Origin of the sequence: Marichromatium sp. PS1, assembly GCF_041155115.1 — a bacterium.
GTDB classification, from domain to species: domain Bacteria; phylum Pseudomonadota; class Gammaproteobacteria; order Chromatiales; family Chromatiaceae; genus Marichromatium; species Marichromatium gracile.
In genome coordinates, this window is sequence record NZ_BAAFHB010000004.1 from 111,567 (window position 1) to 166,825 (window position 55,259).

A 55,259-nucleotide genomic window follows, 5' to 3' on the forward strand; every position below is an offset into this window, starting at 1 on the left:
TCTCGCCCGATCTGCTCGGCGCCATTGCCGTGGCCGCTTACTCCTACATGGCCCTGGTGCCGCTGATCCAGCCGCCGATCATGCGCGCGCTGACCAGCGAGTCCGAGCGTCAGGTCAAGATGGAGCAGCTGCGCCACGTCTCCAAGCTCGAGCGCATCCTCTTCCCGTTCGCGGTGCTGGTGCTGTGCGTGACCCTGCTGCCCTCGGCCGCACCGCTGATGGGCATGCTGATGTTCGGTAACCTGCTGCGTGAATCGGGTGTGGTCGATCGCCTCAGCCGCGCCGCGCAGAACGAGATCATCAATGTGGTCACCATCATGTTGGGTCTGGCCGTCGGCTCCAAGCTCTCGGCCGAGATGTTCCTCAACGTGCAGACGCTCGGCATCCTGTTGCTCGGCGCGCTGGCCTTCTGCATCGGTACCGCCACCGGTGTGATCATGGGCAAGATCATGTGCAAGGTCACCGGTGGCAAGGTCAATCCGCTGATCGGCGCCGCCGGCGTCTCGGCGGTGCCGATGGCCGCGCGCGTGGTCAACAAGGTCGGTCTCGAGTCGGATCATCACAACTTCCTGTTGATGCATGCGATGGGGCCGAACGTGGCCGGTGTCATCGGTTCGGCAGTGGCCGCCGGTATCCTGCTCGCGCTGGTGGGCGGTGGTTGATTCGTGGAAGTTGACGAAATCGCCAAAACTGGGTTAATTTGATTAGCTTATGTCAGCGTCGTTACCTGAGCGACTGGACCCATGGCGTGCCGCGCAGGCCGCGCGTGTCTTCACCGGCACGATCGAGCTTGCGCGGCTGCCGAGGCTTGCCGAGGCCGTCCTCGGTCTCGCCCCGCTTGCGCAGGGCAAGGCCGAGGTCTGTTACCGTCTCGCCTTCGAGCGTGATCCCCGGGGGCGCGTGCGTGTCTTCGGGGACGTCGATGCGGTGTTGCGGCTGCCCTGTCAGCGCTGTCTCGGCGAGGTCGCCGTTGCGGTGAGCGCGCCCTTGAGGCTGGCGCTGGTGCGCAGCGAGCAGCAGGCCGAGCAGCTCGACGAGACGCTCGACCCGGTGCTGGTCGAAGACGACGAGCCGGTGCAGCCGCTTGACTGGATCGAGGACGAGCTGCTGCTCGCGATCCCGGCGGTGCCGCGTCATGCGCCCGGTGAGTGTGAGGCGCCGGTTTCTACCGATGCCTCGCCGCCCGATTCCGAGCCGTTGTTGGAGACGACGCCGGAGCGAGACAACCCGTTCGCGATTCTGGCGAGTCTGAAGTCGCGCGGGCGCGACGACGAGGGCTGATGGTTTCGCAATTTCGATCAACGCGACGTCTCGTGCCAACGAGGCGTCAGATCCGTACCTGGAGATAACAATGGCAGTTCAGCAGAATCGCAAGACCCCTTCCAAGCGCGGCATGCGTCGCTCCCACGACGCCCTGAGCAAGCCGACGCTCTCGGTCGAGCCCTCGAGCGGCGAGACCCACCGTCGTCATCACGTCTCGGCCGACGGTTTCTATCGCGGCCGCAAGGTTGTGGACAAGTCTGAGTGATCCGGTCGGTCCGTTTCGGGTCACGGTCGCGACACGCGAGTCGAGCATCGATGGCACAACCCTGCACCATTGCACTGGACGCCATGGGCGGCGATCACGGCCCGAGTGTCGTGGTCCCGGCAGCGCTCAAGTATCTCGCGGACAACCCGCACGCCAATCTGATCCTGGTCGGCGACGAGCAGCGTCTTGAGGGCTATGTCGGCGGGGTGAGTCGCGAGCGCCTGCGGATCCATCACGCCTCCCAGGAGGTGGCGATGGATGAACTGCCATCGCGGGCGCTGCGCAGCAAGAAAGACTCGTCGATGCGCGTGGCCATCGACCTGGTGCGTGCCGGCGAGGCCGGTGCCTGTGTCAGCGCCGGTAATACCGGGGCGCTGATGGCGACCGCGCGGTTCGTCCTCAAGACCCTGCCGAGCATCGATCGACCGGCGATCAGCACCACGGTGCCCTCGCTGCACGGTCATACGCATATGCTCGATCTCGGCGCCAACGTCGATTGCTCCGGGGCCCATCTGTTCCAGTTCGCCGTCATGGGCAGCGAGCTGGCCGCCGTCGTCGATGGCATCGAGCAGCCCAAGGTCGCGCTGCTCAACATCGGCCAGGAAGAGATCAAGGGCAACGAGCAGGTCAAGCAGGCCCACGAGTTGCTGCTCAACAGCAGCCTCAACTATGTCGGCTATGTCGAGGGTGATGGCATCTACCTCGATGACGTCGACGTGGTCGTCTGCGATGGCTTCATCGGCAACGTCGCGCTCAAGTCGAGCGAAGGCGTGGCCAAGTTCGTGCGTCATTCGCTGCGTAAGCAGTTCAAGCGCAACTGGTTCAGCCAGCTTGCCGGACTGGCCGCGATGCCCATCCTCAAGCGTTTCAGCCGCGACATCGATCCGCGTCGCTACAATGGTGCCAGCCTGCTCGGACTGCGCGGTATCGTAATCAAGAGTCACGGCGGCGCCGATGAGATCGCGTTCGAAAACGCAATCTATATCGCCGAGAAGGAGATCCGCGAGGACATCCCCAAGCGGATCGGTGAACAGGTCGGGCGTCAGCTCGAGGGCAGCGGACAGTACAGGGAAACCGCCTGATGAAGTATTCCCGCATTCTCGGGACCGGGAGCTATCTGCCGGCCCGCGTCATGACCAACGCAGATCTCGAGGCTGTCGTCGATACCTCAGACTCCTGGATCCGGGAACGCACGGGAATCGAGAAACGTCACCTGGTCAGCGACGGGGAGAGCTGCTGCGATCTGGCCGAGCAGGCCGCGCGCAGGGCGCTGGAGGCGGCGGGCATCACCGCCTCCGACCTCGACCTGATCCTGGTGGCGACGACCACGCCCGACCAGTTCTTCCCGAGCACCGCGACCCTGCTGCAGCAGCGTCTCGATGTGCACGGCTGCCCGGCCTTCGACCTGCAGGCCGTGTGCGCCGGCTTCGTCTATGCAATGGACGTGGCCGACAAGTTCATCCGCACCGGCGCGGCCAAGCGCGCGCTGGTGGTCGGCGCCGAGACCTTCTCGCGCATCCTCGACTGGAACGACCGCACCACCTGCGTGCTGTTCGGCGACGGCGCGGGTGCGGTGGTGCTCGAGGCCGCCGACGAGCCTGGCATCCTCTCCACCCATCTTCACGCCGATGGCGCCTACAAGGACCTGTTGCAGGTCCCCGGTGGGCTCGGCAACGGTCACCCCGACGCCCGCTTCGTTCAGATGAAGGGCAACGAGGTGTTCCGCATCGCCGTCACCACCCTCGGGCGCATCGTCGAGGAGACCCTCGAGGCCGCAGGCCTCACCAAGTCGGACATCGACTGGCTGATCCCCCATCAGGCCAATATCCGTATCATCCAGGCGACCGCGCGCAAGCTCGATCTGCCGATGGAACGGGTGGTGGTGACCGTTGCCGAGCACGGCAACACCTCCTCGGCCTCCATCCCGCTGGCGCTCGATCAGGCGGTACGCGACGGGCGTATCCGTCGTGGCGAGACGCTGTTGATGGAGGCCTTCGGAGGCGGTTTCACCTGGGGCTCGGTCCTGGTCCGTTACTGATTTCCCTCTTGATCTTCCTGTATTGCGATGCCACAACAACTCGCCGTTTTCTTTCCCGGTCAGGGGTCGCAGGCGCTCGGCATGCTCGATGCCCTCGCCGCGACCTATCCCAGCGTTCGCCAGACCTTCGAGGAGGCCTCTGACGCCCTCGGTCAGGATCTCTGGCAACTGGTGAGCAGCGGTCCAGAGGACGCGCTCAACCGCACCGAGAACACCCAGCCCGCCATGCTCGCCGCCGGCATCGCCGTGTGGCGGGTGTGGCGTCAGGCCGGTGGTGCTCCCGCCACGGTCATGGCCGGGCACTCGCTGGGCGAATACAGCGCCCTGGTCGCCGCCGAGGCCCTGGGCTTCGCCGATGGCGTCCGTCTGGCCGCCGAGCGTGGCCGGCTGATGCAGGCGGCGGTGCCGCCGGGCGAAGGCTCGATGGCCGCGCTGCTCGGACTCGACGACGACACCGTGATCGCACTCTGCGCCGAGCAGGCCGGCGGCGAGGTGCTCGAGGCGGTCAACTTCAACTCCCCCGGACAGGTGGTCATCGCCGGCGCCAGCGCCGCGGTTGCGCGCGCGGTGGAGGCGGCCAAGGCCGCCGGCGCCAAGCGCGCGGTACAGCTGCCGGTGAGCGTGCCCTCGCACTGTGCGCTGATGCGTCCGGCCGCCGAGCAGCTCGCCGAGCGTCTCGCCGAACTCGATCTCTCGCTGCCCCAGGTGCCGGTGCTGCACAACGTCAACGTTGCCCCGGCCGCGGATGTCGCCGAGTTGCGCGATCTCCTGGTGCAGCAGCTCTATCGCCCGGTACGCTGGGTCGAGACGGTACGCAAGGTCGCCGGCGACGGGGTGCCGGCCGCCATCGAGTCGGGCCCGGGCAAGGTGCTGGCCGGACTCTGCAAGCGTATCGACAGGAACATGACGACGCTGCCGGTCTTCGACCCGAAGACCCTCGATGCGGCACTGGAGGCGACTGCCAATGCTTAAGGGTGAAATCGCGCTCGTTACGGGCGCCTCGCGTGGAATCGGTCGTGCCATCGCCATGGCGCTGGCCGAGCAGGGTGCGGCAGTGGCCGGCACCGCGACCAGCGAAGCCGGCGCCGCGGCGATCGAGCAGGCGTTCAAGGACGCCGGCCATCAGGGTATCGGTCTGGTGCTCAACGTCTCCGATGCGGAGTCGATCAGCAGCGCCCTGGCGACGCTCAACGAGCGTCTCGGTGCGCCCAGCATCCTGGTCAACAATGCCGGGATCACTCGCGACAACCTGCTGATGCGGATGAAGGACGAGGAGTGGGATTCGGTCATCGAGACCAACCTCACCTCGATCTATCGTCTGGTCAAGGCCTGCCTGCGTCCGATGACCAAGGCGCGCAAGGGGCGCATCATCAACATCGCTTCGGTGGTGGGGGCCAGCGGCAACGCCGGTCAGACCAACTATGCGGCGGCCAAGGCCGGGATGATGGGCTTCACCAAATCGCTCGCCCGCGAGGTCGGCGCCCGTGGCATCACTGTCAACTGCGTCGCCCCAGGCTTCATCGACACCGACATGACCCGGGTGCTGCCCGATGCCCAGCGCGATGCGCTGCTCGGCTCCATCCCGCTCGGTCGACTCGGTGCCCCTGAGGAGATCGCCGCGGCCGTGACCTTCCTCGCCTCTCCCGGCGGGGCCTATGTCACTGGCGAGACGCTGCATGTCAACGGTGGCATGCACATGGCGTGAAAATCTTTTCCTTGATTGATATAAATGACTTATATCAATCGGTTAGGGTTTTCACCTAAGGCTATTTATTGGCTTTCATCGACCCTCGTTTGTCACTAGAATACGGGCTGGCTCAGCGAGGGCCACTTTATTCATTCCGGAGGAATCTTTCATTATGAGCAGCGTTGAAGATCGAGTTCGCAAAATCGTCGTCGAGCAACTGGGTGTCAAAGAGGAAGAAGTGACCGCCGAGGCGTCCTTCGTCGACGATCTGGGCGCGGACTCCCTCGACACCGTGGAACTGGTCATGGCCCTCGAGGAGGAGTTCGAGACCGAGATTCCTGACGAAGACGCTGAGAAGATCACCACGGTCCAGCAGGCCATCAACTACATCAACGAGCACCAGGCCTGAGGCAGGGTTGCTGTCCGCGCGCAGTCGTCCGTCGGAGACGGACGCCGCACGCGGCTCGACCCGCCAAATCGTGGTGTACTGAACGAGAAGGGGTAAGCAATGGCAGGCAGAAGGGTAGTTGTCACTGGGTTGGGTCTGGTGGCGCCAGTTGGTCTGAACGTCAAGTCCGCTTGGGACAGCATCCTTGCCGGCAGGAGTGGGATCCAGCCGATCACGCACTTCGACATCGAACCGTTCAGCACCCGCTTCGGTGGGCCGATCTATGGCTTCGATCCCAGCGAGTACATCGCCGAGAAAGACGCCAAGAAGATGGACAAGTTCATCCACTACGGTGTCGCCGCGGGCTCTCAGGCCATTGCCGACTCCGGACTGGAGATCGATGAGTCGAACTGCCGCCGCATCGGCGTCGCCGTCGGCTCCGGCATCGGTGGCATCACCGGTATCGAGAACAACTACGAGGCCTATCGCTCCAAGGGGCCGCGTCGGATTTCTCCCTTCTTCGTTCCCGCCAACATCGTCAACATGGTGGCGGGCAATCTCTCGATCAAATTCGGCCTCAGGGGGCCGAACTACTCGATCGTCTCGGCCTGTGCGACCGGCACCCACAACATCGGTGAGGCCGCGCTGATGATCCGTCACGGCTATGTCGACGTGATGCTCGCCGGCGGCGCCGAGATGGCGACCTCGCCGGTCGGCCTCGGCGGCTTCGCCGCGGCGCGCGCACTCTCCACCCGCAACGACGATCCGGTCGGCGCCAGCCGTCCGTTCGACAAGGAGCGCGACGGCTTCGTGCTCAGCGACGGCGCCGGCGTGGTGGTGCTCGAGGAGTACGAGAGCGCCAAGGCCCGTGGCGCGCACATCTATGCCGAGCTGGTCGGTGTCGGCATGAACTCCGACGCCTACCACATGACCGCGCCCTTGACCGATGGCTCGGGTGCGGCCGACTGCATGCTGATGGCGCTCAACGATGCCGGCATCAGCCCGGATCAGGTCGACTACATCAACGCCCACGGCACCTCGACCGTGGCTGGCGACCGAGGCGAGACCCTCGCGGTCAAGCGTGCGCTCGGCGACCATGCCTACAAGACCATGGTCAGCTCCACCAAGTCGATGACCGGTCACATGCTGGGCGCCGCCGGTGGCGCCGAGGCGGTGTTCTCGGTGCTCGCGCTGCGCGATCAGGTCGCGCCGCCGACCATCAACTACAGCACCCCGGATCCGGAGTGCGACCTCGACTACGTGCCCAACACCGCACGCGAGTCGAAGCTCGACGTGGTGATGTCGAACTCCTTCGGTTTCGGCGGTACCAACGGCACCCTGGTGTTCCGTCGGGTCTGACCCCGCGTACCCATCGGGGACGGCGCCTCTCGCGCCGTGCCCCGGTGGGCGCTTCCCGCCGCTCCAGGAGTCGTGTGTTGAGCGATTCCAGCGTCTCCCCACAACCCACTCATGACACGCCGGGCGCCCCGCTGCGGGTGCTGCTCAACGGCTGTCCGCTGTCTGATCTGACGATCACCGATCGCGCCTTGCACTATGGTGACGGTCTGTTCGAGACCCTGCTGGTACGTGCCGGCCGGCCCTGTCAGTGGTCACGTCATCTCGCCCGACTCGCGCATGGCTGCGCGCGCCTGGGGCTCCCGCTCCCGCCTGCCGCCCAGCTCGAATCCGAGCTCGCGACGCTGCTCGATGGCGTCGAGGAGGGGGTGCTCAAGCTGATGCTCACGCGCGGCAGCGGTGGACGTGGCTACCGGCCGCCGATGCGGCCCGAGCCCCGGCGGATCCTGCTGCTCTATCCACGCCCGCCGGGGCCGGACTGGCGACGGGGCGTGGCGGTGCGCTACTGTCGTACGCCGGTCTCGGTGAATCCGGCGCTGGCCGGGCTCAAGCACCTCAACCGGCTCGATGCGGTGCTGGCACGGCGCGAGTGGGACGATGGCGCCATCGCCGAGGGCTTGATGCAGACCCCGGATGGCGCCATCTGCGGGGGCACCATGAGCAACCTGTTCCTGTGGGACGGTGCGCGGCTCTACACCCCGGCGCTCGATCAGGCCGGTATCACCGGCACGGTGCGCGAACTGGTGCGAGAGCTGGCTGCCGAGGCCGGCATCGGTTGTGAGGTGCGCCGCCTGAACGGCGATGACCTCGAGCGCGCCCGCGCGCTCTTTCTCACCAACGCGGTGATCGCTGTCTGGCCGGTGGCCAGGCTCGAAGCGCGGCGCTTCGACCTCGACGATCAGCCCTGGGACCTCTTGCACGCGGTGCGGGCCGCCTCGCACACGCCTGGATGACGACTCACCGAATGACCCTGCTGCGAATCCTCCTGATCCTGCTCATTGCCCTGGGTGTGCTCGGCGCCGGGTTGTGGGTCGACTACCAGCGTTTCGAGACGACGCCGATCGCGCTCGATCGTGAATCCATCGTCTTCGACATCCCGACCGGCAGTTCGCTCGGCCAGATCGCCGAGCGGCTCACCGAGCGCGGCATCATCCCGCATCCTTACTACTTCATCGCGCTGGCCTACCGGCGTGGCGACCAGACGCGCATCAAGGCCGGCGAGTACACCCTCACCGCCGCGATGACACCGGTCGAGGTGCTCGATCACGTGGTGCGTGGCAAGGTGGTGCAGTATCCGATCACCCTGGTCAATGGCTGGACCTTCCGTCGCGCGGTCGAGGCGATCGACGCCCATCCGCACTTCGGCGGCGAGGGGCTGGCCGCGCTCAGCGATGCCGAGCTGATGGCCCGGCTCGGCCATCCCGGCGAGCACCCGGAGGGGCGCTTCTTCCCCGATACCTATGCCTTCCCGCGCGGCACCAGCGGGATCGACGTCTTGCGTCGTGCGATGCAGCGGATGAAGCTGGTGCTCGCCGAGGAGTGGGCCGGTCGCGCCGAGGACCTGCCCGTCGAGACCCCCTACGAGGCGCTGATCCTCGCCTCCATCGTCGAGAAGGAGACCGCCGCGACCCATGAGCGGGCCAAGATCGCCGGGGTCTTCGTGCGACGGCTGCGCATGGGGATGCGGCTGCAGACCGATCCGACCGTCATCTACGGCATGGGTGAGCGCTACGAGGGCGATATCCGCCGCTCCGACCTGCGCGAGGCGACCGCCTACAACACCTATGTGATCGACGGTCTGCCGCCGACGCCGATCTCGCTGCCCGGTCGCGGCACCATCCATGCGGTGTTGCACCCGGCCGACGGCGACGCCCTGTTCTTCGTCTCCAAGGGCGACGGCACCCACCAGTTCTCGGCCACCTATGCCGAGCACAAGCGCGCGGTGCGTCGCTATATCCTGGGAAAATAGATGTCTGCATCAACCGAAGCTGGTCGTTTCATCACCCTCGAGGGGATCGAGGGCGCGGGCAAGAGTACCCAGGTCGAGCGTCTCGCCGGGGCGCTGCGAGCCCAGGGGCGGCGCGTCATCACCACCCGTGAGCCGGGTGGGGCGCCGATCGCCGAGCACATCCGCGAACTGTTGCTCGATCCCGAGCACGGCGCCATGTGCGAGACCGCCGAGCTGCTGCTGATGTTCGCCGCCCGCGCCGAACATCTCGACAAGACCATCCGCCCGGCGCTCGAGACCGGCGTGTGGGTGATCTGCGATCGCTTCACCGACGCCACCTACGCCTATCAGGGTGGGGGGCGCGGGCTCGACGTCGCCCCCATCGCTACCCTCGAGCGGCTGGTGCAGGGGGCGCTGCGCCCGGATCTGACCCTGGTGTTCGATCTGCCGCCGGCACAGGGGCTGGCGCGTGCCCGCGCCCGTGCCGGTGCGACAGATCGCTTCGAGCGCGAGACCCTGCGTTTCTTCGAGGCCGTGCGCTCGGTCTATCTGACGCGGGCGGCGACCATGCCGGAGCGCTATCGGGTGATCGATGCCGCCGCACCGCTGGAGTCGGTCAGCGCCGAGATCGAGCGTCTCGCCGTGGAGCTGCACGAGACGCTCGGGGCCGGACGATGAGCCAGGGGCGCGATCGACTGCCGTCCTGGCTCGCCGCGCCCTGGGCGCGGCTGCAACAGGCGCGCGCCGCCGATCGGCTGCCGCACGCGCTGTTGCTGAGCGGACCGGCCGGGGTCGGCAAGCGTGCTCTGCTCGAACGCTTCGCCCGTGCGCTGCTCTGCGCCGCACCCGACACCGAGGGGCAGGCCTGCGGGCGCTGTGCGGAGTGTGTGCTGCTCGCCGCCGGCAATCATCCTGACCTGGTGCGTGTCGGTCCCGACCCCGAGAGCAAGTCCGGTGACATCCCGATCGCCGCGATCCGTACCCTCTGCGCCGGTGAGGCGCTGACCCCGAGCCGGGTCGCGCGGCGGGTGGTGCTGATCGATCCCGCCGATCATCTCAACGCAGCGGCGGCCAACGCGCTCCTCAAGACCCTGGAGGAGCCGGTCGGGCGCACCCTGCTGTGTCTGGTTGCCGAGCACCCGGAGCGACTGCCGGCGACCATCCGCAGCCGTTGTCAGCAGCTGCGTATCGCGTTGCCTGCGGAGGCCGAGGCGCTCGCTTGGCTGCGTGGTCGTCTGCCCGATGAGCAGGCCGCGCTGGCGTTGCGTCTGGCCCACGGCGCGCCGCTGGCCGCGCTCGACCGGCTCGACCCCGAGCGCCTGGAGGCGCGTGCGCAGCGGCTCCAGGGGTTCATCGCGCTGGCCCGGGGGGAGCGCGCGCCGCTCGCAGAGGCGGCGGCTTGGAACAAGCTCGGCGCCGCGTTACTCTTGGAGTGGATGGCCGGCTGGCTCTGCGACCTGCTGCGCCTGGGCGCGAGCGCGACGCCGCCCCGGCTCGACAACCCCGATCAGCGCGAGGCGCTCGCCGCGCTCGCCTCACGGCTCGATCCGGTGGCCGCGCATCGTTTCTTCAGGCGGGTGCTCGAGGCCCGCACCCAGTGCGAGGGCAGCGTCAACGCCCAACTGTTGCTGGAGTCGCTGGCCATCGAATGGCGCGAGCTGGCCGTGTCCGGCCGAGCCGCGTCGGCGTGATCTCGCGTGGCGTCCGCACGCATCCACCCCGAGGGTCCCGATCGATGAGTTCACCGACCAACTCGCTGGGCGCGCTGGGCGGCCAGCAGCGCATCCTCAACTTCGCCATCCGCGACAAGAGCGCGCTCTACGCCTCCTACATGCCCTACATCAAGAACGGCGGGTTGTTCATCCCCACCACCAAGCGTTATCAGCTCGACGACGAGATCTTTCTGTTGCTGCAGCTGATGGAGGAGACCGACCGCATCCCGGTGGCCGGTCGGGTGGTGTGGATCACCCCGCCCGGCGCCGAGGGCAACCGCTCGGTCGGCGTCGGGGTGCAGTTCAGCGATCAGGACAAGGGCGCGGCGCGGCGCAAGATCGAAGAATATCTGGCGGGCATGCTCAACTCCGAGCGTCCCACCCACACCATGTAGGCTGTTTTTGATGCTGGTTGATTCACACTGCCACCTCGACCGGGTGGACCTCACCCCCCATGGCGGCGACTTCGCCGCGCTGATCGCGGCGACCCGCGCCGCGGGCGTCACCCATCTGATGAGCATCGGCATCGATCTGGAGCACTATCCGGCGATGCGCGCGCTGATCGAGCCCTATCCCGAGGTCTTCTGTTCGGTCGGCGTCCACCCCAACGAGAACGAGGGCGAGGACCCCGACGTGGCGCGCCTGCTCGCGCTCGCCGACGATCCCCGGGTGCGCGCCATCGGTGAGACCGGGCTCGACTACTACCGTGGCGCCGAGGACGCCGAGCGCCAGCAGCGCCGTTTCCGCACCCATATCGCCGCCGCGCGCGCCTGCGCCAAGCCGCTGGTGATCCACACCCGTCAGGCCCGCGCCGATACCCTGCAAATCCTGGAGGAGGCGGGCGCGGGCGAGGTCGGCGGCGTGGTGCACTGCTTCACCGAGGACTGGGAGACGGCGCGCCGTGCCCTCGAACTCGGCTTCCACATCGGCTTCTCCGGGATCGTCACCTTCAAGAACGCCGCCGAGCTGCGCGAGGTCGCCCGCCAGGTCCCGGACGAGCGCCTGCTGATCGAGACCGACGCCCCCTATCTCGCCCCGGTGCCGCATCGCGGCAAGTCCAACCAGCCGGCCTGGGTCGCCCACGTGGCCGAGTGCCTGGCCGAGGTGCGCGGCTCGACCCCGGAGGCGATCGCCGCGCTCACCCGCGACAACGCGCTGCGTCTGTTCGACCTGCCCGGCTGAATCCTCACTTGTCCTTCTTGCCCGCGGTCGCCGTCTCGGCTGGCTGCGGGCGACGCTCGCCGCAGGGCAGATAACCCGCCGGCGGTGGCTGCTCGCCCTCGAGCGCCTCGGTCAGTGCCGCGCAGATAGTGCGCAGCACCTTGATCCGCGCATAGGGCTTGTCGTTGCCCTCGACCAGGGTCCAGGCGGCGTGGCGGGTGCTGGTGCGCACCACCATCTCGTTGATCGCCTCCTTGTACTGCGGCCACTTCTCGCGGTTGCGCCAGTCCTCGTCGGTGATCTTGTAGCGCTTGTAGGGCACGTTCTCGCGGTCCTTGAAACGCTTGAGCTGCTCGTCCTGGCTGATGTGCAGCCAGAACTTCAGCAGGATCACCCCGCTGTCGACCAGCTGCTCCTCGAAGCGGTTGATCTCGGAGTAGGCGCGGCGCCACTCGGCGTCGGTGGCGAAACCCTCGACGCGCTCGACCAGCACCCGCCCGTACCAGGAGCGGTCGTAGAGGGTGATATAGCCGGCGCGCGGGATCTGGCGCCAGAAGCGCCACAGATAGTGGTGCGCCTTCTCCTCGTCGCTCGGCGCCGCCACCGGGATGGCGCGATAGAGCCGGGCGTCGATGGCGTTGGTGATGCGACGGATGGCGCCGCCCTTGCCGCCGGCGTCCACCCCCTCGAACACCAGCACCGTCGAGCGCTTCTGGGTGTAGGCGCGCCAGGCCAGCTCATTGATCTCGTTCTGCAGCCGCTTGAGCTCGGCCTTGTAGGGGTCGCGCTCGAGCGCGAGCGAGAGATCGAGCTGATCGAGCAGGGTGATCTGCGCCTGCTCGCCGGCCGGCAGCTCCGGGCTGCCGATGCCCGAGACCGGCTCGTCGGTGGGGCCGGCGGCGGCCAGGCGCGCGCGCATCGCATGGAGCAGGGTCTTGCCGACGGTGAGGTCGCGATAGCGGCGGTTGCCGGCCTCGATCAGATACCAGGGCGAGACGCCGCGATCGGTGTGCATGATCACCCGCTCGGCGACCTCCTCGAAGGCGGCGTACTGCTCGGAGAACTTGCTCTTGTCCGGGAGCATCTTCCAGCGGCTCTTGTCGTCGCGCGAGAGTTCCTTGAGCCGCGCCTTCTGGTCGGACTCCGACATGTGGAACCAGAACTTGACGATCAGCGTCCCGTCCTGGATCAGCATCCGCTCGAAGTCGACGATGCGGTTGAGCTCGGCGTCGAGCTCGGCATCACCGCAGTGATCGCGGAAGCGGTGCTCGATCGGCGTCTGATACCAGCCGCCGAACAGGATCGCCATCTCGCCGCGCCCCGGCAGCGCCCGCCAGAACCGCCAGTAGCGCGGGCGCTCGCGCTCCTCGTCGGACTCGTCCCAGAAGGCGAAGGTCTGCACCCCGCGGGTGTCGAGCCACTCGTTGAGCCGATTGACCACCTCGCCCTTGCCCGCCGCCTCGATCCCCGAGATCAGCACCACCACCGGCACCTGCGCGGCCTTCAGCTCGCGCTGCGCGGCCAGCAGGTCGGTGCGCAGCTGTGTCTGCTGCTCCTTGAAGTCCTGCTTGCTCACCGAGCGGCCGACCTTGGTTGCTTCGAACATGGTGCGAATCCTCGTGTTGCGGGGTGGGGCGACAAGATGTCGCGGCAGGGTGGTCGGGCGTGCGCCCGGGACGGCGCTAGTCGCTCAGCGCCGGCGGTGGCGTGATCCGGCGCGGTCGGCCATCGTCGTCCACCGCGACATAGGTGATCGCCGCGGCGGCGACCTGGTGGCGACTGGCCGGGTCGGGCTCGCGCTGTGCCCAGATCTGCACCTCGACCGTCACCGAGCTGTTGCCGAGACGCTGCATCCGCGCGAACAGATCGACCAGATCACCGACCAGCACCGGGGCGAGGAAGCGGAACTCCTTGACCGCCACCGTCGCCACCCGACCCTGCGCCACCTGGATCGCCACCGTGCTCCCGGCCAGATCCGCCTGCGCCATCAGCCAGCCGCCGAAGATGTCGCCATAGGCGTTGGTGTCGCTCGGCATCGCCACCACGCGGGTGCCGAGGTGCCAGAGACGCGGGTCGCTCACCGGCGCCGCGGTCGGATCGCTCGGCACCACGCAGGCGTCGGAAGAGGTGGGGGTGGGTTGGCTGGATTCGAGAGTCGAAGACATGGATTGCTTGAATGGTTGGTCAAAAAGGTTGTCGCCGATCTTCGCACAATCGGACGGGGTCTGATACCGCAAGGCGTGGATTGTGGCGATTGGGATATGGTGTCGAAATCGTTTACATTAGGGACACTGAGTGTGTCGTAGAAATGGATATCCTGTCCCCGATGTCGAGTCTGGCCTTTCCCGCGCTGATGCGGTTGCGTTTCTGCTTGCGCGCACTCGACACCATCCAGTTGCCGGCCTATGCCGGATCCACCTGGCGCGGGCTGCTCGGTCACGGTCTGCGAGGCAGCGTTTGCGTGACGGGTGCGCCGAGTTGCGATGGCTGTCTGCTGTCGGGGACCTGTGTCTATTCTACGCTCTTCGAGATTCCCGCCGGCGCTCCGGCGAATACTCCACATCCCTTCCTCCTCGAACTCGATCCCGAGGCACCGAGCCGTTTGGTTCCCGGGGAGGAATATGCGCTTGGGATAACCCTGGTCGGATCGGCGATCACCCAGGCGCCCTATCTGATCCATGCGCTGACCCAGGCCGGTGAGCAGGGGGCCGGGGCGAGCCGCGGACGCTTCTCGTTGGTTCGGGTCGAGGCCGAGCCCCGGCTCGGCAGTGATGTCTGGACGACCCTCCATGTCCCCGGGCGAATGCCCTATCAAGCACCGTCGGTTGGCGAGCCCGACCCACCCCCTGCACCGTTGGGGACGGATGTCCTTCGTCTGCACCTACTCACGCCGCTGCGCATCAAGCGAGCCGGTCGTCTCGTCGGTGCCCGCGAGTTCGTGGTCGATGATCTGCTCAAGGCCCTGCAGCGACGGCTCCACGCACTGGCCATCACCCATGACGTGGATCTCGGTCATCACATTGCCCATTACCCGCAGCCAGGCCCGGCAACAGTGCGACTAAGCGCGTCACGGCTGCGCTGGTTCGACTGGACGCGCTACTCCTCGCGTCAGCATCGTCAGATGCAATTCGGTGGACTGCTCGGTGAGCTGGAGCTCGAGGGGGAGGGACTCGAGACCTTGTGGCCTTCTCTCTGGTTGGGGCAGTGGACCCATCTCGGCAAGGCCAGCGCCTTTGGTCTCGGGGCCTACGGGGTCATGACGGGTGTCGTCAAAAGCTTTTGAAGCGAGACAAACAGGGCGAATCTGCGGATTATGAATGGCGGCTAGATCGCCGAGTTATATACAGCAAGGATTGGATTTGATGGAGCCCTGCAAGTTTCCCCGCCGGATCATGATCGCAGTCACCGGGTTGTCGCCCCAGGTCGTGACCGAGACCCTGTTCGGACTGGCGGTTCGCGAACCCGACCCCTGGATCCCGACCGAGGTCCACATCATCACCACCCTGGAAGGCGCGGAGCGGGCGCGGATGAGTCTGCTGTCGCCCGATGGTGGCTGGTTCCAGCGGTTACGTCACGATTACGACCTACCCGAGATCTGCTTCGACGAGAATTTCATCCATGTGTTGAAGGATGCCGATGGCGAGGCGCTGTCGGATATCCGCACCGAGGCTGACAGCCTTGCCGCCGCAGACCAGATCTGCGCCATGATCCGCGGCTTTTGCGCCGACGATGACAGCGCTGTGCATGTCTCGATCGCTGGTGGTCGCAAGACCATGGGGTACTACATCGGGTACGCTCTCGGGTTGTTCGGACGCCCCCAGGACAAACTGTCTCACGTGCTGGTGTCTGAACCCTTCGAGTCGACTTGGGACTTCTTCTACCCGACCCCGACGAGCCGGATGCTGGTGACGCGTGACAACAAGATGGTCGATGCCTGCGATGCCCGGGTGACCTTGGCCGAGATCCCCTTCCTGCGTGTGCGAGACACCTTGCCGAAGCGGCTGGTGCATGGCGTGACGAGCTTCGGTGAATATGTCGAGGCAGCGCAGCGATCGGTCGAACCGCCCAACCTGCGAATCCATGTTCGGGACCGTCTCGTCTATGCCGCAGGAGAAGTCGTGCCGATGCCTCCGGCGCAGTTCGCCTTCTATCTGATGATGGTCGAGCGGCGGATGGCCGGGCTGAACAGTGTGCGCTGGAGCGATCGTGACGTCTCTGACCACTTCCTCTCGATCTATCGACGTATTGCCGATGAGGGCGGTGTCGAGCGGGTCGAGGCCGCACTCAAGCAGGGTATGACCAAGGAGTATTTCGATCAGCGCAAGACCCTGACCAATGCCATGTTGTTCGAGGTGCTCGGGCCGCAGCTCTGCAAACCCTACTCCATTCATCGTGAGGGCACCCGACCGCGCTCGCGGTTCGGTTTGACGATCGACCCTGAGGCCATTTATCTCGGGCCCTGATGGTCGCCGTCGTCGTGCCCGGGATCGAGTACTCCAGGGCGCTCCATACCCCCGGTCGCATGAGTCTGAGTGTCGCCGGGAGTATGAAGAGCGACGACTCACTGGACTCATAGGTCGTCTTTCGACGAACCGATCAAGGAGATCACATGAGAACCCCCCCCCCAGCGCTCGACCCCGGTGCCCTGTGCGCCGAGTGGCGGACGCGTACCCCCCAGTCCCCGGACCTGACTCTTGCCTGCAAGTTGGTGACGCCGCTCTACGGCGGTGGTGTCGAGGCCGGCGAGGTCGATGAGGCGTTGCCGATTCGCGCCTCGTCGATCCGTGGGCAACTTCGCTTCTGGTGGCGGATCGCCTGTGGCGGTGCCGATCGTGATGATCCAGAGCGGTTGTTCGAGCGCGAGCGGGCGATCTGGGGAGGGATCGGAGCTGAGGGGCCGGTCGCGAGTCGGGTGCGGGTCGTGGTGCGCACCAAGGGGAGGGCAGAGGTGGAGCCCGTCTTCGAGTACCACCCTGACCGCCGTGCCACTGGCCGGTTGAATTCTACTCCACGCCTGAAGAACTGGATTGGCGATCCTCTTGCTTATGCACTGTTTCCGGCGCAGGGCAAGTTGACTGCGGATGGTACCGACGTCGAGAAGAAGCCGCATGCGTTGATGCATGCTGGGCTTCGCTTCGAGCTGCAACTGTCCATGGATGAACGCCTCGATCCACAACAAAGACACGAGGTCGAAGTTGCGTTGCGCTGGTGGGCGAGCTTCGGTGGGATTGGGGCGCGTACCCGGAGAGGGTTGGGGGCGGTCGAGGCCGACTCCTTGACGCCGGTGGACGCCAGCGAGGTCGAGGCTGCTGGTGGTTGGCTGTGCGAAGGGCGTCAGGGCCCAGATGCGCGTAGTGCGCATGAGCGAGCAATCGGGCTGTTGAAGCGTTTCCGTCAGGGTGAGGGGATGGGGCGAAACCACGGTTCTGTACCGAAACGCCCTGGCCGCAGCTGCTGGCCCGAACCCGATGCCATTCGCAAGCTGAGTGGTTGCAGCTCGTCGGACCATGCCAAGCCTTTCGTCGACTGTGGGCCGGTGTTCCCGCGCGCGGCCTTCGGCCTGCCGATCGTGTTCCACTTCAAGGATGCCCCAAGTGGGACGCGTCCACGTCGGGATCAGGAACCCATCGATCATGTGCTCGAACCCGCCGATCTCGCTGGCGAGACACGCGAGCGCATGGCCAGCCCACTGATCCTGCGGCCTTATCGCGATGCGGAAAGGCGTTGGCGTCCGGCGGCGCTGCTACTGCCGGGCTGGGAGCAGGCATTGACGATATCGCTCAAGTTTTCTCAACCCGCAGGCGCATCAACGCCGCGACCTTGGCCCGCTGACCCACAGGAGCGCACTCGTCTGGCAGAGCAGGTCAAGCCGTTGAAGGAGAATGGGCAGACCGATGCGTTGCGCGCCTTCATGGCGTTCTTCGAGCAGGAGGCATGATGAAGGATTATCTGATCACCCTGTCGATCGGTCCGGTACAGGGGCTGATCGCCTCGGCGCGCCGCACGCGTGATCTCTGGTGTGGCTCCTGGCTGCTCTCGGAGGTCTCCAAGGCCGCGGCCTTGACGCTGCACTGCACTCATCCGGGTTGTCTGGTGTTCCCGTGTCCGAACGAACCGGAGACCGAGCTCGCGCCCGATGACAACCCCGGCGATACCGCCAACGTCGCCAACATCCTGCGCGCCGAACTCGTCCTCGCCGACGATGCCGCGGCGCGTGCGCTGTGTGCCGAGGCGGCCGAGGCCGCCCGCGCCCGGCTGCGCGAGATCGGCGAGCAGGTGCGTCAGGACAAGGGCATGGCGCGCTGGCTGCGCGACGAGCCGCTGTGGTCGAGTCAGTTCGACGACCTGCTCGAGATCTTCTCCGCCTGGGTCGAGATCGACCCTGAACAGGGGGCCAAGGCCGCCAGCGAACGGCTGGGCGGCGTCCTGGCCGCACGCAAGGCGACGCGCGACTTCGCGCCGCTCACCCCCCCCGAGGGCGCGGGTCTGCCCAAGTCCTCGCTCGACGGTGTGTTGGAGACCGTGCTCCAGAGGGGCGTGCATGGTGATGTCCGCGCGGCGCGTCGTCTCGGGCTGGCGTCTGCCAACGAGCAGCTCGACGCCCTCGGCGTGATCAAGCGCCTGGCGGGTGATCCGGAGCAGTTCACCCCTTACTCGCGGATTGCTGCCGATCCCTGGCTGCGTGATGTCAGTAAGAAAACCAAAAGCGCCTTCGAAGACCTCAAGAAAGCCTACGAACCGCTGATCAAGGCGCAAATCGCCACCCGCGCCAGGGGCAATCGTGGCACCTATGGCGATTTCCCCTATGACGCCCAACTGCTCTTCGACTTCCGGCTCGACAACCAGATCGAGCAGTTGCGTGACGAGGCCCGGCGTCAGCGGAGCGACGAGCAGCTGCGAGCGGATCAAGGCGCGCTCGGCGAGTTGCGTCGCACGCTGGAGTCCGTGACCAGACGCCACGGCACCCCGGTCCCCTATGCCGCCATCCTCAAGGCCGACGGCGATCGCATGGGCAAGCTGCTCGACGCGGCACGCTCGACCGAGGACTCGCGGATGATCTCGCGTGCCCTGCACGGCTTTGCCAGCGGCGTGGCCGGGATCGTACGCGACTATCAGGGTCACGCGATCTATGCCGGCGGCGATGACGTGCTGGCGCTGGTGCCGCTCGACCGGGCCGTGGACTGCGCCAAGGCCCTGGCCGAGGCGTTCGAGCAGACCATGGCGCCTTGTGCCCGAGCGCTGGCCTCGGACGATGCGACGCGTCGCGCCGAGATCAGCCCCACGCTCTCGGTCGGGATCGGCATCGGTCACCTGATGGAACCGCTCGGTGCCCTGCGTCAGCGTGCCGACGCCGCCGAGAAGCTGGCCAAGGACGGCATGCCCGGCTCCAGCGAGGAACGCAATGCCCTGGCCATCCAGCTCGGTATCCGCTCCGGCGGCGAGCTGCGCTGGCGCGTGCGTTGGGACGAGCCGGACAAGCTGGGCGCACTCGATGAGCTGGTGACGCACTATCGCAGCGGCGCGCTGACCACCCGGGTCGCCTACGACCTGCGCGACGGCGCGCGGCGCCTGAACTGGCTCGACGATCAGCCAGATGCCGCCCTGCACGAAGGCATGCGGCGCGCCGAGCTGTTGCGCGTGCTCGATCGCACCCGCACCGAGCAGGGTCAACTCGCGCCCGAGGTCTCCAGGGCATTGGAGACGCATGCCCGTGCGCTCGCCTGGAACCTCGATCTGCTCGCCGACACCCTGATCATCGCTCGCTGGCTCTCGGCGCGCACCGCAGCGGAGGTGAATCCATGACCAAGAAGAAGAAATCGCAAGCACAGGGGAAACGGGTTCGCTACGACAAGCAGCGTCCGCGGAGCGCGGTCGATCGTTCGACCGCGCGGGCCACGTCAAGGAGTTCGCGTGCCCGGGCCGTCTCCGTGCCGGTGTGTCGCGCCGATCCTCCGTCACCGAGCACGCTGGTCACCCTCGATCCGCTGGCACCGGTGATCGTCCGCTCCGGTCGGCCCTTCGACGCCAGCAACGGGTTGGACGAGGCGCGCTTCCCGCCGCCCTCGACGCTCGCCGGCTGTCTGCGCACGGCCTGGGCGAGACAGACGGGGACCGACTTCGGCCCCGCGCTGCTCGATGCGGTGAGCGTGCGCGGTCCGCTGCTGTGGCGTGAGGGCGAGGGGGTCGAGCCCGATGTCGCTCCCGCGCTGCTGGTGCCCAAGCCCGCCGACGCCCTCTATCTGGCGCGGGAGGGGGAACGCGAGCCGTGCTGCATTCGTGCCGAACCCCGTGCGTTCGATGAGGGTTGCGGCAGCGACCTGCCGCAAGGGCTGATCCCGGTGCAGTTGACCGATCCGGTCAAGGGCAAGCCCAAGCCCGGTCCTCGCTGGTGGACGCTCGCGCAGCTACTCGACTTCCGGCGCGGTGCGACCCCGACGTTCGAGGCGCTGCTCGAACAGGGCTGGACCCCGGCCACCGAGCGCCGCACCCATGTCGCCATCGATCGCAAGAGCCATGCGGCCAAGACCTCGCAGTTGTTCCAGACCAATGCGTTGGACTTCATGCCGGATCAGCCTCTCGATCCGGCGGGGCAGCCGCCCGCCGCCACCCGACGGCTGCGGCTGCTGGCGCGCTGCGATCAGCCGTTGCGCGCCGGTCTGGTCCATCTCGGTGGCGAGCGGCGGCTCGCGGCGCTGGAGCCCAGACCCGAGTCGCAGTGGCCTGCGGTGCCGGAGGGCTGGTTCGATCAGATGGTGAAGGTGGGCGGACTGAGCCTGACCCTGCTCACCCCGGCCGCCTTCGCGGCCGGTTTTCGCCCCGACTGGATCGACCCCGACACCCTGGAGGGCGAGCCGCCAGAGGCCCCCGGCGTGCACCTCAAGCTCCGGGCGGTTGCCTGTGAGCGCTGGCAGGCCAACTCGGGTTGGGATCTGCACAAGGGCGAGCCACGCCCGACCCGGCGGCTCGTCGCCGCGGGTAGCGTCTACTGGTTCGAACTGGTGGGCGCTCACGACCCGGCGGCATTCGCGCCGCTGTGGTTGAACAACATCAGCGACACGGCGCAAGACCGCCGCGACGGCTTCGGGCTGGCGCTGCCGGCCCCCTGGACGCCGTGTGCCTGATCGATGGATCACTGAAAGGACGACACCCAATGGATACGCGCATCTTCCACCTCCATGCACTCTCGCCGCTGCACTGCGGCACCGGGCAGTCGACCGGCGTGGTCGATCTGCCGATCGCGCGCGCCCGCGCCACTCGCCTGCCGATCGTGCCCGGCTCGTCGCTGCGCGGGGTGCTGCGCGAGCATCTGAGCGTGAGCCCGGACAACACGACACGCGTCGAGCGGCTCTTCGGTCCGGCGCAGATCCGCAGCAACGATCAGGCCTTTGCCGGCGCGCTTGCGATCAACGATGCCCATCTGCTGGCGCTGCCGGTGCGGGCGCTGACCGGCATCGTCTGCTATGCGACCTCGCCCTTCGTGCTCCGGCGTTATGCCGAGGATCTGCGTCGCGCCGGCGAGTCGCTGCCGGATCTGCCCGCTGCGCCCGCCGCTGGCGCGGTGCGCTTGCAGGAGCACTCGCCCAACCGGGGCGAGAGCGTCGAGTCGCGCACGACCCTGGTGCTGGAGGATCTCGATCTGCGGATCGAGTCCGATTCCGGTGGTCTGCTCGCGGCCTGGGCACAGCAAATCGTCGAGCGCGTCTTCCCCGGTGATGCTGACTCGCAGGCTCAGATCGGTCCTCGGATCGCGCTGTTGCCGGACGATGTCTTCGCCTTCCTTGCCGAGACCGCGACCGATGTCCGGGCACGGATCGCGATCGATCAGGACAGTGGCACGGTGAAGCAGGGTGCGCTCTGGTACGAGGAAAATCTGCCCGCCGACAGCCTGCTGTGGGGCGTCTACGCGGTTGCCGCGTCCCGCCATCCCGAGGATCGGGAAGAGGGAGCCGGCCCGGAGACGGCGGATGCCTTGGCGGCTTGTCTGCCTGACGGGGGCGCGCTGTTGCAGATCGGCGGCAAGGCCGGGGTCGGGCGTGGGCTGGTGCGCTTCCTGCGCACTCAGGGGGTGGGCGCATGACGATGCAGATGCGTGCACAGCGCCTTGCGATGGCGGCCTACAGCTGTGTCGACCTCATCGGCGGGGGAATTGATGGGGTCGATCCGAAGCGTTACGGCGCGATCGTCCATCGGTTGCCGGGCATGATCCTGCAGCATGGTCTCGCCCAGAGCAGTGGTTTCCTGTTGGCCAAGGGGACGGCGGAACACCTCCGGGTGCTCGACGATCTCTGCCGGGTGCTGCGCGAGGCCGGTGTCACCAAGGCCGACAATGGTGTTGCGCTGCATCATGGGTTCATCACCGCCGATCTCACCGACACCATGGCGCTGACCCGGCACGCATTGGATGCAGCCGCCTGGCTCAAGCGCTATGTGCAGGGGGTGTTGCGCATCACCGCGACCGGCGACACTGCGAGCGAGGAGAGGCGCAACCATGAGTCAGACTGAATCGATCGTCTTGCAGCGCGAGGCGGTCAGGAAACCCTATGGTGAGGTCGGCAAGGAGGGCTCGGCCCATCCCGGTCTGCTGATCCAGCGCGGTCTGGCGGTGCACGGTCAGGACGACAAGGAGGCGAAGACCAAGCACATTCGCGCCATCTGCGGGCTCCAGCCTGGCACCTTCTACCGTGCCGCCTTCGAACGTTGGCGTAACGCGACCGCCGATCCGCTGCGTTTCACGCAGCTCACGCTCGCGCTCGAAACGCGATTGTTCATCGGCCTGAGCGGCGGTGGCGCCCTGGAGACGGGCTGTGCCGTCGGTCACAGTCACGGCGCGCCCTATCTCCCCGGATCGAGCGTCAAGGGTGTGGTGCGCGCGTACGTCGAACGGAGCGAGTTCGCGACACAGCATCCAGAGGCGATTGCCGAGTTGTTCGGGGTCGGGCCACAGGAAGAGGAAGAGCACCCCGAGGGACTGGCGGGGCTCGTGACCTTCCACGATGCCTGGTGGAAGCCCGACGCCGAGGGGCATTCGCCCTTCGTGCAGGAGGTCGTCACCACTCACCATCTCAAGTACTACGGCTCCGAGGGCAAGACGCCCGCCACGGATCTCGACAGCCCGATCCCCAATGCACAGATCGCCGTGCGTGGCAGTTTTCTGTTCGTCCTCGAAGGGCCGCCGGGGTGGCGTGATCTCGCTGCCGAGATGCTGCGCTCGGCGCTGGGTGAGCGGGGTATCGGCGCCAAGACCCGCAGTGGTTATGGAGTGTTCGACACCGAGCCGCAGACCAACGCCGCCCCCGTCGAGCGCTGTGCCTGGGTCGATGAGCGGGTCGCGGCCATCGCCCAGGCCAACCGCAGCTCGGAGCAGGAGGCGTTGATGGGTAAAGGCCTGGCCGGGGAGTGGGCCGCGCTGGAGGATGCCACGCTCAAGGCCCGGGCGCTCGTCGACATTCGTTCACGCTGGCCGCAGGAGCAATGGGAGGCGCCCTCCGGCAAGAGCGCCAAGAAGGCCCGTGCCATCTATGCCGAGGGGGAAGAGGCTGCGTCCACATGACCACTTACTTCGTCACCCGCCACGCCGGCGCGCTCGACTGGGCGAGTGCCGAGGGGCTGACGGTGGATCAGCGGCTCGAACACCTCGACGCTGAGCGCATCGCGCCCGGGGACGTGGTGATCGGCTCGCTGCCGGTCAGTCTCGCAGCCGAGGTGTGTGCCCGCGGGGCGCGCTATCTGCACCTGACGATGACCGTACCCTCCGAGCTGCGCGGGATCGAGCTGAGTGCCGCGCAGATGCGTCTCTGCGGTGCCCGGCTCGAACCCTACAGGGTCGAGCGGCTCGACGCGGGGGGCATGAGGTGAGCGGCCCGTCGCGAGGCGCGGCGCCGGGGCTGAAGAAGGAGCGGGCGCGACGGGTGCTGGAGCACCTGTTGATGGGATCGCGTCTGGAGTCGATGCTGATGGTACTGGCGGTGCTGGTCGGTCTCGGCTGGTTCACCGATAGCCTGTTCGAATGGCTCACCGATATCGGGACATGGCTCGAGGGCGGTACCGTCGAGCACTGGATTCCGCTGCACCGGGTGCTGGCGATGGGCTTTTTCGCTGCGCTGCTGATCCGGCTGCGCGCCCTGGCCGAAGCCACGCGCGAGCGCTTTCGTCCGAGGATCGAGACCATGGTCGCGCCGCCCCGGGCGCGGGCACTGATCCTGTATCTCAGCGCATTGTATGAGGAACAGTTCGATGAGCTGGCGGGCGCGATCGATTCGCTCGATGGTCTCGATGCGTTCCGCGCGCGCCATGGTGGTCTCAACTGGCGCATGCCGATCGAGGCGATCGCTCACCATCGCGCGCATCTCTCCCGGATCGTACTGGTCTGCTCGGGTGACGAGCCCCGGAGACCGGGTAGTGCCTCCCAGCGCTTGCTGTTCGAGCAGCTGGTCAAGCGCTGCTTCCCCGATTGCGAGTTCACCATCGAGGTCGCCGAAGACGACCACCGAGGGGCTGATCGAGGGATCGACTTCAACGATATCGACGCCGTCGTCCGCTTGACCGACACGGCCTTCGAGCGTCTGGTCGAAAAGGCGCGGATCGCGCCGGCCGACATTCTCATCGACATCACCGGCGGCAGCAAGCTGTGCAGCGTGGCCGGATCCGTGGTCGCTCTGGCCGAGGGGCGGCGGATGCAGTACGTCACCGGTCAGTACCAGGTCAGGGTCCAGGATGTCAGCTACGTGCTGCTCGATGATGGCGATCACTGATCTCGCCGAGGAGAATACCCATGGATATCGACACCCATCTCTACCTGGTCTCCGCCCAGGTCGTCCCCAATCTCACCCCGGCGCTCGACCCGGAGGTCGCGCCGCGGACGGTGATCCTGCTCTGCCATGCCGGCATGCACGCCCAGACCGAGGCGCTGACCGCGGTACTGAAAGGTCGTGGGATCAGCGTCGAGCACTGGCCGATCGACGACCCCTGGGATCTGGAGCATCTCCAGGAACGCGTGCTCGAACTGCTCGCACGCTTCAGTGAGCAACCGGGGCGTATCGCGCTCAATGCCACCGGCGGCACCAAGCCGATGAGCATCGCCGCCTACGAGGTCTTCCGTGCCGCCGGGGCGCCGATCTTCTACGTCCACCCGGAACTCGATCGGCTGATCTGGATGTCGCCCGCCGATCAACCCAAGGTGGAACTCGACAACCGGCTGCGGCTCGACGTCTTCCTCCAGGCGCACGGCGCCTCGGTCGAGTCAGCGATCGGTGAGGCGGTTCCTGCTGCGCGGCGCGAGCTGACCGCCTGGCTGGCGGCGAACACCGGACGCTTGGGGGGAGCGCTCAAGACGCTCAACTGGCTGGCCTTCAAGTCCGAGGGCGTGCTGCGCTCGCCCAGGCTGGATGAGCACAGCGCGCGGGATATCGAGCTACGTACGCTGATCGAGCGCCTGGAGAGCGCCGAGGTGCTGCGGTTCGAGGGTGGACGTCTGCACTTCCCGGATGAGGAGGCGCGCTTCTATGCCAATGGCGGCTGGCTCGAGGAGCACGTCTATGACTTGGTGCGCGCGCTGCGTCGCGAGCATCAGTGCGGCATCCAGGATCTCGCGCGGAGCCTGCAGATCGTCCGTCGCAACCAGCGTGATCAACCGGTGCGCAACGAACTCGATGTCGCCTTCCTCGCCGAGAATCGGCTGTACCTGATCGAGTGCAAGACCCGGCAGTGGCGCAATGACCGCGATCAGACCGGCCCCGGCAGCGAGGCGCTGTTCCGGCTCGATGTGCTCGCGGACCTGCTCGGTGGCCTGCAGGCGCGCGCCATGCTGGTCAGTTATCACCCGCTCGACAAGCGGGTGAAGCGGCGTGCCGCCGACCTGCGCATCCAGGTGTGCGACGGCGCCAAGCTCGCAGAGCTCGGTGGTGTGCTGGCGCGTTGGGCTGGTTGCTGACGTCGTTCGGTACGGCCGCCAGCCCAGTGTTTACGGGCACCACAACCTTGTGGCGCCCCCTTGCAGAGATCTTGGCGCTACCCTGTTGGCCATGAGCCAGCGTCAACTCTTCATCGCCGCCTACGACATCTCCAGTGACGAGCGTCTGCGCGAGGCCCTGCTGGTGCTGAAGGGCTATGCCAGCGGTTGTCAGGAGTCGGTGTTCGAATGCTTCCTCACCCACGCCGAGCGGCGCGATCTGCTCGTCGCCGTGGACGGGATCCTCGAACCCGAGGAGGATCGCTTCGTGCTGATCCGCCTCGACCCCCGTGGCAAGGTGCGCGCGCGTGGTCGTGCGGTGGTGCCCCGTGATCCCCCCTGGTTCTACGTGGGGTGAGACACCATGACCACGCTCTATCTCGATCGTCGCGACACTCGGCTGGATCTCGAAGGGCGGGCGCTGGTGTTGCGGGTCGCAGGCCGACGCGAGGGGAGCGTGCCGCTGCATCTGCTCGAACGCGTGGTGATGCGCACCAATGTCGAGTGCGGCAGCGCGCTGCTGGCGCGGCTGGCCGCTGCCGGGGTGGCCATCACCCTGTTCGGTGGACGTGGCGGTCGGCTCCAGGCGACGCTGGTCGGTGCCGCGCACAATGACGCCGCTCGCCGGATCGGACAGATGCGCCGTTACGACGATGCCGATTTCCGCCGTCGCTGGTCCCGACGCATCGTCACCGGCAAGGTCCGCGGGCAGCGGCGCCTGTTGGTCGATGCCCTGGTCCGACGCCCTGACCTCCGCCAATCCCTGGTCAAGGCCATCGCGGCCCAGGAGCAGGCCCTGGGGCGGCTGCGTCTCGACCCTCCTGTCGACCTCGTGACCCTGCGCGGTATCGAGGGTGCCGCCGCCGCTGGCTTCTTTCGCGGCTATGGCGCGCTGTTCGCGCCCGATCTGGGTTTTCGTGGGCGTCGTCGTCGTCCACCGCCGGACCCGGTCAATGCCGCGCTGTCGCTGGGTTATACCTTGCTCCACGCCGAGGCCGTGCAGCAGGCCCATGGCGCCGGACTCGACCCACTGATCGGCTTCTTCCACGAACTCGACTTCGGCCGCGCCTCCCTGGCCTGCGATCTGGTCGAGCCACTGCGCCCCCAGGTCGAGCGGTGGGTGTGGGAGCTGTTCGGGCGAGAACGGCTGCGCCCGGCGCACTTCCAGCGCGACGGCGATGCCTGCCTGCTCGGCAAGCAGGGCCGGGCGCGCTTCTTCGCCGCCTACGAGGTCTTCGCGCGGCCTCGTCGGCGCTTGCTCAGGCGCTGGACTCAGCGCATCGCGCGCGGCTTGGCGAGCGCGGCGCCGAGCGCCGTCTCGGGAGCGGACCCCATGCCGGAGACCGGAGGGAGAGATGGCACATGACGCGACGACTGACTTCCTGCTGTCCGGGGCACGGGCCGCGCAACCCCTGTATCTCGCCCCGGATGACGAGACCTGGGTCGGGCTCGACGGTCCCGCCCTGCGGGTGGCCCGACGCTCCAGCGCCCCGTTGCTCTTCCCGTTGCAGCGTATCGGTCGTATCCACAGCAACCTGAGGGTCGATTGGGAGATGGCGGCGTTGCTCGCCTGCGCCGAGCACGGTATCCCGGTGGTCTTCATCGACGATGATGGCGCCGTCCAGGCGCGGTTGCTCGGTCGACCCGGGGGGCGCGATGAGTTGAGCGCGCGCTTGCTGGAGTTCCTGCTGCGCCCCGAGGCCTCCGGCATGCTCCAGCACTGGTGTGGTCAGCATCGCGCGCGTGCCGCTCGCTGGGCCGCTCTCAAGCTGGGGCTGAGCGCGCGAGCCCGGTTGCGTGCCCGTGATGTGCGTGAGCGGATCAACCGCAACGCCGAGGAATATGGCGGCGCTCGGGCCGCGCTGCGCACCCGGCAATGGCTGCGCGCGCTCGCCTATGGCTGGATGGAGTCGCACCTCAGAGACCTCGGCTTCGGTCGCGCCACCGAGCTGGCGCAGGCCGGCCAGCCTGCGCTGGCCTCGGAGCTGACCGAGATCCTGTTCTGGTATCTGGAGCCGGCACGGCTCGGGTGGCTCAAGCGTCGTCACCTGGCTGCGCGACACAAGGGAGAGGCGTTGCGCGAGCCGACCCAGCGCGAGGTGGTCAGGTTGTTCGAAGGACGTTCCGCGCGGGCGGCTGCGCGCGGGCGTGAGATCACCTCGGCGCTGCACCGCTGGCTCATCCACGAGACCTGACCGACGATGGCTCGCAAGCAACTCTTCCTGCTCGCCTATGACATCGCCGATGACGGTCGGCGCAACCGAGTGCACCGCGAGGCCACCGACCTGGGCATCGCGCTGCAATATTCGGTCTTCCTGATCCCGGCGACGGTCGCCGAGATCGATCGGTTCGTTGTACTGATAGGAGGGATCATCGATCAGCGTGCAGACGATATCCGGGTTTACCCCTTGCCTTCCCGGCTCGAGGTCTGGCGTCGAGGGCGTCAGTCGCTTCCCGCCGGCATGGCGCTGGAGATGGACGGTCCCTTGGGGGATGCCGTGAGCAGACTTGTCGGGAACCGTGAACTCGATTAAGTTAGTAGACGTTCGAGCCGCCTGTGGAGCCTTCGTCCCTTGCCCTTCTGCACGTCAACTTTTTCTGTCACGAAAAAATTGCGAACCACCCTTGTAGGTGGTTGTTTAGAAAGGCTTTCTGGCAACTGGCAGTCCGAATCAGAGACCCGATCTAAAGGGGATTAAGACCATAGGCGAGCGCCTTCCCAAATTCCTCGATTGCGTCCGAATCAGAGACCCGATCTAAAGGGGATTAAGGCCATGCGGGGCTGCCGCTGCGGGACATGGAGTGGGAGTCCGAATCAGAGACCCGATCTAAAGGGGATTAAGACCCCGGACCGCCGTCGGTCCGGTGTCTGGTGCGTAGGTCCGAATCAGAGACCCGATCTAAAGGGGATTAAGACGTAGACGCTCGCCCGTGATCGTCCAGGCCATGTCGTCCGAATCAGAGACCCGATCTAAAGGGGATTAAGACTGATGATGTTAGCCATGGTCATAGTCTCCGTCTGTCCGAATCAGAGACCCGATCTAAAGGGGATTAAGACCTCGACGGATCCCCACTGGTTTGATACGGTCGGGAGTCCGAATCAGAGACCCGATCTAAAGGGGATTAAGACCTCCGGCATGATACCTTCTCACCAATGCCCGGAACCGTCCGAATCAGAGACCCGATCTAAAGGGGATTAAGACAGTCGATTATAGGGCGGGAACCTTTGCCTCGGTGTCCGAATCAGAGACCCGATCTAAAGGGGATTAAGACTCGATTAGGTTGTACCGGCTTACGAGGATCTCAGTCCGAATCAGAGACCCGATCTAAAGGGGATTAAGACATTCTCCCGCCCTCGTCCCGGACCGCCGTGGGACGTCCGAATCAGAGACCCGATCTAAAGGGGATTAAGACAGCGGCTGGTGACGGACCCACTCTGAGAGCGGCAGTCCGAATCAGAGACCCGATTTCAGCCCGCGTCGCGGGCGTCAACGTGTGCATGGGTTACACGCCTATGGCGTCAATCATGTCTCTGGTGATGGCGCCAGTATCGGACCCAAACGCGAGTCGGCGAACCGCGACAATGACGCGAGGTTTACACCGGCGTGAGGCCATCGGGGTCATGATCGACCCTCGCTCGCCGTACATGGCTATGTGGAGGGTTTGTGCAATACGGTTCGCACGGCGCGCCGGTGTATCCGGGCGCACGGAGGGAGTGCTCTCGGTTAGCTCCTAGCTGGTTGTGGTGGTCGATGATAGGTGCGTCAGGCGTGGTGCATCATGCGACTCAGGGCCACAAGGAACAGCGCACTATGTCCATCGTCCGGGAAGATGAGGAACACCGTTCCGACGTCCTCTGGCTGGGATTGGGATCAGCCCAAGTGGGAGGTGGTCGGCTGGGCGCACCGCTGAGAGATATCCAGGCGACTACTCCGGTCGGGTGCGGGTTGGTAGTTGCTAGTTCGGCATGGTGCGGCGTCTATTATCATGGACGTGGCGTCTGTGCTCCTGTAGCGCCGCTGTGACGGGCGGCACCGCCTCCGGCATGAGTTGGATGCGCAGCAGCCTAGGGAGAGCGTTGACCGGCTTGAACGGCTCTGAGCCGGTCATGAGGCCGGATTGGATGAGCATGTCGCGCTCATCCACGGTCATCGAAAGAGTCCATGTGAATTCCGCCGTCGATGCTTCGGGACTCACCACACCGTTTTGGTACTGCTCACTCATCCTGGATTCTCCTTCCTGGCCAACCTGCATGGTATGCAGTCTGCACGGGGAATTCTAGTCGTGCGAGTGCAAGGCTATCGCTTGATGTTGTCATGCGATCGTGAACCCACGACAGCCGCCACCAGACCGTAATGTGGTGCGTTATACAGCCACGCGAGGTCTGGTACGGGGGAAGGCGCGATGAGTTGGGTGTGCAGCGCAGGGTCAGAATTAGAGATCAGATCTAAAAGGTGTTGAAAATCGGCGCTGTGCTTGATGGCACTCTTGCTCGGCTCAGTAACAATCAGAGGCCATAAAAAACCCGCATCGCGCGGGTTTTTTTATGGCTGTTCGGTTGATGATTTCAGAGTTAGTTTCTGGCTTCCTTTATCATCTCAAAAAATAAATTCATTATTGACCGGTCGCGGCGGAATTCGAAGATGTCGCGAACATGGATGTCAACGGGGGTGCCATCATCATGATCGATACGAATGACGACCCCATAAGGGGTTTCCTCCATGCTGATTCTTTCGTTGAAGAACGACTCTTTCAATTTTATGTGTGGAATGGATTTTGTTTTGCTGACTGGAATGTTGCCGTCTGAGAAAAGGAAGAATGAGCTGTTGTAATACTTATTTTCCTGATGATTGTTTGAGTGATCTTTTTTCATTTCGAATCCTTTTTTCTGCTCGTCGTTTTCGATGATTTGGTGATGATTCGATGTCCAAGCTTTTGATCTTGAGAAATTTTGTCTGAGTTTTTGGTTTTTCCTCGCTATCCGTGACGGTTGTTTTCCTCAGGTTCTATCTCTTTCAGATAATAGTTTAGTGATCGATAGGATATCTCCTCTGTCAAGTGAGGTCATCAAAAAAAGATTTTCAGAATCTTCTGTTTATTGGTTCTCCCTGATGGTTGGTTTCATCGGTCGATCGAAGGGTCTGGATGTTCTTCCTGTCCTCTCGGCTCGTTCAATCAGGTTCTTGGGGTGAGTTTCCTGGCGCCAGTCGTTCATCATCGAGACGGCGTGGAGAAGGAGGTTGTCAGTGACGTGCCTGTCGCAAGGATTGCGAAGTTCAGTATCGGTTTCTAACGCTTCAGCGTGTTCCCCGATGCGATGCTGTTCATCCGAGAGGCTGATGAGCTGATTCGGTGTGTGGGGAGATGGCTCGCAGGGGATCGGGTCTGGCGAGGCCGAATGGCCTTGTTCCGAGCCGATGGCTGGCGGGGGTGGGGGAGGACGGTGCGCCTCAACCCTCGCCGTTGGCCGAGCGGCTTGGAGTGGGTGGGGTGGTGTCGACGTGGGGGACGGGGGCGTCGCGGCGCAGGGTGCGGGTGGTGGGGAAGTGGCAGGCGAAGGTGGTGCCCTGGCCGAGTTCGCTGGAGATGTTGAGGCTGGCGTCGTGACGGTTGAGCACGTGTTTGACGATCGCCAGTCCCAGCCCGGTGCCGCCGGACTGGCGCGAGCGCGCGGCGTCGATGCGGTAGAAGCGTTCGGTGAGCCGGGGCAGGTGCTCGGGGGCGATGCCGGGGCCGTCGTCCTCGACGACGAAGGTTGCGCCGTCCTTGTCCTGGCACCAGCGGATGCGGATGCGGGTGCCGGCGGGGGTGTGCTTGATGGCGTTGAAGACGAGGTTGGAGAAGGCGCTGCGCAGCTCGGGTTGGTTGCCGAGCAGCAGCAGTCCGGTGTCGATCAGGGGGTCGAGTCGGTGACCGGCATCGCCGATGGCCTGCGCCTCCTGGAGGATCAGTCGCAGCTCCTCGGGGACGTCGACGCTGTGCTGGTCGGCGGGGCTGTCGTGCATCTCCAGACGCGAGAGGGTGAGCAGATCCTCGATGATCGAGCGCATCCGCTCGGCCTGGTTGTGCATCAGGGTCAGCGGGCGGCGGTGGGGCTCGGGGGTGTTGGGGGCGTCGAGCAGGTTCTCGACGAAGCCGCCGATCACCGTCAGCGGGGTGCGCAGCTCGTGCGAGGCGTTGGCGACGAAGTCGCGCCGGATCATGTTGAGGTGATAGACCTTGGTGATGTCGCGTCCCACCACCAGACGCTGACGCTTGCGCTCGCCGAAGGGGGCGATGCGCAGCGAGATCATCAGCGCGCGGTTGTGACTGGGGGCGATGTCGAGCGGGCGCAGGTATTCGCCGTCGTGGAGGAAGTCGCCGAGTTCGGGGTGGCAGAAGACGTCGAGGAAGTGCTGCCCGTCCTGCTCCGGCCAGTGGATGTCGAGCAGTTGTGCGGCGGCGGGGTTGGCCCAGTCGATGCGGTGGTGCTTGTCGAGGATCACCAGGGCGTCGGGGACGGCGTTGGCCGCCTCGCGGAAACGACGGGTGAAGCGGATCTGGCGCTTGCGCCCCTTGCGCCCGCGCTGCTGGTAGCGGGCAATGTTGCGATAGACCTCGCCCCAGAGTCCGCGCGGGAAGGGCGGGGCGAGCCGGTGCTGGCGGCGGATCAGGGTACTGAGGTCGATCAGTCGGAAGATATGGCGCCCGAGCGCGGGGACGCTCGCCAGCGGGACGCTCCAGGCCGGCGCCAGACCGCCGAGCCACAGCATCAGGGCGCCGCCCGAGGGGACGGCGAAGAGCGCGAGCTCGAAGAGCAGGGCGCGGCGCATCGGGGCTGGGGCCTGCCGGCTCAGGTCTTGTCCGAGAAGCGGTAACCGACGCCGCGCACGGTCTGCAACAGGCCGTCGTGACGGGTCGGCTCCAGCGCCTTGCGCAGCCGCCGGATATGGACGTCGACGGTGCGCTCCTCGACATAGACCTGATCGCCCCACACCTGATCGAGCAGCTGTGAGCGGCTGAAGGCGCGGTCGGCGTGGGTCATGAAGAAGTGCAGCAGACGATACTCGGTGGGGGCGACCTCCACCGGGCGGCCATTGGCGCTGACGCGGTGGCCGATGTTGTCGATGCGCAGTCCGCCGATCTCGATCTCGTCGGCCGGTTCGCTCGGTTTGGCGCGGCGCAGCACCGCCTTGGTGCGGGCGATCATCTCGCGCGGCGAGAAAGGCTTGGCGATGTAGTCGTCGGCGCCGGTGTCGAGCCCCTTGACGCGATCCTCCTCCTCGCCCCGGGCGCTGATCATGATGATCGGCAGACCGCGGGTCTTGGGGTTCTGCTTGAGTTGCTGGGCCAGCTCCAGGCCGGAGCGACCGGGCAGCATCCAGTCGAGCAGGATGAGGTCGGGTTGGTCGCTGGCGAGCAGCTTGCGGGCCTCGTCGGCATGACCGGCCTCGAGCACGCGGAATTCCGCGCTCTCGAGCGCAAAGCGCATCACTTCGCGGATATCCGGTTCGTCGTCGATGACAAGAATGGTGGGCATCTTCGGGGGTCCTGGGTGCAATGGGCGCGGCGTCGGCGCGGCGTCGCCAAAGAGCTCGGATCGGAGCGACTGGCGCGGCCCTCGTGCCGCTGGGGCACGGGCGCCTGGGGTCGGGGTCTGTTGGGTTTCATTCTATGTACGATCGGTTACGGGGAGATGAACACCCCGGTGAGCATGCAGCCCTGCTGGCGGTGTCGTGCCGATCGTTGACGATGGGCGCCGCCCCGGTCCCGCCGGGGCGGCGCCGCCGAGACGCCTTGCACGTCTCGTGGGGCGGGGATCAGCCGCGCATCTCGACACGCAACTGCTCGCGCACCTCGTCGAAGCGCTCGCCGAGGTGCTCCTGACCCTGACGATCGAACAGACTGACGATCACCACCGCGAGGGCCGAGAACAGCATGCCGGGGACGATCTCGTAGAGCGCGAACAGACCGCCGTCGAGCTGCTTCCACACCACCACGGTGAGACCGCCGACGATGATGCCGGCGAGCGCGCCCAGGCGCGTCATCCGCCGCCAGTAGAGCGAGAGCACCAGCGGCGCGCCGAAGGCGGCGCCGAACCCGGCCCAGGCATAGGCGACCAGATCGAGCACCATGGCATCCGGGTCCATCGCCAGGGCGAAGGCGAACAGCGCGATGCTGACCACCGCCGCGCGCCCGACCATCACCAGCTCACGCTCGCTGGCCTCGCGGCGCATCAGCGTGCGGTAGACGTCCTCGGTGAAAGCCGAGGAGCTGACCAGCAGCTGCGAGTCGGCGGTGCTCATGATCGCGGCGAGGATGGCCGCGAGCAGGATGCCGGCGATCACCGGGTGGAACAGCAGGTTGACCAGCTCGATGAACACCGTCTCGCGGGCGTCGTCGAGCAGCGGCGCATCGAGCGTGATGATGCCGGCCAGCCCGGTGAGGGTGGCGCCGATCAGGGTGAGCGCCACCCAGGTGACGGCGATGCGGCGTGCGGTGGCCACCTTGCGCGGCGAGGCGATCGCCTGGAAGCGCGCGAGCACGTGCGGCTGGCCGAAGTAGCCGAGGCCCCAGGCGGCGAGCGAGACGATGCCGATCCAGCCGATGGCGGTGCCGTCGATCTTGGTCATGGGGTCGAGCAGCTCGGGATTGAGGGTGTTGAGCTGATCGATCGCGTTGTCGCTGCCGCCGGCCAAGGCGATGGCGAGCATCGGCACGGCGATCAGCGCCACGGCCATCAGCAGGCCTTGCATCACGTCGGTCCAGGAGACGGCGAGGAAGCCGCCGATGGCGGTGTAGACGATGATCGAGAGCACCGCGATGCCGACGGCCCAGACATAGGGCAGGCCGAAGACCGACTCGAACAGCTTGCCGCCGGCGACCAGGCCGGAGGCGGTGTAGATCAGGAAGAACAGCAGGATGAACACCGCCGCGATGCCGCGCAGCAGACCGCTGGCGTCGGCGAAGCGATTGGCGAAGTATTCGGGCAGCGTCAGTGCGTTGCCGTAGGCGAAGCTGAACACGCGCAGTCGGGCGGCGACCACGAGCCAGTTGAGCCAGGTGCCGAACAGCAGGCCGCCGGCGAGCCAGATCGACTCGAGCCCGGAGGCATAGGCGAAGCCGGGCAGGCCGAGCAGCAGCCAGCCGCTCATGTCCGAGGCGCTGGCGCTGAGCGCCGCGACCCCGCTGCCGAGTCGGCGGCCACCGAGGATGAAGTCGGAGAGATCGCGGGTGCGCTGATAGGCGTACCAGCCGATCAGCAGCACGATGACGAAATAGATGCTGAAGGTGATGGAGATGATGATTGGGTCTTGGGTCAAGCCGTCGCTCCTCGCAGATATTGCTCCGATCCGGCTTGTCGAATCGGGTGGACAGGGTGCGGTAGTTTAGAACCTGGCGCGAGTGCCCACCAAATCGACGCGCCGGGGCGACAGTGCCGCCGGGTTACGGTTATGCTCCGTGCGTCAGCGGGGGAGGTCCGGAGCAGACGGCCCGGAGGCGCGCTCGGCCCTTGCGTGCGACGCCCCGCAACGCATTGATAGCGAAACGAGGTTGCCATGTCCGAAGCCCGAATCATCAACTGCGAGACCCTGTACGCCGGCAAGGTGATCGACGTCAACCGCGAGCAGGTAGAGCTGCCGGACGGCGCCGAGGTGGCGCTCGAGATCGTCCGCCATCCCGGTGGTGCGGCCACGGTCGCGCTCGACGACCAGGACCGGGTCTGTCTGCTGCGCCAGTTCCGCCACGCTGCCGGAGGCTGGCTGTGGGAGCTGCCCGCCGGGCGCATCGATCCCGACGAGACGCCGCAGCGCACCGCCGTGCGCGAGCTGGCCGAGGAGGCCGGGCTGGTGGCCGAGGAGTGGAACGATCTCGGGCCGATGCACGCCTCGCCCGGGGTGTTCACCGAGGTCATCCATCTGTGGCTGGCGCGCGGGCTCACCAGCCAGCCGGTCGCGCACGAACCCGGCGAGCTGATCGAGGTCCACTGGCTGCCCTTCAGTCAGGCGCTCGACTGGTGTCATGACGCCACCATCACCGATGCCAAGACGCTGATCGGACTCTATCGCGCCAAGGCGATGATCCAGAACGATCTCGACCTGCTCTCCGAGGGTTCGGGTTGCTGAGGTCGTGATGATGAATGATCCGATGCGCGTTTGTGTCCTGCAACATGTCCCCTTCGAAGGGCCGGGGGCGATCGGCGACTGGGTGCGTGCCCGCGGCCATGCGCTGCGGGTGGTGCGGCTCGATCTCGGCGAGCCGCTGCCCGCGCTCGCCGAGATCGACTGGCTGGTGGTGATGGGCGGTCCCATGGGGGTCGATCAGGAGCAGCGCCATCCCTGGCTCGCCACCGAACGCGCGTTCATCTCGCGCGCCATCGGCGCCGACAAGAACCTGATCGGCATCTGTCTCGGCGCCCAGCAGATCGCCGCCGCGCTGGGCGCGCGGGTATGTCGCAACCCCGAGCGCGAGATCGGCTGGTTCCCGCTCGAACTCAGCGCCGAGGGTCGCGCCTCGGGGCTGTTCGCGGCGCTGCCCGAGGGGTTCGAGGTCTTCCACTGGCACGGCGACACCTTCGCCCTGCCCGAGGGCGCGCAACCGCTCGCCGCGAGCGCCGCCTGCGCCAACCAGGGCTTTCTCTTCGAGGGCCGGGTGCTGGGGCTGCAGTGCCATCTGGAGGCGACCACCGAGGGCGTCGAGCGGCTGCTCGTCCACTGCGCCGACGAACTCACCGAGACCGGCCCCTTCGTGCAATCGCCCGAGCATATCCGCGCCCAGCCCCCCGAGCACTACGCCCGACTCCACCAGGCCCTGTTCGCGCTGCTCGACCGGATGGTGGAACTGGGTCGGGATCTTTGAGCGGCGAACAGGAGCGTCCAGGCACCAGCCTTCAGCCTCCAGTGGGGAGGGCTGGCGTACGTGGCGGGCGGTCATCGAAGGTTCCGTGCGGGACGGCGGGGTGAGTGAACGGGTGGGTTCGGCGCCGATCCCCAGCGTCTTCGCACGGTCACGCATCCCACCCTACGAGCCGGCGAATGCGCCGCCAACGAGAAACCTTCAGTCTCCAGTGTGAGACACATGGCTGGTGGCTGGTGGCTGGTGGCTGGTGGCTGGTGGCTGGTGGCTGGTGACTGGTGGCTGGGAGCCAATCCGCAAGGCACGCTGCGCTTTGCCCGGCCTACACGTCTGAACGCCTTTCTCTTCTATCGTCTTCGCGCCCTTCGGGTCTTTGCGGTTCAATTCTCCCGGCCGCTACCTCTGTCTCTCGCGCAGCAGCTTCACCTGGAACAGGGCGTTGCGTTCTTCCTCTTCCAGCGCCGAGCGGATGAAGCGGATGGTGCGCTGGTAGCGGGGGATGATGTTGTACTTGAGCGCGTTGACGCGTTTCTGCGCCTTGCGCTGCTCCTCCATCAGTCGGTGCAGCGCGGTCTCGACCTCGCCGAGACGGGCGAGCAGCACCGCGGCCTCGGCGAGATTGGCGCGGGTGGCGTCGAAGCTCGCGTCGGTGCCGAGCAGGCCGACGGGCTTGAGCGGCAGGCGCTCGCTGGCCACCGCCGGGTACTCGACGCCGAGCGCGCGGTGCGGCAGGACGTTGACGCGCAGCGCCGGCTCGGCGCCGAGCGCGGCCTGACGGATACCGCGACTGCCCATGCGCAGGTGGGTGAGGCTGAGGCAGTGATAGGCCGCGCCGAGCGCGGTCTCGGCCTCGCGCCGCAGCGCGCGGTACTCGTCGATGCGTTCGTAGACCAGTCGGGTGAGCAGCTCGCGCTTGCGTTCGAGCAGATCGTGTCCGGCGATCAGGAACTGCGCCTGCTGCTGTAGCCGCAGCAGGCTGCTCTTGGTCGGCGGTATCTTGATCAGCGATTCGGTCATGGTGCCTGGTTCCGGTGCTCAGCCCGAGGGGGCAAGGTTGGCGTCCTGGCGCGCGTCGATACAGTCGGGGCCGCCCATCTCGAAAAGGCGACAGACCAGCGGGCGCTGCGCGTAGATGCGACAGCGCAGGGTGTCGCGATCGAGCGCGGCGCACCAGCCGTCGTCGAGCCGGAGCATGCAGGTCCGGCCCCAGGCGTCCTCGGTGAGGAAACGCGCCGGCACCCCGGTGTCGGTCAGGCATACCGCCTCGAGCCGACAGCAGCAGGCACGGCAGTCGGCGCAGTCGATGGTGTCGTCAGTCGTCATGGGGCAGGTGTCGCGCGAGGTCGGTTTCGTGGAGTCGGGTGAGCTGCTCGCGCGGGAAACGCGCCATCAGCCGCCAGGCCAGATCCAGGGTGTCGATGATCGAGCGTTCTTCGTGCTCGCCCTGGGTGACGAACTGGGCATCGAAGGCATCGGCGAATTCGAGGAAACGCTGGTCGCGCTCGGACAGCTCGTCGGCGCCGATGATCGAGGCGAGATTGCGGGTCTCCTGGGCGCGGGCGTAGAGGCTGTAGAGCTGGGCGGCGACCCGGGGGTGGTCCTCGCGGGTGTCGTCCTTGCCGATGCCGTCCTTCATCAGCCGCGACAGGCTCGGCGAGATGTGCACCGGGGGGTAGATGCCGCGATTGTGCAGCTCGCGCGAGAGCACGATCTGCCCCTCGGTGATATAGCCGGTGAGGTCGGGGATGGGGTGGGTGATGTCGTCCGAGGGCATGGAGACGACCGGCATCATGGTGATCGACCCGCGCCGGTCGTGGATACGCCCGCAGCGCTCGTAGAGTTCGGCCAGATCGGAGTAGAGATAGCCCGGATAGCCCTTGCGCGCGGGTACGTCGCCCTTGGCGGTGGCGACCTCGCGCAGTGCCTCGGCGTAGTTGGTCATGTCGGTGAGCACCACCAGCACGTGGTGGTCGAGATCATAGGCCAGATACTCGGCGGCGGTGAGCGCGGCGCGGGGCAGGGTGAGCCGTTCCACCGGCGGGTCGTCGGCGAGATTGACGAACATCACCACGTTGCGCAGCACGCCCGAGTTGGCGAACTCGTCGCGGAAGAACTTGGCGTCGGCGTAGGAGACGCCCATGGCCGCGAACACGATCGAGAAGGTGGAGTTCTCGTCGACCAATCTGGCCTGACGCACGATCTGGGCCGCGAGCCGGTTGTGCGGCAGGCCCGAGCCCGAGAAGATCGGCAGCTTCTGCCCCCGCACCAGGCTGTTGAGCCCGTCGATGGTCGAGACGCCGGTCTGGATGAACTCGCGCGGATAGGTGCGGGCGGCCGGATTGATGGCCGAGCCGCCCACCGGCCGCCGCAGCCCCGAGAGCACCGGGGGGCGCCCGTCGCGCGGCTCGCCGAGGCCGTTGAGTTCGCGCCCCAGGATCTCGGGCGAGAGCGCGATCTCCACCGGCTCGTCGAGGAAGCGGACCCAGGTGTTCTCCAGGTCCAGATCGTCCGTGCCCTCGAAGACCAGAATCAGCACCTCCTCGTCCGCCGCGCGGATGACCTGACCGTTGCGGATCTGGCCCGCATGGTTCTCGATCCGCACCCGATCGCCGAAGGCCACGCCCGGCGTGTCCCTGACCACCAGGAGGCCGCCCCTGGCTTCGATGGCGGTGCGGTATTCCTTGATGCTCATGATGCGATGATCCTCGTTCGGCTCGATCGAGCCCTACATGCTTGGGGCCTTGGCCCGCCTGGGAATTCAAGTCTGATTGTCAGCTTTTGGGGTCTGGTTGAGGAAGTGTATCTGGCGTTCCGCCAGATGGTTCGTGAAGGATTAATTGCAGTCGTTACAGGGGGGGCACGGATATAGCTGGTAAGCAAGTCATTTTTAATTGCCGCCGGTGACCAGGGTTTTTAAGGCTTTTCTCAATCCAGAGCAAATAATGTCAGCTGTTAAACCCTCTGCACGGCTATCACGGTGATGCTGTTCTCTACTTTGCGCCGGATCTGTTTTCGGGGAGGGAGACGCTAATATACGCAAAGAGTACGCCGATTTTTGTAATTGTAGGTAGTGGGAATGCTATTAACTGCTATTTTTGATCGTTAAGCGAAAAGCTTTGCTTTGTTCTCCGAATTCATTGCGTTTCTGTATTTTTTGACCATAACGCCAGCCGTAACCGGGGTTTTTGTGTGTTGGGAGAGGTTGATGCTATAGCCCTGGTTGTTTTTGTGTCAGCTGTATGCGCTTGTTAGCGCCTTCTTAGGAATTATCTGCAACATGCTTGGCATACCCCATCACTTTGGACGCGAGCTCAAAGACCTCTTTTGCTGTAATTTGATGTTTTTCCGATAATGAAAAAATATCTTCCGCGTTGCTTATTTTCTTTGAGCCGGGGTCGGGATATCTTCCAGCCCATGTTACGAAGTGATGTAGAACCTTCAGAATAGCATTTTCTTTTTCTGACAAGTTGGGTACGAAGCCTGCCAGTTCATGGGTTTTATGATGGAAATGCGTTTTTTCTTCTTCTAAATATTTATCTATTCCATCTCGCATTATAATCATTGCCTTAAGGCATACTTCGAGGCTGTATCCGACCAACATCAAGCCAACCGCGCAGTATTGACTGTCACATGCTCCGCGCATAAGCTCTGGCATTACTTTTAAGTTAGGTTCGTTTTTTAAAACGACCACCGCAGCTTCCGAAAGCGCATGCGCTTGAGTAAGCCAAAGAACTGGGTTTTTGAAATCTTCGATTCCTGCTGGTTTTAATATATCAAAGTCAAACCCCTCTATCGTGCATGCTATAATCCATTTATGCCTAGCCGACGCACTGTACCCAAACGGATCTTGTGAAAACCCATCTCTATCTGGCTTAGTGATTCCTTTTGTAGTAAACATCGATTTGGCTCTTCTTTGCTAAGACCTTTTTAACCTGCTTTTTTATAGGGCGGCGGCGAAAAAAGTCGGGTGAAATTTTTGTTTGGGAATTTTTGTCTCATTCTTTCATTTGGTCTGAATTGAGTCGTTCTGGTAGTAGGTTCAATAAGGATGTTTATTTAATTGGCCAGAACTGCAATGCATGATGAGATTAATGTCAACCATACCCATTGCCAATGTTTTAAATAAAATTCAACGCATGCCTTCGCGATTTTTGCAGTCCAATGGTATTCGACGCAAAGCATGGGGTGGATAGTAGTTGAGCTTTCTGGGTCATTTTTGAATACCACAAGACTTTCTTCTCCATTGTACCATTTTTTTATTCTGTTAATCATTTATTGACCCTTGAAATTTTGTTCGAATGATATCTAAAACGTCAAAGCTAGGCGGAAACTGATTGACGATGTTGCGTAAATGGTTGAAGCCAAAAAGCTATTTCTATTGCGTTTCCCCCTCATGCTTCGAATATTCACTCCGAATCCCCTCCATCGCCTTCTCCACCTCATCCCGAAACCCCTGTATCCGATCCAGTTCCTCACTCGAATACAGTGACTTGATCCGGCGCATCTTGGCCAATAGCGGCAGGTTCTGCAGTTCCGAGACCGGCACGCCGAGTCGAATCAGCGATTCGCCGCTGCGGTAGATCTCGATGGCCAGATCCAGCAGGGCGAATTGCTTGGCCGGGGAGCAGAAGGTGTCGATGTCGTCGAGCGCGCTCTGCTGCAGCACGCCTTCCTTGATGAGCGCGGCGCCTTCCAGCTCCCAGCGCTGGGGGTCGGAGAGGGCCTCGGGGCCGACCAGGTTGACGATGCGCGAGAGTTCGGCGTCGCGGGCGAGGAGGGCGAGGGCGGCGTTGCGGCGTTGCTCCCAGTTCGGGTCGATCTCCTTGTGCCACCACTCGGCGGCGGTGTGGACATGCCCGGAGAAGCTGCCGACCCAGTCGATCGAGGGGTAGTGACGGGCGTCGGCCAGCTCCTTGGAGAGCGCCCAGAAGGTCTCGACGATGTCCTTGGTGTGGCTGGTCACGGGCTCGGAGAAGTCGCCGCCCGGCGGCGAGACCGCGCCGATCAGGGTGACCGAGCCGGAGGCCCCGGCGAAGGTCTCGACCCGTCCGGCGCGCTCGTAGAGCGCGGCCAGACGCGAGGCGAGATAGGCGGGGTAGCCTTCCTCGACCGGCATCTGTCCGAGCCGTCCGGAGACCTCGCGCAACGCCTCGGCCCAACGGCTGGTGGAGTCGGCCAGCATCACCACGTCGTAGCCCATGTCGCGGTAGTACTCGGCCATGGTCAGGCCGACATAGACCGAGGCCTCGCGCGCCACCACCGGCATGTTGGAGGTGTTGGCCACCAGCAGGGTGCGCTCCATCAGCTTGCGCCCGGTGTAGGGGTCGTCGAGCTGGGGGAAGGTCTCGAGCACGTCGACCAGTTCGTTGCCGCGCTCGCCGCAGCCGACATAGATGACGATGTCGGCGTTCGACCAGCGCGCGATCTGCTGCTGCACCACGGTCTTGCCCGCGCCGAAGGGGCCGGGGACCGCGCCCTTGCCGCCCTTGAGCTGGGGGAAGAAGGTGTCGATCACCCGCTGTCCGGTGATCAGCGGCGCGACGCCGTCGTCGCGGCGCCGGTAGGGGCGCGGCTGGCGCACCGGCCAGCGGTGATAGAGCCCGAGCCTGCGGCTGGCGCCGTGGGCGTCGCGCACCCGGGCGATGGTCGCCTCGAGGTCGTAGTCGCCGGCCGGGGCGATCTCCTCCAGCTCGCCCTCGATACCGGGCGGCACCAGTACGCGATGCTCGATGGTGGCCGTCTCCGGGACGGTGCCGAGCAGGGTGCCGCCGCCGATCCGGGCGCCGGGTTCGAGCGCCGGGTTGGGGGTGAAGCGCCACTCGCGGGCGCGGTCGAGGGCGTTGAGGTCGATGCCGCGGCGGATGTGATCGCCCGAGGCCAGGGCGATCGCTTCGAGCGGTCGCTGCACGCCGTCGAAGATGCCGCCGAGCAGCCCGGGGCCGAGTTCGACCGAGAGCGGTCGGCCGAGTCCGCGCACCGGCTCGCCGGGACGCAGCCCGTCGGTCGATTCGTAGGTCTGGACGATGGCATCGCCGCCACGCAGCGAGATCACCTCGCCGAGCAGCCCGAGTTCGCCGAGCTTGACCTGCTCGCCGCTGCGCGCGCCGGGCAGTTCGATGGTGACGATGGGGCCGTTGATGTCACGCACCCGGCCGGTTCTGTTGGCGTCTTTCACGGCATCATCCATTGAACAGGTTGGCGGTATCGAGCCCGTTGGGGAGCAGGCGTTCGAGGATCACGCGCTGGATCTCGGGGCGCAGCCGTTCGAGCCGACCGGCATGGGTGTCGTCGATGCGCACCCGCCCCTCGGCGTCGCTGACCCGCACCCCGCCGAGGGCGGTGATCGGCTCCTCGACCAGCTCGGCCTCGCGTCCCTCGGGCAGCGCCGCGAGGATCGCCGCCCAGCGCTCGCGCAGCAGCACCAGGTCGTGGGCGTTGGCCTCGACGCGCAGCCGCGGCTGCTCGATCAGCCCGGCATCGCGCACGATCAGCGTCGCGAGCCAGTCGCCATAGGTGTCGCGCTCGGCGACGAAGGCGCGCATCCGCTCCTCGAGGCCGCGCTCGACGGCCTGCATCAGGTTCCAGCGCACCCGGTCGAGATGGGTCTGGAGCTTCAGCTCGCTGGCCTGGACCTGCTGGCGGAAGCTGCGTTCGGCCAGGGCGCGGGCGACCTGCTCCTCGTGTTGCTCGCGCGCGCGCAGCCGCTCGGCGGCCTCGCGCAGGATGGTGTCGCGACGGCTGGCGGCGCGCGCCCGATACTCGGCGGCGAGGCGCTCGGCGCGCGCGAGGATCGCCTGTTCGAGTTCATCGACCTGGGTCATGTCGTTCCTCCGTCTCGTCGTCCGGCGCGGCGCCGAACAGCGCATCGAGCCGATCGGCCACCGCGCTGGACAGACGCGGCGGCTCGGCGCCGAGCGCGGGCACCGCGACCACCACGATGCGTCCGCCCTCGCGGCGGATGCGTTGCAGGCTGGGGATGTCCGCGGCCATCAGCGCGTCGTCGACCACCACCAGCGCCTTGGCCCGCGCGCGCAGCAGCCCGCGCAGCAGGCGCTCGACGGTCTCCGGGGCGGGGTTCTCGTGGGCCTCGAAGCCGATCAACCGGAAGCCGTCGGCGAGCCGCTCGTCACCGATGAACACGAGCCGCGCCGGGGTGGCGGTCTCGGTGCTGGGGGTGTCCATGCCGCGCTCAGATCTTGTTGATGAGCAGGATCGAGACCACCAGCCCGTAGATGGCGATGCCCTCGGCCAGACCGAGATAGATCAGGGTGCGCCCGAGGTTCTCCGGCTTCTCGGTGATCGCCGCCAGCGAGGCCGCGCCGATCGGGCCGACGGCGATGCCGGCGCCGATGGTCGAGATCGCGGTGGGGATACCGGCGCCGATGATCGCCAGCCCCATGCCGAGGCTGATCTCGGGCGCGGCGGTCTCGGCGAGGGTCTCGGTGGCGGCCAGGGCGTCGTTGAGCCCGAGCACGAGCAGCCCGAGCTGGGCGCCGACGAAGACCACCAGCTGGGTGCCGAGCGCCGGGCGGAACCAGTCACGGAGCCGGGCGCTGGCGCGGGGGCGCAGCTCCAGCACCAGTCCGGTGAGGATCAGGCCGAGGATGGCCAGGGTCATGAGGGCGACGAGCCAATACATGTGACGCTCCTGATGTGGTGGATGGTGCCGGGGTCAGTCACGCGGCAGGCGCAGTGGCGCGAAGGCGTGTCCGTCCCCGGAGAAATAACGCGAGAACCCCTCGTAGTACTGCAGTCGCATCACCTGGATCATCACGATCCCGCCCTCGAGCACGATGATGAAGAGGTTGCCGAGGACCAGGGTGATGAGGTGGCCGACCTCGCCGAGCATCCCGGCGAGGGTGTAGACGGCGATGGCGAGCGCGACATGGTTGAGTCCGAAGGCGGCGACGCGGAGGAAGGAGAGGGTGTTGGAGACATAGCCGATCACCGTCTCCAGGGTGGCGATGAAGACCACCAGCGCGCGCTCGATCAGCGGGCCCTGTTGCTCGCGCCAGCTCGCCCAGGCCAGGGTGGCGAGGGCGAGCCCGGCGATGGTCGCCGGCCAGGGGGCGAGTGCGCCGTCCTCGGCGAGTCCGACCCCGGCGCCGACCAGCGCGAGATAGAACACCAGATTGACCGCACCGTGATGCCCGAGCACGGCGTCGCGCCAGCGCCCGACGGCCACCCGGTTGTAGATCGCCAGCGTACAGGCGAGGGTGATGAACCCCACCCCCCAGAGGAGCGCCAGGGTGAGCATCCGCAGCGGATCGGTGAGCGGGCTCATCCACAGCGCCGGGATCAGGTGCTCGTTGCCGAAGACGCTGCCGAAGACCAGTCCGAAGGCCATCGACGACAACCCGGCGAGCAGTCCGAAGGGCCAGAAGCGCCCGAGCCGTCGGCGCAGCAGCCAGGCGGCGAGCGCGATCACCGCGCCCTGACCGAGGTCGCCGAACATGCTGCCGAACATCAGCAGGAAGGTGACGGCGAACAGCGGCGTGGGGTCGACCTCGCCGTACTCGGGGATGCCGTACTGACCGACCAGGGTGGCGAAGGGCGCGAGCAGGCGATTGCGGGTGATCACCGTCGGCACCAACCTTCGCTCGTCGGCGCGCGGGTCGCGGGCACTCAGGGCGAAGGGATGCGGGAGGGTCTCGCGCAAGCGTTGTTCGAGCGCCTCGACCGCACTCGCCGGCACCCAGCCGGCGAGATGGGCGAGCGGTCCGCTGGCGCGCAGCGCCGGGTCGAGCGCGACCAGCGGGGCGGCGAGCAGCAGGGTCTGCTGCGCGGCAAGCAGCTGTGCGCGATGGTCGGCACCCCACTCGGCAAGCTCGCGTTCGAGCGCGGCGCGGCGTCGGGCGATGTCGGCGCTGCGCGTCTCGAGCTGCTGGCGTACCCGCGCCGGTTCGCGGTCGAGTTCGACCGGGATCGGCAGCGCCTGGAAGCCGGCGGCGGCGAGCACCTGGGGCAGTGACTCGGGAGCGGCGTCGCTGGGACCGACGATCACCACATGGGTCTGGTCGCCACGCTGCATGTAGACGTGGACCAGATAGTGGGCGAGCCCGAGCGCGCCGCCGAGCCGGGCGAGGTTCTCGCGCGGCACCATGCCGACATGGATATCGAGGAAACGGGTGTTGTTGCGCAGCACCGCCAGGTCGATGTCGAGCGCGGCGAAGTTGGCGAGCGCGGCCTGGTGCTCGGCGACCAGGCGCGCCTCGTCGTCGAGCTGGCGCAGGCCCTCGGCATGGGCCGAGGCGGTCTGCCACAGCTCGCCGAGCCAGTGATCGAGCGCGGCGAGGGACTCGGGCTCGATCACCCGAGGCTGGTCGATGTGCTGCGGCAACGCGAGGTCGAGCAGCTCGGCGAGCTTGTCGAGCCGCTGTCGGGCACGCTCGTGATGGCGACGATAGTCGCGTGCCGGGGCGGTGTCGAGCCGCGCCTCGTCCGGGGCGCGCGCGTCGGGGTGGAAGAGACCGGTCTCGGCGAGCGCGAGCGAGGCGGTGGGCAGGTCCTCGGCGAGGACCAGCAGGCGGACGTGTTTCATCGCCGTGGGCGAGAGCATCAGGTCTCCTCTCGCCGGGTACAGGCCGCGGCGCGCCAGGTACAGCCCGAGGGGGCGCGCTCGAGCGCCGCGTCGATGGTGTGCTGGGCGAGACCGAGCAGACGCCCCTGGATGATGGCGAACAGCCTCAGCAGGTCGGCCTCGCGCAGCATCAGATAGGCCAGCGCGCGCGCTGGCGCCGAGTCGCCGTGGGCGAGCAGGGCGCGGGCGATGGTGGCGCTGTGGATGTTGACGCGTCGCTGCACCTCGGCGATGTCCTCGCTGCCGGCGAGCTGACCGGCGAGCGGCGCGGGCAGGGCCTCGATGACCGGTTCGAGCCCGTCGAGCGCGACCAGACGCAGCAGTCGCTCGCGTCCGAGCAGTCCGGTCGAGGGCACCAGCCAGTAGAAGGTCTCGGAGGGTGAGAGTCCGTAGCAGAGCCGGAAGCGCAGCAGCCACAGCAGGTCGACGCGGTCGAGCGCGGCGCCGATCAGGCGTCTGAGCGCGGTGCCGTGCGGTGCGCCGAAAGTGCGGACGTGGCGCGCCAGCCCGAGGTAGTAGTGCTGGTCGATCGCCGCCTCGAGGGCGAAGGGTTCGCGGCGCCGGGCATAGACCTCGCGTGCCTGGCGGGCGATCTGGCGGTAGGGACCGGTCTCGAGCTGGCGCAGCAGCTCCTCGACGCTCTCGGCGCGGAACAGGGTATGGATCGGCAGCCGGATCGGGGCGGGCAGGTCGAACAGTTGCTCGGCGATGGTCTCGGCCTCGAGCGCATGGAGCTTGCCGCGCAGCAGGGTCTTGAGGTTGTAGAGCGCATACTTGCGCCCCCAGGCGAGCATCAGCTCGCGCTCGTCGCCCTGCAGCGGTCGGATCAGCACCTGCAGCTCGGCGAGCAGCTGGTGGACCAGCGCCTGCTCGATGGCGCGGCTGCGCGCGCGCGGTGATGGTGCGGCGTCGAGCAGGGCGTCGAGCCCGAGCTGGTCGACCAGGGCGCTCAGCGGCAGGGTGGCGAGTCGATCTATGGTGTCCGGGTCGTGCAGCCCCGTGGCCATCATCGAGACCCGGGCGTCGAGATAGGCGTGGTCGGCATCGGCCATGGCGCGGGGTCAGCGGCTGGTGTCGATCAGGACCTGGAAGGCGGCCTCGAGTGCCTCGGCCTCGCGCTGTTCGGCCTGATCGCGCAGGTGGACGTGGCGCTCGTCATAGCGGCGTCGCAGCTGGGCGATGCTCTGTTCGGCGCGCTCTCCGGCCTTGGCGACGAAGCCCTGGCGCAGCTCCGGGATCCTGGCGGTGAAACGTGCCTGCTCGGCGTGGACCTCGGCCATCGCCTGATCGACGATCCGGCCCTGTTCGGTCTCGGCCTGCTGGGCGAGCCGCTCGGCCCGCATCTCGACATCGAGCAGTCGCTTGAGGGTGTCATCCATCGGTCGCGCTCTCGGCTGATCTGGGCATTCGCGACCCTAGCTTACGCGAAAGACGCCGACGATGGCGCAGAGCATCGTCGGCGTCTTGCGCCAGGTCAGCCGCGTTGCCCGCCCGCCGAGTCGTTCAGGCGAACCGCATCGGTCATGCAGACCCGGTGGCTCCAGAACTGATCGGCGAGCACCCGCAGCTCCTCGGCGAGGGTGGCCAGTGTCTCGGCGGTGCGTTCGATCTCGCCGGTGGTCGTGGCGTTGCCGTCGGCCGACTGGCGGATATTGGTGACGCTGCGGTTGATCTCCTCGCTGACCGCGCTCTGCTCCTCGACGGCGGTGGCGATCTGGGTGGTCATGTCGGTGATCTGCTGCACGCTGGCGGCGATCGCCTCGAGCGCGCCGCCGGCCTCGCGCGCCTGGGCGACGCTCCGCTCGGCCTGGGCGCGGCTGCCGTGCATCACCTCGACCGAGGCGCGCGCGCCGTCCTGCAGCTTCTCGATCATCGCCTGGATCTCGGTGGTCGACTGCTGGGTGCGATTGGCGAGGTTGCGCACCTCGTCGGCGACCACCGCGAAGCCGCGTCCCTGCTCGCCGGCGCGTGCCGCCTCGATCGCGGCGTTGAGCGCGAGCAGGTTGGTCTGCTCGGCGATGCCGCGGATGACGTCGAGCACGGCGCTGATCTCGTCGCTGTGCTGCTCGAGGGTGTGGATCACCGCGGCGGCGTTCTCGACCTCATCGGAGAGTCGTGCGATGGCCTCGCGGGTATCGATGGTGACACGTTTGCCATCGCGCGCGGCGCTGTCGGCGCTGTCGGCGCTGTCGGCGGTGTGCTGGGCATTGCGCGCGACCTCGCGCACGCTGGCGCTCATCTCCTCGATGGCGGTGGCCACCAGATCGGTCTGCGACTGCTGGTTGAGGATGGCCGCGCGCAGCTCGGTGATGGTCTCGACCGCGGCCTCGGCCTGACGCGAGAGCTTGGCCGCGGTATCGGAGATGCGCACCGCCGACGAGCGGCTCTCGGTGCGCAGCATGCGCATCGCCAGGGTGATGGCGCCGTACTCGGTGTTGCTGCCGGTATAGAGATACTGTGCGGTGGGGTCGTCGATGACCTGACGTGCCCGTGCGTTGAGTCGCGCCAGCGCACGGGTCTGAATCCATGCGACCAGGGTGCCGGCCGCCAGCAGCAGCGCGATGAGGGCGAGCCCCGGGGTCGGCGGCAGGTCGGTCAGCGGCAGGGTGGCGAGGGCGAGCAGCGCGGCGAGCACCAGCCAGCCGGTCAGTCGCCAGAACGCCGAGAGCCGTGGCAGGCGCAACGCCAGCGGCAGGCGTCCGGCACGGATCCCGGCATAGAGCCGCTCGGCCTTGTCGACCAGATCGCGCGCCGGGCGCAGGCGCACCGACTGGTACTCGAATACCTTGCCGTCGCGCATGATCGGGTTGACGAAGGCGTCGACCCAGTAGTGATCGCCGTTCTTGCAGCGATTCTTGACCAGGCCCATCCAGGGGCGACCCGACTTGATGGTCTGCCACAGCTGGGCGAAGGCCGCCGGTGGCATGTCGGGATGACGCACCACGTTGTGGTTGACGCCGACCAGTTCGTCGCGATCGAAGCCGCTGATCTCGACGAAGGTCTCGTTGACATCGGTGACGATGCCCTTGAGATCGGTGGTCGACATGATGTTGTCGGTCTCGGCGAAGGAGCGCTCCTGGCCGGTGACGGGGAGATTGGTCTTCATCTTGGAGTCCTCAGCGCCGATGTTCCCAGAATTGCCGTGCCAGGGTGCGTAGCTCGCTGGAGAGCTCGACGACCTGGCTGGAGGCCTGTCCGATGGCATGGCTGCCGGCGGCGGTCTGGTCGGCGCCTTGACGGATATCGGCGATGCTGCGGCTGATCTCTTCGCTGACCGCGCTCTGCTCCTCGACGGCGGTGGCGATCTGGGTGCTCATGTCGGTGATCGACTGGATACCGCTGGCGATGCGCTGGAGTGCCTCGCCGGCCTCGCGTGCCTGGGCGACGCTCTGCTCGGCCTGGGTGCGGCTGTTGCCCATGACCTCGACCGAGGAGCGGGTGCCGGCCTGCAGCTTCTCGATCATCGCCTGGATCTCGGTGGTCGACTGCTGGGTGCGGTTGGCGAGGTTGCGCACCTCGTCGGCGACCACCGCGAAGCCGCGCCCGGCCTCACCGGCGCGCGCCGCCTCGATCGCGGCGTTGAGCGCGAGCAGGTTGGTCTGCTCGGCGATGCCGCGGATGACGTCGAGCACGGCGCTGATCTCGCCGCTGTGTTGCTCGAGGGTGTGGATCACCGCGGCGGCCTGCTCGATCTCCTCGGCGAGCCGGCCGATCGAATCGCCGGTGGCGCCCACCACCTCGCCGCCGTTGGTGGCATTGGCATCGGCCTCGTGGGCGGTGTCGGCGGTCTGTTGGGCGCTTTGCGCGACCTCGCGCACGCTGGCGCTCATCTCCTCGATGGCGGTGGCCACCTGATCGGTCTCCGACTGCTGCTGGAGGATCGCGCCGCGCGCCGACTCCACCGCCTCGACCATGTGCTCGGCCTGTCGCAGCAGTCGTGTCGCCGAATCGTCGACTCGACCCACCGCCGCGCCGCTCTCGGCCTCGAGCATGCGCAGGGCGAACTCGACCGCGCCGAACTCGTCGCGCCGCTGGGTATAGGCGTACTGGCTGATGGGGTTGTCGGCGACCATGCGCGCCTGGGCGGCGATGGTGGCGAGCGGGCGGGTCTCGAGCCAGGCCAGGGCGATCGCCGTCAGGGTGAACACCAGCACCGGCGGTGCGGCCTGGAGCGTGCCGAGTCCGAGCAACGGGGCGGCGGCGAGTGCGCCGGCACCGAGCAGCGCGATGGTGCCGAGCAGGCGCCAGCGCGCCCGGGTCATGCCCAGGCGCCAGCGCCAGGGACGCCGGTCGCGCATCAGCTCGGCGTAGAAACGCTCGGCCTGCTCGACCCTGGCGCGGCTCGGCTTGGTGCGCACCGATTGGTATTCGGTGACGGTGCCGTCGTGGGTGATCGGGGTGACATAGGCGCTCACCCAGTAATGGTCGCCGTTCTTGCAACGGTTCTTGATCAGGCCCATCCAGGGACGCCCGGACTTCAGCGTCTTCCACAGGTCGGCAAAGGCCGCCGGCGGCATGTCGGGATGGCGCACCATGTTGTGGTTACGCCCGATCAGCTCGTCCTCGGTGAAGCCGGAGATGTCGACGAAGCGGTCGTTGACGTAGGTGATGGCGCCCTTCAGATCGGTGGTCGACAGGATGTTGGTGTCGTCCGGGAAGGACACCTCCTGTTGCGTCACTGGATAGTTCTTTTTCATGCGGGGAAATCCCTGGGGGTACAGCCCTCGGTTAGCGTAGGGTCGGGACCGCTGATGCCTTGGCCAGTCGCAGTACCGAGTCGATCTCGGTACACATTGTGTTTCTGGCGGGCGATCTCGACCTGACAGGCGGGGCGGTTTGCCCCCCACCTGCCGGTTTGCGATCACGTTCACATCGATCCCGTGCTGTGGCGCCGTCCTGGCCCCCGGGCATGAGGGACGCGCGTGCCCGAATCGGCATCGTCCAATGATGACACGACTCGTCGAGCGATGCGCGCTCGGCTCGGCTCGCTCATCGGGGCGCTGTCTGAGCGGCTCAGGCGAACTGGGGCAGGCCGCCCGAGCGAGTCAGGATGACGGTGATCAGGGCAGCGAGCAGCAGCGCCCAGAGCGCCAGATAGAGCCGCATCGACTGACGTGCGCGGTTGCGCTCGGTCCAGGTGCGCGGGCGCACGCCCTTGAAGAGGAAGACCAGCTTGGCGGCGAGCAGGACGCAGACGATGTTGACGGCGAGCAGCAGCAGGGCGCCGAGCGCGAGGTCCCAGCGGGCGCTGCCGAGGGCGAGCCCGATGGTCGCCGTCGGGGGCAGCAGGGCGACGGCGACCATCACCCCGACCAGGGTCGAGGACAGCCCGGAGGTGAGCGAGAGCACCGCCGCGGCGCCCGAGGCGAGCGCCAGCACGACCCCGGCGAGTCCGACGTCGGTGCGCGCGGCCAGCTCGTTGAGCGAGAAGTCGATCTCCCAGATCAGGCCGATGGCGACGGCGAGCAGCAGCGACAGGCCCAGTCCGGCGGCATTGGTGCGCAGTGCCTGCCACACCAGGGCGCGATCGCCGAGCGAGGTGGCGAAGGCCAGGGCGATGTTGGGGCCGAGCAGCGGGGCGATGACCATCGCACCGATCACCACCGCGACATTGTTCTCGAGGAGACCGATGGCGGCGACCAGGGTCGAGAGCGTGGTCAGCACCAGGTGGTTGGTGTCGAGCCGCGCGCCCTTGACGATCTCGCTGTAGAGCTCCTCGCGCGTGGCGGCGATCGCCCGCGCCCGGCGCAGCTCCTCGTCCTGGCGGCGCGGGGTATCGCGGGTGAGCACGGTGTCGACCGGCTGGATGACGATGCGGGCGTCGGCATCGGCCTTGAAGAGGTCCTGCAGCGAGTCGGTCAGCGCCTGGCGCGACTGGTCGTCGACCAGCATGCGCACGGCGCGTCGGCCATCCTCGCCGGCCTCGCCGCACCAGGCGTCCTCGGCGCCATAGAAACCGGCCATGCCGAGCAGCGTCTTGGTGTGTCTGGCGTCGGCGATGACCTCGACGATGCGCATGGCGGTGTTCTCTCCTCTCAGGGCCCGAGCAGGATGCCGAGCGCCAGCAACAGCAACAGGGCGAAGACGCCGATGGCATTGAACACCAGGTCGACCCGGCGGGTGTGGGTGCGGTAGCGGGCGATCAGCGGCGCCAGTCCGGGGTCAGACTCCACGGCGGGATCGAACATGATCCGGCGGTGGGGCAGGGCGATGGCCTCGATCGCGGCGCAGGCGGTGACCGGATCGACACGATAGAGTCCGGCGTCGATGTCGACCAGACGGCGTCGCAACCGCTGGTGTGCGTGCATGCGAGCGGTGTCGACGTCCTCGAAGCGGATTGCGCAGCGCAGCTGCGGGGTGACCGGCGGCGGTTGATCGCACGCCTGCAGGCGCACCAGTCCGGGGTGGTCCGGATGGGTCTCGACGGTCAGGTGTCCGCTGTGCATCATGAAGTGGTCAGGCTTGGACGCTGACCCTGTCGATCTCCCAGTTGCACTGTTCGATCAGGGTCTCGAGCGAGCGCGGGATGTGCAGCGCCCCATCGGGCTCGTAGCGCCGGCCCTCGCTCCAGTGGCGGGCGGCCGACTCGGCGATGTCCGGTAGTCCCTGGCGCTGTAGCTCCCACAATGCCTGTGTCTGTTTGGTGTGCATGGGCTCCCCTGGGTGGATCGCAAGATCCGTGCTTGAATGTGGCTTTTTAGAGACGTGGTATCCGTTGGCCGGATCTTATCCTTTTTTCTTCGAGTTTAGTCGAAGATTCGGGGCTAGAAGCCCGGCCAACAAGGCTTGGAACGCATTGTTGCGGTTTTTTCCCAGTGCAGTCAAAAAGATGCTGGGTCTTGTGCCGACGGGTGTGGCGGTGACGACGCGTCTGGTCGTGGGGTGGAGTCAGGCGGCGGCCCCGAGGCTGTGGACGCTATCGGGGAGCTGGTCGCGCACGACCTCGGCGAAGCGTTCGAGGACCTGCCGTCGCGGGAAGCTGCGCCGGTAGACCAGCGAGATGCGCCGATAGGCATCGGGCAGGTGCAGCTGGCGCGAGACGATACCGTGGTCGCGCATCCAGGTCTCGCGCACCGCCAGGGCCGGGACCAGGGTACAGCCGAAGCCGGCGCTGACCAGTTGCAGCAGGGTCTCGAGGCTGGAGGCGCGCAGATCGGCCATCTCGCCCTGGCTGGGGCGCTGCGACAGTCGGCAGACCTCCATCACCTGATGGGCCAGGCAGTGACCGTCGGCGAGCAGCAGCAGCTCGCACGACTCCAGGTCCGCGGCGCTGATCTCGGCGCGTTGCTGCAGCGGGTGGCCCGTGGGGTGGGCGAGCCAGAAGGGTTCGTCGAACAACTCGATGGCGGCGAGGTCGGAGTCCTCAACCGGGGTGGCGAGCAGCGCGGCGTCGATCTCGTGGTGGCTGAGACGCGTGAGCAGGGTATCGGTGATCTCCTCGGAGAGCACCAGCTGCAGCTTGGGACAGCGCGCGCGCAGCGGGCGCAGCAGCAAGGGCACCAGATAGGGGCTGACGGTGGGGATGGCGCCGATGCGCAGCGGTCCGGCCAGCGGGTCCTGATGGGCGTGCGCGACCTGCTCGATGGCGGCGGTCTGCTCCAGCGCCAGTCGGGCGTGATGGAGGATCTCCTCGCCGACCGGGGTGATCTCGACCGAGCGGTTGGTGCGCTCGAAGATGACCACGTCGAGCTCGTCCTCGAGCTTCTTGATCTGGCCGCTGAGCGTCGGCTGACTGACGAAGCAACGCTCGGCGGCGCGCCCGAAGTGGCGCGTCTCGGCGACGGCGAGGATATATTTCAGGTCACGTAGATTCACCCGCCCATGATAGCGGAAATCGCGCTCGATTCGGACCCATGATGTGCGCCGCGCGGCGATTCCTGGGGCGGTGGGGGCGGCTTGATTCGATTCGGCGCCTACCCAATCTTCGACAATAACTTACAAAAAACCGGAGAATTCACCGTGAGAATGGACAAGTTGACGGCAAAGTTCCAACTCGCGCTGGCCGATGCCCAGAGCCTGGCGGTCGGTCGCGATCATCAGTTCATCGAGCCGGTCCACCTGCTGATCGCGCTGCTCGATCAGGAGGGGGGCACGGTACGCCACCTGCTCACCCGCGCCGATGTCAACGTCAATCAGCTGCGCTCGGCGCTCGGTGAGCTGCTCGACCGGCTGCCGGTGGTCGAGGGCGCCGGTGGCGAGGTGCACGTCGGCAACGACCTGGGGCGGCTGCTCAACCAGACCGACAAGCTCGCCCAGCAGCGCCAGGACCAGTACGTCTCCTCCGAGCTGTTCGTGCTCGCCGCGCTCGATGACCGCGGCGAGCTGGGCCGGGTGTTGCGCGAGGCCGGTGCTTCGAAGGGGGCACTGGAGCGTGCGATCGAGTCGGTTCGAGGGGGGCAGAAGGTCGACGACCCCAACGCCGAGGAACAGCGTCAGGCGCTTGAGAAGTACACCATCGATCTGACCGAGCGTGCCGAGCAGGGCAAGCTCGATCCGGTGATCGGGCGCGACGACGAGATCCGCCGCACCGTGCAGGTGCTGCAGCGGCGCACCAAGAACAACCCGGTGCTGATCGGCGAGCCCGGCGTCGGCAAGACCGCCATCGTCGAGGGGCTGGCGCAGCGCATCGTCAACGGCGAGGTGCCCGAGGGGCTGAAGTCCAGACGGCTGCTCTCGCTCGACATGGCCGCGCTGATCGCCGGGGCGAAGTTCCGCGGCGAGTTCGAGGAGCGGCTCAAGGCGGTGCTCAACGACATCGCCCGTCAGGAGGGCAATGTCATCCTCTTCATCGACGAGCTGCACACCATGGTCGGCGCGGGCAAGGCCGAGGGCTCGATGGACGCGGGCAACATGCTCAAGCCGGCGCTGGCGCGCGGCGAGCTGCACTGTGTCGGCGCCACCACCCTCGACGAGTACCGCAAGTACGTCGAGAAGGATGCGGCGCTCGAACGGCGCTTCCAGAAGGTGCTGGTCGACGAGCCCAACGTCGAGGACACCATCGCCATCCTGCGCGGGCTCAAGGAGCGCTACGAGGTCCATCACGCCGTCGAGATCACCGACCCGGCGATCGTCGCCGC

Annotated in this window: 57 protein-coding genes and 1 CRISPR repeat array (2 of these 58 cut by a window edge); of the genes, 33 read left to right on the forward strand and 24 right to left on the reverse strand. The window is 66.4% G+C overall.

The window, feature by feature from the left end; all coding sequences use genetic code 11:
* From ACAM26_RS09690 to ACAM26_RS09760, 15 genes are all read left to right on the forward strand, one after another.
* A protein-coding gene (locus ACAM26_RS09690; RefSeq protein WP_062274423.1) for a sodium ion-translocating decarboxylase subunit beta crosses the window boundary here: on the forward strand, window positions 1–662 show its 3' portion. Its footprint begins 475 nt before the window's first position; the window shows 662 of its 1,137 coding nt (coding positions 476–1,137); the start codon falls outside the window, past its left edge; its stop codon occupies window positions 660–662.
* A gap of 49 nt (window positions 663–711) precedes the next feature.
* Window positions 712–1,281 (forward strand): YceD family protein, encoded by a 570-nt coding sequence (locus tag ACAM26_RS09695; protein ID WP_369613517.1) that lies wholly within the window; start codon window positions 712–714, stop codon window positions 1,279–1,281.
* Window positions 1,282–1,351: 70 nt separating this feature from the next.
* Complete coding sequence (gene rpmF, locus ACAM26_RS09700) at window positions 1,352–1,528, forward strand: 50S ribosomal protein L32 (RefSeq protein ID WP_005223716.1); 177 nt, start codon at window positions 1,352–1,354, stop codon at window positions 1,526–1,528.
* Window positions 1,529–1,578: 50 nt separating this feature from the next.
* Window positions 1,579–2,610: a phosphate acyltransferase PlsX gene (gene plsX, locus ACAM26_RS09705; protein ID WP_123140756.1), complete on the forward strand. Its 1,032-nt coding sequence runs from the start codon at window positions 1,579–1,581 to the stop codon at window positions 2,608–2,610.
* Window positions 2,610–3,566 carry a beta-ketoacyl-ACP synthase III gene (locus ACAM26_RS09710; RefSeq protein ID WP_123140755.1) on the forward strand — a complete coding sequence of 319 codons (957 nt, stop codon included), beginning with the start codon at window positions 2,610–2,612 and terminating at the stop codon, window positions 3,564–3,566. The genes plsX and ACAM26_RS09710 overlap by 1 nt, the downstream gene beginning before the upstream one ends.
* Window positions 3,567–3,593: 27 nt before the next feature.
* Entirely contained in the window at window positions 3,594–4,538 is a 945-nt protein-coding gene (gene fabD, locus ACAM26_RS09715) for an ACP S-malonyltransferase (protein WP_123140754.1), read from the forward strand.
* Window positions 4,531–5,271 carry a 3-oxoacyl-ACP reductase FabG gene (gene fabG / locus ACAM26_RS09720; RefSeq protein ID WP_123140753.1) on the forward strand — a complete coding sequence of 247 codons (741 nt, stop codon included), beginning with the start codon at window positions 4,531–4,533 and terminating at the stop codon, window positions 5,269–5,271. Before fabD ends, fabG begins: the two co-directional genes overlap by 8 nt.
* A 154-nt stretch (window positions 5,272–5,425) precedes the next feature.
* A complete protein-coding gene (gene acpP / locus ACAM26_RS09725) occupies window positions 5,426–5,662 on the forward strand; it encodes an acyl carrier protein (RefSeq protein ID WP_005223711.1) in 237 nt (78 codons plus the stop codon).
* A gap of 99 nt (window positions 5,663–5,761) precedes the next feature.
* Window positions 5,762–7,000: a beta-ketoacyl-ACP synthase II gene (gene fabF, locus ACAM26_RS09730; protein ID WP_123140752.1), complete on the forward strand. Its 1,239-nt coding sequence runs from the start codon at window positions 5,762–5,764 to the stop codon at window positions 6,998–7,000.
* A 77-nt stretch (window positions 7,001–7,077) separates the two neighbouring features.
* On the forward strand, window positions 7,078–7,950 hold the full coding sequence (gene pabC / locus ACAM26_RS09735) for an aminodeoxychorismate lyase (RefSeq protein ID WP_123141859.1): 873 nt from the start codon (window positions 7,078–7,080) through the stop codon (window positions 7,948–7,950).
* Window positions 7,951–7,961: 11 nt separating this feature from the next.
* Window positions 7,962–8,966 (forward strand): endolytic transglycosylase MltG, encoded by a 1,005-nt coding sequence (mltG, locus tag ACAM26_RS09740; RefSeq protein WP_223805972.1) that lies wholly within the window; start codon window positions 7,962–7,964, stop codon window positions 8,964–8,966.
* Window positions 8,967–9,623 carry a dTMP kinase gene (tmk, locus tag ACAM26_RS09745; protein ID WP_132229519.1) on the forward strand — a complete coding sequence of 219 codons (657 nt, stop codon included), beginning with the start codon at window positions 8,967–8,969 and terminating at the stop codon, window positions 9,621–9,623.
* On the forward strand, window positions 9,620–10,636 hold the full coding sequence (gene holB, locus ACAM26_RS09750; RefSeq protein ID WP_234524527.1) for a DNA polymerase III subunit delta': 1,017 nt from the start codon (window positions 9,620–9,622) through the stop codon (window positions 10,634–10,636). The genes tmk and holB overlap by 4 nt, the downstream gene beginning before the upstream one ends.
* A gap of 44 nt (window positions 10,637–10,680) precedes the next feature.
* Window positions 10,681–11,052, forward strand: a complete 372-nt coding sequence (locus ACAM26_RS09755) for a PilZ domain-containing protein (RefSeq protein WP_082806048.1) — start codon at window positions 10,681–10,683, stop codon at window positions 11,050–11,052.
* Between the two features lie 10 nt (window positions 11,053–11,062).
* Entirely contained in the window at window positions 11,063–11,839 is a 777-nt protein-coding gene (locus tag ACAM26_RS09760; protein ID WP_062274392.1) for a TatD family hydrolase, read from the forward strand.
* 4 nt (window positions 11,840–11,843) lie between these two features.
* Here ACAM26_RS09760 and pap read toward each other — a convergent pair whose 3' ends face one another.
* Both pap and ACAM26_RS09770 read right to left on the reverse strand, forming a co-directional pair.
* Window positions 11,844–13,424, reverse strand: coding sequence for a polyphosphate:AMP phosphotransferase (gene pap, locus ACAM26_RS09765; protein WP_123140747.1), 1,581 nt, complete (start codon window positions 13,422–13,424; stop codon window positions 11,844–11,846).
* 76 nt (window positions 13,425–13,500) lie between these two features.
* Entirely contained in the window at window positions 13,501–13,983 is a 483-nt protein-coding gene (locus ACAM26_RS09770) for an acyl-CoA thioesterase (RefSeq protein ID WP_005223702.1), read from the reverse strand.
* An 89-nt stretch (window positions 13,984–14,072) separates the two neighbouring features.
* Here ACAM26_RS09770 and cas6 point away from each other — a divergent pair, with 89 nt between their 5' ends.
* The 15 genes from cas6 (at window position 14,073) to cas2 (ending at window position 28,300) form a co-directional block, all read left to right on the forward strand.
* On the forward strand, window positions 14,073–15,101 hold the full coding sequence (cas6, locus tag ACAM26_RS09775) for a CRISPR system precrRNA processing endoribonuclease RAMP protein Cas6 (RefSeq protein ID WP_369613518.1): 1,029 nt from the start codon (window positions 14,073–14,075) through the stop codon (window positions 15,099–15,101).
* A 79-nt stretch (window positions 15,102–15,180) separates the two neighbouring features.
* Complete coding sequence (gene csm6 / locus ACAM26_RS09780) at window positions 15,181–16,281, forward strand: CRISPR-associated ring nuclease Csm6 (protein WP_062274384.1); 1,101 nt, start codon at window positions 15,181–15,183, stop codon at window positions 16,279–16,281.
* Between the two features lie 245 nt (window positions 16,282–16,526).
* Entirely contained in the window at window positions 16,527–17,756 is a 1,230-nt protein-coding gene (cmr1, locus tag ACAM26_RS09785) for a type III-B CRISPR module RAMP protein Cmr1 (RefSeq protein ID WP_369613519.1), read from the forward strand.
* On the forward strand, window positions 17,753–19,621 hold the full coding sequence (gene cas10, locus ACAM26_RS09790; RefSeq protein WP_369613520.1) for a type III-B CRISPR-associated protein Cas10/Cmr2: 1,869 nt from the start codon (window positions 17,753–17,755) through the stop codon (window positions 19,619–19,621). The genes cmr1 and cas10 overlap by 4 nt, the downstream gene beginning before the upstream one ends.
* A complete protein-coding gene (locus tag ACAM26_RS09795; protein WP_369613521.1) occupies window positions 19,618–20,940 on the forward strand; it encodes a type III-B CRISPR module-associated Cmr3 family protein in 1,323 nt (440 codons plus the stop codon). Before cas10 ends, ACAM26_RS09795 begins: the two co-directional genes overlap by 4 nt.
* 29 nt (window positions 20,941–20,969) lie before the next feature.
* Window positions 20,970–21,896: a type III-B CRISPR module RAMP protein Cmr4 gene (cmr4, locus tag ACAM26_RS09800; RefSeq protein WP_369613522.1), complete on the forward strand. Its 927-nt coding sequence runs from the start codon at window positions 20,970–20,972 to the stop codon at window positions 21,894–21,896.
* Window positions 21,893–22,321: a type III-B CRISPR module-associated protein Cmr5 gene (gene cmr5, locus ACAM26_RS09805; protein WP_242465938.1), complete on the forward strand. Its 429-nt coding sequence runs from the start codon at window positions 21,893–21,895 to the stop codon at window positions 22,319–22,321. Before cmr4 ends, cmr5 begins: the two co-directional genes overlap by 4 nt.
* Entirely contained in the window at window positions 22,308–23,369 is a 1,062-nt protein-coding gene (gene cmr6 / locus ACAM26_RS09810; protein WP_132229529.1) for a type III-B CRISPR module RAMP protein Cmr6, read from the forward strand. The genes cmr5 and cmr6 overlap by 14 nt, the downstream gene beginning before the upstream one ends.
* Window positions 23,366–23,674: a CRISPR-associated protein Csx16 gene (gene csx16 / locus ACAM26_RS09815; RefSeq protein WP_369613523.1), complete on the forward strand. Its 309-nt coding sequence runs from the start codon at window positions 23,366–23,368 to the stop codon at window positions 23,672–23,674. Before cmr6 ends, csx16 begins: the two co-directional genes overlap by 4 nt.
* Window positions 23,675–23,772: 98 nt before the next feature.
* On the forward strand, window positions 23,773–24,570 hold the full coding sequence (locus ACAM26_RS09820) for a hypothetical protein (RefSeq protein ID WP_369613524.1): 798 nt from the start codon (window positions 23,773–23,775) through the stop codon (window positions 24,568–24,570).
* Window positions 24,571–24,590: 20 nt separating this feature from the next.
* A complete protein-coding gene (locus ACAM26_RS09825) occupies window positions 24,591–25,748 on the forward strand; it encodes a DUF1887 family CARF protein (protein ID WP_369613525.1) in 1,158 nt (385 codons plus the stop codon).
* Window positions 25,749–25,839: 91 nt separating this feature from the next.
* Window positions 25,840–26,124: a CRISPR-associated endonuclease Cas2 gene (locus ACAM26_RS09830; protein ID WP_132229537.1), complete on the forward strand. Its 285-nt coding sequence runs from the start codon at window positions 25,840–25,842 to the stop codon at window positions 26,122–26,124.
* A 6-nt stretch (window positions 26,125–26,130) separates the two neighbouring features.
* Window positions 26,131–27,132 carry a CRISPR-associated endonuclease Cas1 gene (gene cas1 / locus ACAM26_RS09835; protein ID WP_369613526.1) on the forward strand — a complete coding sequence of 334 codons (1,002 nt, stop codon included), beginning with the start codon at window positions 26,131–26,133 and terminating at the stop codon, window positions 27,130–27,132.
* Window positions 27,122–27,961, forward strand: coding sequence for a CRISPR-associated endonuclease Cas1 (locus tag ACAM26_RS09840; RefSeq protein ID WP_369613527.1), 840 nt, complete (start codon window positions 27,122–27,124; stop codon window positions 27,959–27,961). Before cas1 ends, ACAM26_RS09840 begins: the two co-directional genes overlap by 11 nt.
* Before the next feature lie 6 nt (window positions 27,962–27,967).
* A complete protein-coding gene (gene cas2, locus ACAM26_RS09845) occupies window positions 27,968–28,300 on the forward strand; it encodes a CRISPR-associated endonuclease Cas2 (protein WP_062274344.1) in 333 nt (110 codons plus the stop codon).
* A 131-nt stretch (window positions 28,301–28,431) separates the two neighbouring features.
* Window positions 28,432–29,251: direct repeats of the CRISPR family, unit length 37 nt; unit sequence GTCCGAATCAGAGACCCGATCTAAAGGGGATTAAGAC.
* Between the two features lie 472 nt (window positions 29,252–29,723).
* On the opposite strand, the gene ACAM26_RS09850 is transcribed toward cas2, so the two are convergent.
* The 5 genes from ACAM26_RS09850 to putP all read right to left on the reverse strand — a co-directional run bounded on the left by ACAM26_RS09850 (window position 29,724) and on the right by putP (window position 35,068).
* A complete protein-coding gene (locus tag ACAM26_RS09850; RefSeq protein WP_369613528.1) occupies window positions 29,724–29,990 on the reverse strand; it encodes a hypothetical protein in 267 nt (88 codons plus the stop codon).
* Between the two features lie 349 nt (window positions 29,991–30,339).
* Complete coding sequence (locus ACAM26_RS09855; protein WP_369613529.1) at window positions 30,340–30,639, reverse strand: hypothetical protein; 300 nt, start codon at window positions 30,637–30,639, stop codon at window positions 30,340–30,342.
* Window positions 30,640–31,216: 577 nt separating this feature from the next.
* Window positions 31,217–32,578, reverse strand: a complete 1,362-nt coding sequence (gene phoR / locus ACAM26_RS09860; RefSeq protein ID WP_369613530.1) for a phosphate regulon sensor histidine kinase PhoR — start codon at window positions 32,576–32,578, stop codon at window positions 31,217–31,219.
* Window positions 32,579–32,598: 20 nt separating this feature from the next.
* Entirely contained in the window at window positions 32,599–33,285 is a 687-nt protein-coding gene (phoB, locus tag ACAM26_RS09865) for a phosphate regulon transcriptional regulator PhoB (protein ID WP_123140745.1), read from the reverse strand.
* 280 nt (window positions 33,286–33,565) lie between these two features.
* The gene (gene putP, locus ACAM26_RS09870) at window positions 33,566–35,068 is read right to left on the reverse strand and encodes a sodium/proline symporter PutP (protein WP_123140744.1); all 1,503 of its coding nucleotides are present in this window, start codon (window positions 35,066–35,068) and stop codon (window positions 33,566–33,568) included.
* A 237-nt stretch (window positions 35,069–35,305) separates the two neighbouring features.
* Here putP and ACAM26_RS09875 point away from each other — a divergent pair, with 237 nt between their 5' ends.
* A complete protein-coding gene (locus ACAM26_RS09875) occupies window positions 35,306–35,872 on the forward strand; it encodes an NUDIX hydrolase (RefSeq protein ID WP_005223698.1) in 567 nt (188 codons plus the stop codon).
* Window positions 35,873–35,894: 22 nt separating this feature from the next.
* Window positions 35,895–36,605: a type 1 glutamine amidotransferase gene (locus tag ACAM26_RS09880; RefSeq protein ID WP_369613531.1), complete on the forward strand. Its 711-nt coding sequence runs from the start codon at window positions 35,895–35,897 to the stop codon at window positions 36,603–36,605.
* 393 nt (window positions 36,606–36,998) lie between these two features.
* On the opposite strand, the gene ACAM26_RS09885 is transcribed toward ACAM26_RS09880, so the two are convergent.
* The 17 genes from ACAM26_RS09885 to ACAM26_RS09965 all read right to left on the reverse strand — a co-directional run bounded on the left by ACAM26_RS09885 (window position 36,999) and on the right by ACAM26_RS09965 (window position 53,997).
* Window positions 36,999–37,619 (reverse strand): V-type ATP synthase subunit D, encoded by a 621-nt coding sequence (locus tag ACAM26_RS09885; RefSeq protein WP_123140742.1) that lies wholly within the window; start codon window positions 37,617–37,619, stop codon window positions 36,999–37,001.
* 18 nt (window positions 37,620–37,637) lie between these two features.
* The gene (locus ACAM26_RS09890) at window positions 37,638–37,925 is read right to left on the reverse strand and encodes a YkgJ family cysteine cluster protein (RefSeq protein WP_123141851.1); all 288 of its coding nucleotides are present in this window, start codon (window positions 37,923–37,925) and stop codon (window positions 37,638–37,640) included.
* On the reverse strand, window positions 37,915–39,294 hold the full coding sequence (locus ACAM26_RS09895; RefSeq protein ID WP_369613532.1) for a V-type ATP synthase subunit B: 1,380 nt from the start codon (window positions 39,292–39,294) through the stop codon (window positions 37,915–37,917). Before ACAM26_RS09895 ends, ACAM26_RS09890 begins: the two co-directional genes overlap by 11 nt.
* Window positions 39,295–39,861: 567 nt before the next feature.
* Window positions 39,862–40,500, reverse strand: coding sequence for a hypothetical protein (locus tag ACAM26_RS09900; protein ID WP_369613533.1), 639 nt, complete (start codon window positions 40,498–40,500; stop codon window positions 39,862–39,864).
* Between the two features lie 477 nt (window positions 40,501–40,977).
* Window positions 40,978–42,777, reverse strand: a complete 1,800-nt coding sequence (locus ACAM26_RS09905; RefSeq protein ID WP_369613534.1) for a V-type ATP synthase subunit A — start codon at window positions 42,775–42,777, stop codon at window positions 40,978–40,980.
* A 4-nt stretch (window positions 42,778–42,781) separates the two neighbouring features.
* Window positions 42,782–43,423, reverse strand: a complete 642-nt coding sequence (locus tag ACAM26_RS09910; RefSeq protein WP_369613535.1) for a V-type ATP synthase subunit E — start codon at window positions 43,421–43,423, stop codon at window positions 42,782–42,784.
* Window positions 43,407–43,784, reverse strand: coding sequence for a V-type ATP synthase subunit F (locus tag ACAM26_RS09915; RefSeq protein WP_082806062.1), 378 nt, complete (start codon window positions 43,782–43,784; stop codon window positions 43,407–43,409). The genes ACAM26_RS09910 and ACAM26_RS09915 overlap by 17 nt, the downstream gene beginning before the upstream one ends.
* 7 nt (window positions 43,785–43,791) lie before the next feature.
* Window positions 43,792–44,241 carry an ATP synthase subunit C gene (locus ACAM26_RS09920; protein WP_005223689.1) on the reverse strand — a complete coding sequence of 150 codons (450 nt, stop codon included), beginning with the start codon at window positions 44,239–44,241 and terminating at the stop codon, window positions 43,792–43,794.
* Between the two features lie 33 nt (window positions 44,242–44,274).
* Complete coding sequence (locus ACAM26_RS09925) at window positions 44,275–46,161, reverse strand: V-type ATP synthase subunit I (protein WP_123141847.1); 1,887 nt, start codon at window positions 46,159–46,161, stop codon at window positions 44,275–44,277.
* Window positions 46,161–47,234, reverse strand: coding sequence for a V-type ATPase subunit (locus tag ACAM26_RS09930; RefSeq protein ID WP_123140184.1), 1,074 nt, complete (start codon window positions 47,232–47,234; stop codon window positions 46,161–46,163). The genes ACAM26_RS09925 and ACAM26_RS09930 overlap by 1 nt, the downstream gene beginning before the upstream one ends.
* A 9-nt stretch (window positions 47,235–47,243) precedes the next feature.
* A complete protein-coding gene (locus ACAM26_RS09935) occupies window positions 47,244–47,561 on the reverse strand; it encodes an ATPase (RefSeq protein ID WP_123140185.1) in 318 nt (105 codons plus the stop codon).
* Between the two features lie 95 nt (window positions 47,562–47,656).
* A complete protein-coding gene (locus ACAM26_RS09940; protein WP_369613536.1) occupies window positions 47,657–49,288 on the reverse strand; it encodes a PAS domain-containing methyl-accepting chemotaxis protein in 1,632 nt (543 codons plus the stop codon).
* 10 nt (window positions 49,289–49,298) lie between these two features.
* Complete coding sequence (locus ACAM26_RS09945) at window positions 49,299–50,879, reverse strand: PAS domain-containing methyl-accepting chemotaxis protein (RefSeq protein ID WP_369613537.1); 1,581 nt, start codon at window positions 50,877–50,879, stop codon at window positions 49,299–49,301.
* A 316-nt stretch (window positions 50,880–51,195) separates the two neighbouring features.
* Window positions 51,196–52,200 carry a TIGR00341 family protein gene (locus tag ACAM26_RS09950; protein WP_123140188.1) on the reverse strand — a complete coding sequence of 335 codons (1,005 nt, stop codon included), beginning with the start codon at window positions 52,198–52,200 and terminating at the stop codon, window positions 51,196–51,198.
* Window positions 52,201–52,217: 17 nt separating this feature from the next.
* Window positions 52,218–52,631, reverse strand: coding sequence for a hypothetical protein (locus ACAM26_RS09955; RefSeq protein ID WP_123141844.1), 414 nt, complete (start codon window positions 52,629–52,631; stop codon window positions 52,218–52,220).
* 7 nt (window positions 52,632–52,638) lie between these two features.
* On the reverse strand, window positions 52,639–52,833 hold the full coding sequence (locus ACAM26_RS09960; protein ID WP_123140190.1) for a hypothetical protein: 195 nt from the start codon (window positions 52,831–52,833) through the stop codon (window positions 52,639–52,641).
* 237 nt (window positions 52,834–53,070) lie between these two features.
* A complete protein-coding gene (locus ACAM26_RS09965; protein WP_123141843.1) occupies window positions 53,071–53,997 on the reverse strand; it encodes a LysR substrate-binding domain-containing protein in 927 nt (308 codons plus the stop codon).
* Window positions 53,998–54,141: 144 nt separating this feature from the next.
* On the opposite strand from ACAM26_RS09965, the gene clpB reads away from it, so the two are divergent.
* On the forward strand, window positions 54,142–55,259 hold the start of the coding sequence (gene clpB, locus ACAM26_RS09970; protein WP_123141842.1) for an ATP-dependent chaperone ClpB. The gene runs 1,483 nt beyond the window's last position; 1,118 of the gene's 2,601 nt are visible here — the first part of the coding sequence; it begins with the start codon at window positions 54,142–54,144; its stop codon lies beyond the right edge, outside the window.

What these genes read in the sequence shown, in the direction of transcription:
- ACAM26_RS09695 (WP_369613517.1), top strand. Translation starts at nt 712, where the DNA reads ATGTCAGCGTCGTTACCTGAGCGACTGGACCCATGGCGTGCCGCGCAG.
- rpmF (WP_005223716.1), top strand. Translation starts at nt 1,352, where the DNA reads ATGGCAGTTCAGCAGAATCGCAAGACCCCTTCCAAGCGCGGCATGCGT.
- plsX (WP_123140756.1), top strand. Translation starts at nt 1,579, where the DNA reads ATGGCACAACCCTGCACCATTGCACTGGACGCCATGGGCGGCGATCAC.
- ACAM26_RS09710 (WP_123140755.1), top strand. Translation starts at nt 2,610, where the DNA reads ATGAAGTATTCCCGCATTCTCGGGACCGGGAGCTATCTGCCGGCCCGC.
- fabD (WP_123140754.1), top strand. Translation starts at nt 3,594, where the DNA reads ATGCCACAACAACTCGCCGTTTTCTTTCCCGGTCAGGGGTCGCAGGCG.
- fabG (WP_123140753.1), top strand. Translation starts at nt 4,531, where the DNA reads ATGCTTAAGGGTGAAATCGCGCTCGTTACGGGCGCCTCGCGTGGAATC.
- acpP (WP_005223711.1), top strand. Translation starts at nt 5,426, where the DNA reads ATGAGCAGCGTTGAAGATCGAGTTCGCAAAATCGTCGTCGAGCAACTG.
- fabF (WP_123140752.1), top strand. Translation starts at nt 5,762, where the DNA reads ATGGCAGGCAGAAGGGTAGTTGTCACTGGGTTGGGTCTGGTGGCGCCA.
- mltG (WP_223805972.1), top strand. Translation starts at nt 7,962, where the DNA reads ATGACCCTGCTGCGAATCCTCCTGATCCTGCTCATTGCCCTGGGTGTG.
- tmk (WP_132229519.1), top strand. Translation starts at nt 8,967, where the DNA reads ATGTCTGCATCAACCGAAGCTGGTCGTTTCATCACCCTCGAGGGGATC.
- holB (WP_234524527.1), top strand. Translation starts at nt 9,620, where the DNA reads ATGAGCCAGGGGCGCGATCGACTGCCGTCCTGGCTCGCCGCGCCCTGG.
- ACAM26_RS09755 (WP_082806048.1), top strand. Translation starts at nt 10,681, where the DNA reads ATGAGTTCACCGACCAACTCGCTGGGCGCGCTGGGCGGCCAGCAGCGC.
- ACAM26_RS09760 (WP_062274392.1), top strand. Translation starts at nt 11,063, where the DNA reads ATGCTGGTTGATTCACACTGCCACCTCGACCGGGTGGACCTCACCCCC.
- pap (WP_123140747.1), bottom strand. Translation starts at nt 13,424, where the DNA reads ATGTTCGAAGCAACCAAGGTCGGCCGCTCGGTGAGCAAGCAGGACTTC.
- ACAM26_RS09770 (WP_005223702.1), bottom strand. Translation starts at nt 13,983, where the DNA reads ATGTCTTCGACTCTCGAATCCAGCCAACCCACCCCCACCTCTTCCGAC.
- csm6 (WP_062274384.1), top strand. Translation starts at nt 15,181, where the DNA reads ATGGAGCCCTGCAAGTTTCCCCGCCGGATCATGATCGCAGTCACCGGG.
- cas10 (WP_369613520.1), top strand. Translation starts at nt 17,753, where the DNA reads ATGATGAAGGATTATCTGATCACCCTGTCGATCGGTCCGGTACAGGGG.
- ACAM26_RS09795 (WP_369613521.1), top strand. Translation starts at nt 19,618, where the DNA reads ATGACCAAGAAGAAGAAATCGCAAGCACAGGGGAAACGGGTTCGCTAC.
- cmr4 (WP_369613522.1), top strand. Translation starts at nt 20,970, where the DNA reads ATGGATACGCGCATCTTCCACCTCCATGCACTCTCGCCGCTGCACTGC.
- cmr5 (WP_242465938.1), top strand. Translation starts at nt 21,893, where the DNA reads ATGACGATGCAGATGCGTGCACAGCGCCTTGCGATGGCGGCCTACAGC.
- cmr6 (WP_132229529.1), top strand. Translation starts at nt 22,308, where the DNA reads ATGAGTCAGACTGAATCGATCGTCTTGCAGCGCGAGGCGGTCAGGAAA.
- csx16 (WP_369613523.1), top strand. Translation starts at nt 23,366, where the DNA reads ATGACCACTTACTTCGTCACCCGCCACGCCGGCGCGCTCGACTGGGCG.
- ACAM26_RS09820 (WP_369613524.1), top strand. Translation starts at nt 23,773, where the DNA reads ATGGTACTGGCGGTGCTGGTCGGTCTCGGCTGGTTCACCGATAGCCTG.
- ACAM26_RS09825 (WP_369613525.1), top strand. Translation starts at nt 24,591, where the DNA reads ATGGATATCGACACCCATCTCTACCTGGTCTCCGCCCAGGTCGTCCCC.
- ACAM26_RS09830 (WP_132229537.1), top strand. Translation starts at nt 25,840, where the DNA reads ATGAGCCAGCGTCAACTCTTCATCGCCGCCTACGACATCTCCAGTGAC.
- cas1 (WP_369613526.1), top strand. Translation starts at nt 26,131, where the DNA reads ATGACCACGCTCTATCTCGATCGTCGCGACACTCGGCTGGATCTCGAA.
- ACAM26_RS09840 (WP_369613527.1), top strand. Translation starts at nt 27,122, where the DNA reads ATGGCACATGACGCGACGACTGACTTCCTGCTGTCCGGGGCACGGGCC.
- cas2 (WP_062274344.1), top strand. Translation starts at nt 27,968, where the DNA reads ATGGCTCGCAAGCAACTCTTCCTGCTCGCCTATGACATCGCCGATGAC.
- ACAM26_RS09850 (WP_369613528.1), bottom strand. Translation starts at nt 29,990, where the DNA reads ATGAGTGAGCAGTACCAAAACGGTGTGGTGAGTCCCGAAGCATCGACG.
- ACAM26_RS09855 (WP_369613529.1), bottom strand. Translation starts at nt 30,639, where the DNA reads ATGAAAAAAGATCACTCAAACAATCATCAGGAAAATAAGTATTACAAC.
- phoR (WP_369613530.1), bottom strand. Translation starts at nt 32,578, where the DNA reads ATGCGCCGCGCCCTGCTCTTCGAGCTCGCGCTCTTCGCCGTCCCCTCG.
- phoB (WP_123140745.1), bottom strand. Translation starts at nt 33,285, where the DNA reads ATGCCCACCATTCTTGTCATCGACGACGAACCGGATATCCGCGAAGTG.
- ACAM26_RS09875 (WP_005223698.1), top strand. Translation starts at nt 35,306, where the DNA reads ATGTCCGAAGCCCGAATCATCAACTGCGAGACCCTGTACGCCGGCAAG.
- ACAM26_RS09880 (WP_369613531.1), top strand. Translation starts at nt 35,895, where the DNA reads ATGCGCGTTTGTGTCCTGCAACATGTCCCCTTCGAAGGGCCGGGGGCG.
- ACAM26_RS09885 (WP_123140742.1), bottom strand. Translation starts at nt 37,619, where the DNA reads ATGACCGAATCGCTGATCAAGATACCGCCGACCAAGAGCAGCCTGCTG.
- ACAM26_RS09890 (WP_123141851.1), bottom strand. Translation starts at nt 37,925, where the DNA reads ATGACGACTGACGACACCATCGACTGCGCCGACTGCCGTGCCTGCTGC.
- ACAM26_RS09895 (WP_369613532.1), bottom strand. Translation starts at nt 39,294, where the DNA reads ATGAGCATCAAGGAATACCGCACCGCCATCGAAGCCAGGGGCGGCCTC.
- ACAM26_RS09900 (WP_369613533.1), bottom strand. Translation starts at nt 40,500, where the DNA reads ATGTTTACTACAAAAGGAATCACTAAGCCAGATAGAGATGGGTTTTCA.
- ACAM26_RS09910 (WP_369613535.1), bottom strand. Translation starts at nt 43,423, where the DNA reads ATGACCCAGGTCGATGAACTCGAACAGGCGATCCTCGCGCGCGCCGAG.
- ACAM26_RS09915 (WP_082806062.1), bottom strand. Translation starts at nt 43,784, where the DNA reads ATGGACACCCCCAGCACCGAGACCGCCACCCCGGCGCGGCTCGTGTTC.
- ACAM26_RS09920 (WP_005223689.1), bottom strand. Translation starts at nt 44,241, where the DNA reads ATGTATTGGCTCGTCGCCCTCATGACCCTGGCCATCCTCGGCCTGATC.
- ACAM26_RS09925 (WP_123141847.1), bottom strand. Translation starts at nt 46,161, where the DNA reads ATGCTCTCGCCCACGGCGATGAAACACGTCCGCCTGCTGGTCCTCGCC.
- ACAM26_RS09930 (WP_123140184.1), bottom strand. Translation starts at nt 47,234, where the DNA reads ATGGCCGATGCCGACCACGCCTATCTCGACGCCCGGGTCTCGATGATG.
- ACAM26_RS09935 (WP_123140185.1), bottom strand. Translation starts at nt 47,561, where the DNA reads ATGGATGACACCCTCAAGCGACTGCTCGATGTCGAGATGCGGGCCGAG.
- ACAM26_RS09940 (WP_369613536.1), bottom strand. Translation starts at nt 49,288, where the DNA reads ATGAAGACCAATCTCCCCGTCACCGGCCAGGAGCGCTCCTTCGCCGAG.
- ACAM26_RS09945 (WP_369613537.1), bottom strand. Translation starts at nt 50,879, where the DNA reads ATGAAAAAGAACTATCCAGTGACGCAACAGGAGGTGTCCTTCCCGGAC.
- ACAM26_RS09950 (WP_123140188.1), bottom strand. Translation starts at nt 52,200, where the DNA reads ATGCGCATCGTCGAGGTCATCGCCGACGCCAGACACACCAAGACGCTG.
- ACAM26_RS09955 (WP_123141844.1), bottom strand. Translation starts at nt 52,631, where the DNA reads ATGATGCACAGCGGACACCTGACCGTCGAGACCCATCCGGACCACCCC.
- ACAM26_RS09960 (WP_123140190.1), bottom strand. Translation starts at nt 52,833, where the DNA reads ATGCACACCAAACAGACACAGGCATTGTGGGAGCTACAGCGCCAGGGA.